At 70.2% G+C, this 54,378-nt stretch carries 45 protein-coding genes, 2 tRNA genes and 1 other RNA gene (1 of these 48 running past the window's edge); 23 read left to right on the top strand and 25 right to left on the bottom strand.

All coding sequences use genetic code 11. The features are described 5' to 3' along the window. Positions 1-285: 285 nt before the first annotated feature. The 3 genes from Q0P88_RS03470 to Q0P88_RS03460 form a co-directional block, all read right to left on the bottom strand. Positions 286-990: a coenzyme F420-0:L-glutamate ligase gene (locus Q0P88_RS03470; protein ID WP_295011088.1), complete on the bottom strand. Its 705-nt coding sequence runs from the start codon at positions 988-990 to the stop codon at positions 286-288. Then, a complete protein-coding gene (locus tag Q0P88_RS03465; RefSeq protein ID WP_295011086.1) occupies positions 987-2,243 on the bottom strand; it encodes an RNA polymerase sigma factor in 1,257 nt (418 codons plus the stop codon). Before Q0P88_RS03465 ends, Q0P88_RS03470 begins: the two co-directional genes overlap by 4 nt. A 204-nt stretch (positions 2,244-2,447) precedes the next feature. Further along, the gene (locus Q0P88_RS03460; RefSeq protein WP_295011084.1) at positions 2,448-3,383 is read right to left on the bottom strand and encodes a proteasome assembly chaperone family protein; all 936 of its coding nucleotides are present in this window, start codon (positions 3,381-3,383) and stop codon (positions 2,448-2,450) included. Positions 3,384-3,493: 110 nt separating this feature from the next. On the opposite strand from Q0P88_RS03460, the gene Q0P88_RS03455 reads away from it, so the two are divergent. From Q0P88_RS03455 to sucB, 3 genes are all read left to right on the top strand, one after another. Beyond that, positions 3,494-4,972, top strand: coding sequence for a leucyl aminopeptidase (locus Q0P88_RS03455; protein ID WP_295011082.1), 1,479 nt, complete (start codon positions 3,494-3,496; stop codon positions 4,970-4,972). After that, entirely contained in the window at positions 4,969-6,342 is a 1,374-nt protein-coding gene (gene lpdA / locus Q0P88_RS03450) for a dihydrolipoyl dehydrogenase (RefSeq protein WP_295011080.1), read from the top strand. The genes Q0P88_RS03455 and lpdA overlap by 4 nt, the downstream gene beginning before the upstream one ends. 97 nt (positions 6,343-6,439) lie before the next feature. Continuing rightward, the gene (gene sucB / locus Q0P88_RS03445) at positions 6,440-8,191 is read left to right on the top strand and encodes a 2-oxoglutarate dehydrogenase, E2 component, dihydrolipoamide succinyltransferase (RefSeq protein ID WP_295011078.1); all 1,752 of its coding nucleotides are present in this window, start codon (positions 6,440-6,442) and stop codon (positions 8,189-8,191) included. Positions 8,192-8,206: 15 nt separating this feature from the next. On the opposite strand, the gene Q0P88_RS03440 is transcribed toward sucB, so the two are convergent. Beyond that, positions 8,207-9,679 (bottom strand): hypothetical protein, encoded by a 1,473-nt coding sequence (locus tag Q0P88_RS03440; RefSeq protein ID WP_295011076.1) that lies wholly within the window; start codon positions 9,677-9,679, stop codon positions 8,207-8,209. Positions 9,680-9,835: 156 nt separating this feature from the next. Between Q0P88_RS03440 and Q0P88_RS03435 the strand changes: the two genes are divergently transcribed. Continuing rightward, complete coding sequence (locus Q0P88_RS03435; RefSeq protein ID WP_295011074.1) at positions 9,836-10,546, top strand: DUF4191 domain-containing protein; 711 nt, start codon at positions 9,836-9,838, stop codon at positions 10,544-10,546. Between the two features lie 77 nt (positions 10,547-10,623). Here Q0P88_RS03435 and Q0P88_RS03430 read toward each other — a convergent pair whose 3' ends face one another. Next, positions 10,624-11,820, bottom strand: a complete 1,197-nt coding sequence (locus Q0P88_RS03430) for a RimK family alpha-L-glutamate ligase (protein WP_295011072.1) — start codon at positions 11,818-11,820, stop codon at positions 10,624-10,626. Between the two features lie 25 nt (positions 11,821-11,845). Here Q0P88_RS03430 and Q0P88_RS03425 point away from each other — a divergent pair, with 25 nt between their 5' ends. Beyond that, the gene (locus Q0P88_RS03425; protein WP_295011070.1) at positions 11,846-12,328 is read left to right on the top strand and encodes a RimK/LysX family protein; all 483 of its coding nucleotides are present in this window, start codon (positions 11,846-11,848) and stop codon (positions 12,326-12,328) included. A gap of 29 nt (positions 12,329-12,357) precedes the next feature. On the opposite strand, the gene Q0P88_RS03420 is transcribed toward Q0P88_RS03425, so the two are convergent. Beyond that, positions 12,358-12,786: an RDD family protein gene (locus tag Q0P88_RS03420; protein WP_295011068.1), complete on the bottom strand. Its 429-nt coding sequence runs from the start codon at positions 12,784-12,786 to the stop codon at positions 12,358-12,360. A gap of 161 nt (positions 12,787-12,947) precedes the next feature. Here Q0P88_RS03420 and glnA (Q0P88_RS03415) point away from each other — a divergent pair, with 161 nt between their 5' ends. Together glnA (Q0P88_RS03415) and Q0P88_RS03410 are read left to right on the top strand one after the other, a co-directional pair. Beyond that, on the top strand, positions 12,948-14,372 hold the full coding sequence (gene glnA, locus Q0P88_RS03415) for a type I glutamate--ammonia ligase (RefSeq protein ID WP_295011066.1): 1,425 nt from the start codon (positions 12,948-12,950) through the stop codon (positions 14,370-14,372). 154 nt (positions 14,373-14,526) lie between these two features. Then, the gene (locus tag Q0P88_RS03410) at positions 14,527-15,258 is read left to right on the top strand and encodes an aspartate/glutamate racemase family protein (protein ID WP_295011064.1); all 732 of its coding nucleotides are present in this window, start codon (positions 14,527-14,529) and stop codon (positions 15,256-15,258) included. Here the strand turns inward: Q0P88_RS03410 and Q0P88_RS03405 are convergent. Genes Q0P88_RS03405 through Q0P88_RS03395 form a run of 3 tightly spaced genes read right to left on the bottom strand, consistent with a single transcriptional unit; the run spans position 15,249 to position 19,825 of the window. Further along, positions 15,249-18,230 (bottom strand): bifunctional [glutamine synthetase] adenylyltransferase/[glutamine synthetase]-adenylyl-L-tyrosine phosphorylase, encoded by a 2,982-nt coding sequence (locus Q0P88_RS03405; RefSeq protein WP_295011062.1) that lies wholly within the window; start codon positions 18,228-18,230, stop codon positions 15,249-15,251. The two genes, Q0P88_RS03410 and Q0P88_RS03405, sit on opposite strands and share 10 nt — an antisense overlap. A gap of 6 nt (positions 18,231-18,236) precedes the next feature. Continuing rightward, entirely contained in the window at positions 18,237-19,574 is a 1,338-nt protein-coding gene (glnA, locus tag Q0P88_RS03400; protein ID WP_295011060.1) for a type I glutamate--ammonia ligase, read from the bottom strand. Between the two features lie 5 nt (positions 19,575-19,579). Further along, on the bottom strand, positions 19,580-19,825 hold the full coding sequence (locus Q0P88_RS03395) for an SPOR domain-containing protein (protein WP_295011058.1): 246 nt from the start codon (positions 19,823-19,825) through the stop codon (positions 19,580-19,582). 66 nt (positions 19,826-19,891) lie between these two features. On the opposite strand from Q0P88_RS03395, the gene ppgK reads away from it, so the two are divergent. Next, a complete protein-coding gene (gene ppgK / locus Q0P88_RS03390; RefSeq protein WP_295011056.1) occupies positions 19,892-20,635 on the top strand; it encodes a polyphosphate--glucose phosphotransferase in 744 nt (247 codons plus the stop codon). 78 nt (positions 20,636-20,713) lie between these two features. On the opposite strand, the gene rnpB is transcribed toward ppgK, so the two are convergent. Together rnpB and Q0P88_RS03380 are read right to left on the bottom strand one after the other, a co-directional pair. Continuing rightward, an RNA gene (rnpB, locus tag Q0P88_RS03385) (RNase P RNA component class A) lies at positions 20,714-21,086 on the bottom strand. A gap of 12 nt (positions 21,087-21,098) precedes the next feature. Further along, complete coding sequence (locus Q0P88_RS03380; protein WP_295011055.1) at positions 21,099-22,820, bottom strand: bifunctional 3'-5' exonuclease/DNA polymerase; 1,722 nt, start codon at positions 22,818-22,820, stop codon at positions 21,099-21,101. 129 nt (positions 22,821-22,949) lie between these two features. Here Q0P88_RS03380 and Q0P88_RS03375 point away from each other — a divergent pair, with 129 nt between their 5' ends. After that, positions 22,950-23,786: an aldo/keto reductase gene (locus Q0P88_RS03375; RefSeq protein ID WP_295011052.1), complete on the top strand. Its 837-nt coding sequence runs from the start codon at positions 22,950-22,952 to the stop codon at positions 23,784-23,786. 18 nt (positions 23,787-23,804) lie between these two features. Here Q0P88_RS03375 and Q0P88_RS03370 read toward each other — a convergent pair whose 3' ends face one another. From Q0P88_RS03370 to Q0P88_RS03355, 4 genes are all read right to left on the bottom strand, one after another. After that, positions 23,805-24,557 (bottom strand): zinc ribbon domain-containing protein, encoded by a 753-nt coding sequence (locus tag Q0P88_RS03370; RefSeq protein WP_295011050.1) that lies wholly within the window; start codon positions 24,555-24,557, stop codon positions 23,805-23,807. Between the two features lie 36 nt (positions 24,558-24,593). Beyond that, positions 24,594-24,983 carry a YchJ family protein gene (locus Q0P88_RS03365; RefSeq protein ID WP_295011048.1) on the bottom strand — a complete coding sequence of 130 codons (390 nt, stop codon included), beginning with the start codon at positions 24,981-24,983 and terminating at the stop codon, positions 24,594-24,596. Continuing rightward, a complete protein-coding gene (locus Q0P88_RS03360) occupies positions 24,980-26,110 on the bottom strand; it encodes an aminotransferase class V-fold PLP-dependent enzyme (RefSeq protein ID WP_295011046.1) in 1,131 nt (376 codons plus the stop codon). Before Q0P88_RS03360 ends, Q0P88_RS03365 begins: the two co-directional genes overlap by 4 nt. Positions 26,111-26,140: 30 nt before the next feature. Continuing rightward, positions 26,141-26,213: transfer RNA gene (locus Q0P88_RS03355), tRNA-Val, on the bottom strand. 179 nt (positions 26,214-26,392) lie between these two features. On the opposite strand from Q0P88_RS03355, the gene aceE reads away from it, so the two are divergent. The 6 genes from aceE (at position 26,393) to Q0P88_RS03325 (ending at position 34,137) form a co-directional block, all read left to right on the top strand. After that, positions 26,393-29,119 (top strand): pyruvate dehydrogenase (acetyl-transferring), homodimeric type, encoded by a 2,727-nt coding sequence (gene aceE / locus Q0P88_RS03350; RefSeq protein WP_295011044.1) that lies wholly within the window; start codon positions 26,393-26,395, stop codon positions 29,117-29,119. A gap of 13 nt (positions 29,120-29,132) precedes the next feature. Then, positions 29,133-30,368, top strand: coding sequence for a CdaR family transcriptional regulator (locus Q0P88_RS03345; protein WP_295011041.1), 1,236 nt, complete (start codon positions 29,133-29,135; stop codon positions 30,366-30,368). 139 nt (positions 30,369-30,507) lie between these two features. Beyond that, the gene (locus tag Q0P88_RS03340) at positions 30,508-31,431 is read left to right on the top strand and encodes an ACP S-malonyltransferase (RefSeq protein ID WP_295011038.1); all 924 of its coding nucleotides are present in this window, start codon (positions 30,508-30,510) and stop codon (positions 31,429-31,431) included. Beyond that, entirely contained in the window at positions 31,428-32,426 is a 999-nt protein-coding gene (locus Q0P88_RS03335; protein ID WP_295011036.1) for a beta-ketoacyl-ACP synthase III, read from the top strand. The genes Q0P88_RS03340 and Q0P88_RS03335 overlap by 4 nt, the downstream gene beginning before the upstream one ends. An 84-nt stretch (positions 32,427-32,510) precedes the next feature. Continuing rightward, on the top strand, positions 32,511-32,759 hold the full coding sequence (locus Q0P88_RS03330; protein WP_045250084.1) for an acyl carrier protein: 249 nt from the start codon (positions 32,511-32,513) through the stop codon (positions 32,757-32,759). A gap of 136 nt (positions 32,760-32,895) precedes the next feature. Further along, positions 32,896-34,137 carry a beta-ketoacyl synthase gene (locus Q0P88_RS03325; protein ID WP_295011033.1) on the top strand — a complete coding sequence of 414 codons (1,242 nt, stop codon included), beginning with the start codon at positions 32,896-32,898 and terminating at the stop codon, positions 34,135-34,137. A gap of 224 nt (positions 34,138-34,361) precedes the next feature. Here the strand turns inward: Q0P88_RS03325 and Q0P88_RS03320 are convergent, their stop codons facing one another. Then, positions 34,362-34,865, bottom strand: coding sequence for a DUF3145 domain-containing protein (locus Q0P88_RS03320; RefSeq protein WP_295011031.1), 504 nt, complete (start codon positions 34,863-34,865; stop codon positions 34,362-34,364). A gap of 296 nt (positions 34,866-35,161) precedes the next feature. Then, complete coding sequence (locus Q0P88_RS03315; RefSeq protein WP_295011029.1) at positions 35,162-35,935, bottom strand: hypothetical protein; 774 nt, start codon at positions 35,933-35,935, stop codon at positions 35,162-35,164. 175 nt (positions 35,936-36,110) lie between these two features. Here Q0P88_RS03315 and Q0P88_RS03310 point away from each other — a divergent pair, with 175 nt between their 5' ends. Continuing rightward, entirely contained in the window at positions 36,111-38,111 is a 2,001-nt protein-coding gene (locus Q0P88_RS03310; protein WP_295011027.1) for a DUF262 domain-containing protein, read from the top strand. Further along, complete coding sequence (locus tag Q0P88_RS03305) at positions 38,111-39,373, top strand: alpha/beta fold hydrolase (protein ID WP_295011025.1); 1,263 nt, start codon at positions 38,111-38,113, stop codon at positions 39,371-39,373. The genes Q0P88_RS03310 and Q0P88_RS03305 overlap by 1 nt, the downstream gene beginning before the upstream one ends. A gap of 117 nt (positions 39,374-39,490) precedes the next feature. On the opposite strand, the gene Q0P88_RS03300 is transcribed toward Q0P88_RS03305, so the two are convergent. After that, positions 39,491-39,655 (bottom strand): hypothetical protein, encoded by a 165-nt coding sequence (locus tag Q0P88_RS03300; RefSeq protein WP_295011023.1) that lies wholly within the window; start codon positions 39,653-39,655, stop codon positions 39,491-39,493. A gap of 208 nt (positions 39,656-39,863) precedes the next feature. On the opposite strand from Q0P88_RS03300, the gene Q0P88_RS03295 reads away from it, so the two are divergent. Beyond that, positions 39,864-39,937, top strand: a tRNA-Ile gene (locus tag Q0P88_RS03295). 15 nt (positions 39,938-39,952) lie between these two features. Here the strand turns inward: Q0P88_RS03295 and Q0P88_RS03290 are convergent. Further along, positions 39,953-40,483 carry a gamma carbonic anhydrase family protein gene (locus Q0P88_RS03290; protein WP_295011021.1) on the bottom strand — a complete coding sequence of 177 codons (531 nt, stop codon included), beginning with the start codon at positions 40,481-40,483 and terminating at the stop codon, positions 39,953-39,955. A gap of 28 nt (positions 40,484-40,511) precedes the next feature. Next, positions 40,512-42,620 carry an acyltransferase family protein gene (locus Q0P88_RS03285; RefSeq protein ID WP_295011019.1) on the bottom strand — a complete coding sequence of 703 codons (2,109 nt, stop codon included), beginning with the start codon at positions 42,618-42,620 and terminating at the stop codon, positions 40,512-40,514. Positions 42,621-42,811: 191 nt separating this feature from the next. Between Q0P88_RS03285 and Q0P88_RS03280 the strand changes: the two genes are divergently transcribed. Then, complete coding sequence (locus Q0P88_RS03280) at positions 42,812-43,297, top strand: Dps family protein (protein ID WP_295011017.1); 486 nt, start codon at positions 42,812-42,814, stop codon at positions 43,295-43,297. A gap of 57 nt (positions 43,298-43,354) precedes the next feature. Here the strand turns inward: Q0P88_RS03280 and Q0P88_RS03275 are convergent, their stop codons facing one another. The 5 genes from Q0P88_RS03275 to Q0P88_RS03255 all read right to left on the bottom strand — a co-directional run bounded on the left by Q0P88_RS03275 (position 43,355) and on the right by Q0P88_RS03255 (position 48,488). Further along, on the bottom strand, positions 43,355-44,860 hold the full coding sequence (locus Q0P88_RS03275) for an amidohydrolase (RefSeq protein WP_295011015.1): 1,506 nt from the start codon (positions 44,858-44,860) through the stop codon (positions 43,355-43,357). Then, on the bottom strand, positions 44,857-45,507 hold the full coding sequence (locus Q0P88_RS03270) for an FMN-binding negative transcriptional regulator (RefSeq protein ID WP_295011013.1): 651 nt from the start codon (positions 45,505-45,507) through the stop codon (positions 44,857-44,859). Before Q0P88_RS03270 ends, Q0P88_RS03275 begins: the two co-directional genes overlap by 4 nt. Before the next feature lie 251 nt (positions 45,508-45,758). Then, the gene (locus tag Q0P88_RS03265) at positions 45,759-46,763 is read right to left on the bottom strand and encodes an Fpg/Nei family DNA glycosylase (RefSeq protein ID WP_295011011.1); all 1,005 of its coding nucleotides are present in this window, start codon (positions 46,761-46,763) and stop codon (positions 45,759-45,761) included. Further along, entirely contained in the window at positions 46,763-47,248 is a 486-nt protein-coding gene (locus tag Q0P88_RS03260; RefSeq protein ID WP_295011010.1) for a ribose-5-phosphate isomerase, read from the bottom strand. The genes Q0P88_RS03265 and Q0P88_RS03260 overlap by 1 nt, the downstream gene beginning before the upstream one ends. 46 nt (positions 47,249-47,294) lie before the next feature. Continuing rightward, complete coding sequence (locus Q0P88_RS03255) at positions 47,295-48,488, bottom strand: ferrochelatase (RefSeq protein ID WP_295011008.1); 1,194 nt, start codon at positions 48,486-48,488, stop codon at positions 47,295-47,297. 161 nt (positions 48,489-48,649) lie between these two features. Here Q0P88_RS03255 and pepN point away from each other — a divergent pair, with 161 nt between their 5' ends. The 4 genes from pepN to Q0P88_RS03235 all read left to right on the top strand — a co-directional run. Continuing rightward, a complete protein-coding gene (gene pepN / locus Q0P88_RS03250) occupies positions 48,650-51,250 on the top strand; it encodes an aminopeptidase N (protein ID WP_295011006.1) in 2,601 nt (866 codons plus the stop codon). 135 nt (positions 51,251-51,385) lie between these two features. Then, positions 51,386-52,684 carry a mechanosensitive ion channel family protein gene (locus Q0P88_RS03245; protein WP_295011004.1) on the top strand — a complete coding sequence of 433 codons (1,299 nt, stop codon included), beginning with the start codon at positions 51,386-51,388 and terminating at the stop codon, positions 52,682-52,684. After that, the gene (locus Q0P88_RS03240; RefSeq protein WP_295011003.1) at positions 52,681-53,106 is read left to right on the top strand and encodes a globin; all 426 of its coding nucleotides are present in this window, start codon (positions 52,681-52,683) and stop codon (positions 53,104-53,106) included. Before Q0P88_RS03245 ends, Q0P88_RS03240 begins: the two co-directional genes overlap by 4 nt. A 31-nt stretch (positions 53,107-53,137) precedes the next feature. Continuing rightward, a protein-coding gene (locus Q0P88_RS03235) for an FAD-binding dehydrogenase (RefSeq protein ID WP_295011001.1) crosses the window boundary here: on the top strand, positions 53,138-54,378 show its 5' portion. The gene runs 424 nt beyond the window's last position; only the first 1,241 of its 1,665 coding nucleotides appear in the window; its start codon is at positions 53,138-53,140; its stop codon lies off the right edge, out of view.

The following is a 54,378-nucleotide window of genomic DNA, read 5'->3' as shown; positions in this document are numbered from 1 at the left end:
TTTCGTCTCGCTCCGGCTCCGCCGGCGCTCGCTCAACGACCTCAAAGGAACGCGCTGTCCCTCCCCCGGGGTCGTTGGGCGAGGACGCCGCAGGCGCCCGAGACGAAACGCGACCTTCACACACCCCGTTTCGTCTCGCTCCGGCTCCGCCGGCGCTCGCTCAACGACCTCAAAGGAACGCGCCCCCTTCCCCGAGATCGTTGAGCGAGGACGCCGCAGGCGACCGAGACGAAACGCGGCCTCCCCGGAGAGGGGAAGCCGCGTTGTCGTATCGTGCGAACGTGATCAGGCACGCCGGATGATGCCCATCGGCGTCGACTCCGTGCCCTGGCCGAGCGGGTTGTCCTTCAGAATGGCCACGAGGCGCTTCTCGTCGGACTTGTCCAGCGTGGAGCCCAGGATGTTGCCGCCGAGATCGTTGATGTCGACCACCGCGACATCGCAGACACCCTGCAGCAGATCCCGCATCTCGTGCGCGACCTCGCGGGGCCGCGCCGGTCCGAGCACGACGGAGCGGTCATAGGGCGGCATGGTGCCCTCGGTCGGCCCATCGATCGCGCGGGCCTTCTCGCCCGCGATCCGATAGAAGTCGCCCCGCCGCCCGAAGGCCTTCGTCACGGCCGACACAGCGGCGGCGAGCAGGATCCGCGGAGTGCCGCACTCGCGCAGCGCCATCTCCATGGTCTCGGGCATTCCGAGGCCGATGCCGTACGGCGTGCGGGTCACGTACTTCGACAGGAAGAAGGCGAGCCGACGAGGCGCGATCTCCTCCAGCAGAAAGGAACGTCCCTGCGTGATGCCGACGATCTTCTCGGTGATGAAGAGCAGGTCGCCCTGCTGCACCTCGCCCCCGGCGTACTCGGAGACGACGTCCGCGAGCACGTCGCCGGGCATGACGACCTTGGTGCGGATCGGGATCCGGAGCCAGCGCGCGCCCTCGACCGAGATCTCGAGCTGCTTGCCGTCGTTCGGCTTCGCGTCCGTGCTCACTCGAGGTAGTCCCGCAGCGACTGCGAGCGGCTGGGGTGACGCAGCTTCGCCATCGTCTTGGACTCGATCTGCCGGATCCGCTCACGGGTGACCCCGAACGTGTCGCCGATCTGATCGAGGGTCTTGGGCTGACCGTCGCCGAGACCGAAGCGCATCCGGATCACGCCGGCCTCGCGCTCCGAGAGCGAGTCGAGCAGCTGCTCGAGCTGGCGCTGCAGCATCGTGAACCCGACCGCATCCGCGGGGACCACGGCCTCGGTGTCCTCGATGAGGTCGCCGAACTCGCTGTCGCCGTCCTCGCCGAGGGGCGTGTGCAGGGAGATGGGCTCCCGACCGTACTTCTGCACCTCGATGACCTTCTCCGGGGTCATGTCGAGCTCGCGGCTCAGCTCCTCCGGCGTGGGCTCGCGGCCCAGGTCCTGGAGCATCTGCCGCTGCACGCGGGCGAGCTTGTTGATGACCTCGACCATGTGCACCGGGATGCGGATCGTGCGGGCCTGATCAGCCATCGCGCGGGTGATGGCCTGACGGATCCACCACGTCGCGTAGGTGGAGAACTTGAACCCCTTGGTGTAGTCGAACTTCTCGACCGCGCGGATGAGACCCAGGTTGCCCTCCTGGATGAGGTCCAGGAACTGCATGCCGCGTCCGGTGTAGCGCTTCGCGAGCGAGACCACCAGGCGGAGGTTGGCGCCGAGCAGATGGCTCTTGGCGCGCTGGCCGTCGCGTGCGACCCACTGCAGGTCGAGTCCGAGCTGGCCGGTCTTCTCGACGGCCGACATCGCGGACAGCTTCTCCTCCGCGAAGAGACCGGCCTCGATCCGCATCGCGAGCTCGACCTCTTCGGCCGCGTTCAGCAGCGCGACCTTTCCGATCTGCTTCAGGTAGTCCTTGACCGGATCCGCCGTGGCGCCCGTGATCTGGGTCGAGTAGACGGGAGCATCGTCCTCGTCGGAGGCGCTGATGCGGATGGCGCCGGTGGGAAGCGGTTCGGTGAAGGCGGGCTTGGCGCCCTCCTCCTCGTCGGCATCGTCGGCCGGGGCTGCCGCGTCCTCGACGGACTCGGCCTCGGGCTCTTCGGCCTTCTTGGCACGCGTGGTCTTCTTCGCGGTGCTCTTGGTGGCTGCAGGCTTCTTCGCCGGGGCCTTCTTCGCCGCGGGGGCCGTCTCGACCTCTGCGGCCTCGGCCGCGAGCTCCTCGGGCTCGGTCTCGGTGCTCTTCGTCCGGGTGTTCTTCTTCGTGGCAGTCGTCACGTCTCGCCTTTCAACGGGGGCTGCGCGGACCCCCGGGCCTTTTCGGACACTAGTAAGACCCTTGTCAAGTCCCGAGGCGGATGCTCCGCCGACGGGATGGTTGACAATGGGTCGCCGAATAAGTATGTCACACTCTGCGCGGAGCGGCTCTCCCTGAGGAGAACGTTCCGCAAGAGACGCGCATTCCGGCGGGAGCCGGTCGGATCAGAGACGGCCGTTCTTGTCCTCGTCGCCGCTGGGGCGAGAGGCGAGGAAGCGCTCGAGCTCCGCGGCGAGTTCATCCGCGCTCGGCAGGGCACCCTCCACGAAGTCGCCCCGCGCCTCCCCCTCGACGTCCAGCCCCGCCATATAGGCGTCGTAGCGGTGCTCGAGCGTGCGGACCATCTGACCGAGCTCCTCGTTGTCGGCGATCTGCTCGTCGACGCGCTCGTGGTAGCCCGCGCTCTGTTCCCGCAGCGCGTCCGTGAGCAGAACCAGTCCCGTCGACGCCATCACCTTCTCGGCGGCGGCGATCACCGCGTCGGGATACTCGGTGTCGGCGAGGTAGTGCGGCACGAGCAGAACGAAGCTCGCGACCGGCTGCTCGTCTTGGACGAAGCGGTACTCCAGCAGATGGCCGACCGTGCCCGGCACCTGGGTGCGGGGGCGCCACACCGAGTGCGCCGCGACGAGGTCGGCACGGTTGCCGCTCACGGTCACGCCGATCGGCCGGGTGTGCGGGACGGGCATCGCGATCGAGTGCACCCACGTCACGGTGGACACCTCGTGCACGGCGGCGAAGTCGAGCACCACGTCGGCGAACGCGTTCCAGGCGAAATCGGGCTCGTAGCCGGACAGGAGCAGGAACGGCCTGCCCAGCGCGTCGTGCGCGAGAGAGAGCTCGAGACGAGCGGGACGCAGTCCCGAGATGTGGTCCTCGTCGAAGGTGAGCACCGGGCGACGGGCCCGGTAGTCGAGGAGCACGTCGTTGTCGAACACGAGCAGCGGCTGCGGATCGGTGGTCTCGGCGAGGTGGTCCATGAGCCCCGACACGGCGGATCCCGCGTCGGTGAATCCGGTCAGCAGGACGACGAGGGGCAGGCCGGACGGGATGGCGTCCGCGCGGGCGACGCGCTCGTGGATCTCTCCGGAGAAGGGCATGTCACCATGCTACGAGTCCCCCGGACGCCCGGATCGGCTGACCGCTGAGAGCGAACACGCGACGCATCGCTCCCGACGTCGCACCGCCCGCCGATCCTAGGATGGAGATCATGACGTCTCCTGTGCTCGAGCTCTCACAAGGCGCTCCGGCGGACGCGAACGCGGATGCGGTCGTGCTCGTCGTCGCCGGCCTCACCGACACCCCGGCCGACCTCTCGCCCTTCGACACGACGCACGCGGCCCTCACCGCCGTCGGCTTCTCGGGAAAGCCCGGCGCCTTCGTCCGGATCCCCGCCGACGACGTCGCCGACGTGCCCGTCGCCGTGGTGAGTGCGGGCGCGACGCCGGATCCGGACGCGGTCCGCGAGGCGGTCGGCGCGGCATTGCGCAACCTCACCGGCTTCGAGCGCGTCTCGGTCCTCCTCTCCGACGCGATCCTCCCGTTCTCGGTCGCGGCGGCGGAGGGCGCCCTCCTCGGCGGCTACCGGTTCGACGACTACCGCTCGTCCGAGAAGCCCCAGCGCGCCGGCATCGTGACCCTGCACGCGGAGGTGTCCGATGAGGCCGCGGCCCGTGCCCGCGCCCTCGCAGAGGCGGTGGCGCTGACCCGCGACCTCGTCACCACCCCCGCCGAGTGGTTGGGACCGGCGGACCTCGCGCAGCGTGCGACCGACGCGGTCGCCGGACTCGACGTCTCGGTCGAGGTGCTCGACGAGACCGCACTCGCGAACGGCGGCTTCGGCGGCATCCTCGGCGTCGGTCAGGGCTCCGAACGCCCGCCGCGCCTCGTGCACCTGGACTACGCGCCCGCCGACGCCGTCGCGCACATCGCGCTCGTCGGCAAGGGGATCACCTTCGACACCGGTGGCCTCTCGCTGAAGCCGCCGGCGAGCATGGTCGGCATGAAGACCGACATGGCCGGGGCCGCGAGCATCCTCGCCGCGACGCGCGCGATCGCGACCCTCGGCCTCCCCGTCCGGGTGACCGCGTGGCTCTGCATCGCCGACAACATGCCCTCGGGCAGCGCGATCCGCCCGAGCGATGTGCTGCGCATGCTCGACGGGCAGAGCGTCGAGGTGCTCAACACCGATGCCGAGGGCCGACTGGTCCTGGCCGACGGCCTCGTCTCCGCCAGCCGGGAGAACCCGGACGTGATCCTCGACGTCGCGACGCTGACCGGTGCGATCATCACCGCGCTGGGGATGCGCCACACCGGCGTCTTCGGCGACGACGCGACCGTGCAGGAGGTGCTCGCCGCGGCCGCGGCCGAGGGCGAGCTCGCGTGGCCGATGCCGCTGCCGGACCACATGGAGGAACAGCTCGACTCCCCCATCGCCGACCTCGTGAACGCCAAGATCGGCGATCCCTCCGGTGGCGCGCTGTTCGCCGGCCTCTTCCTGCGCCGTTTCGTCGGCCGCACCGCGGATGCGGAAGATGCGAGCAGGATCCCCTGGGCGCACCTCGACATCGCCGGATCCTCGGAGCACAAGGGCGCCCCGTACGGATTCACGGACAAGGGCGCGACCGGCGCCATCGTGCGTACGCTCGTCGCGTTCGCCGAAGCACGTGCGAAGGGAGGGCAGGCATGACCGCGCACACGTTCGACATCGTCATCCTCGGCGGCGGCAGCGGCGGGTACGCCGCGGCGCTCCGAGCGGCGGAGCTCGGCAAGTCCGTCGCACTCATCGAGAAGGACAAGGTCGGCGGAACCTGCCTGCATCGTGGCTGCATCCCGACCAAGGCGCTGCTGCACTCCGCGGAGGTCGCCGAGAACGTCCGGGACGCCGCAAAGTACGGCGTCGGCGCGGCGTTCGAGGGAATCGACCCCCAGGGCGTCACCGCCTACCGCGAGGGCATCGTCGCCAAGAAGTACAAGGGCCTGGAAGGTCTCGTCAAGGCGCGCGGGATCACCGTGGTCGCTGGGGAGGGCGTCCTGCGCCCGGACCGCTCCGTGGCCGTCGGCGACGACGTCTATACGGGCGCGGACGTCATCCTCGCCACCGGGTCGTACAGCCGTTCGCTGCCCGGACTCGAGATCGGCGGAAGGATCCTCACGAGCGAACAGGCCCTTGCGCTCGACGAGGTGCCCGGCCGCGTGGTGATCCTGGGCGGCGGCGTCATCGGTGTCGAGTTCGCGAGCGTCTGGCGCTCCTTCGGCGCCGAGGTCACGATCATCGAGGCGCTCGACCACTTGGCGCCCAACGAGGACATCGCCCTCAGCAAGGCGCTGGAGCGGGCCTTCCGCCGCCGCGGCATCGGGTACTCCCTCGGCGTGCGCTTCGCTTCGGCGACCCAGACCGCGGATGCCGTGACGGTCGAGCTCGAGAACGGCACGACCTATGAGGCCGACTACCTGCTGGTCGCCGTCGGTCGCGGCCCCGCCACCTCCGGTCTCGGCTTCGAGGAGGCCGGCGTCGCGATGGAGCGCGGCTTCGTGCTCACCGACCCCGAGCTGCGCACCAACGTCGACCACGTGTGGGCGGTGGGGGACATCGTCCCAGGCCTGCAGCTCGCGCACCGCGGGTTCCTGCAGGGCATCGCCGCCGCGGAGCGCATCGCGGGGCTGGCCCCTGCGGTGATCCCGGACTCGCAGATCCCGCGCGTCACCTACAGCAGCCCGGAACTCGCCTCGGTCGGCGTGACCGAGGCCGTCGCGATCGCCGAGCACGGGGCCGACGCGGTGGTGTCGTACGAGTACAACCTCGCAGGGAACGGCAAGAGCGAGATCATCGGAACCGGCGGTCTCGTGAAGGTCGTGCGGCAGAAGGACGGCCCCGTTCTCGGCGTGCACCTCGTCGGCGACCGGGTGGGCGAGCTCATCACCGAGGGCCAGCTCGCGGTGAGCTGGGAAGCCCATCCCGAGGACATCGCGCCCCTGATCCACGCGCATCCCACCCAGAGCGAAGCGCTCGGCGAGGCCTTCCTGGCTCTCGCCGGCAAACCACTTCACGCATTGTGAAACTAAACTTGCACATCGTGGAATCATGGACTCGGCCTCCGGTGGCCTTGCCCGCTAAGCTGAAAGACATCACGAACTTCCTTAAGGAGACTCCGTCATGAGCACACCCGTGGTCCTCCCCGCCCTCGGAGAGAGCGTCACCGAGGGCACAGTGACCCGTTGGCTCAAGCAGGTCGGCGACACCATCCAGGCCGACGAAGGGCTTCTCGAGATCTCGACCGACAAGGTCGACACCGAGATCCCCTCGCCGATCAGCGGAGTGATCGAGGAGATCCTCGTCGCCGAGGACGAGACCGTCGAGATCGGCGCGGTCCTCGCCCGGATCGGCGACGGCTCCGGAGCCGCGGCTCCCGCCGAGGCCGCGCCCGCGGCGGAAGCGCCCGCCGAAGAGGCTCCCGCCGAAGCTGCTACGCCGCCCGCCGAGGCAGCCGCCCCCTCGTCCGAGGCACCCGGTCCTTCCGCCGACCCGGCTCCTGCCGCCGCATCCTCGAGCGACGCGACCGATGTCCGCCTCCCCGAACTGGGTGAGAGCGTCACCGAAGGAACCGTCACGCGCTGGCTCAAGCAGGTCGGCGACGACGTCGCCGTGGACGAGCCGCTGCTCGAGATCTCCACGGACAAGGTCGACACCGAGATCCCCTCGCCCGTCGCCGGCACGCTGCAGGAGATCCTGGCCGCGGAGGACGAGACCATCGCGGTCGGCGCCGTCCTCGCCCGCATCGGTAGCGGCGCCCCGGCCGCGACGACGGCACCGGCTGCTCCCGCGCCCGCCGCCGCGCCCGCACCCGCCGCCCCGGTTTCCGCAGAGCCCGAGCAAGCTCCGGCGGCTGCACCTGCGGCACCGGCACCGGCACCGGCTACGGCGGCTGCCGCATCCACGCCGGCGCCCGCCGCGGCCTCCGCGCCCAGCACCGCGCCGGCCGCGAGCACGGACAGCGGCACGGACTCGCTCTATGTGACTCCGCTCGTGCGTCGCCTGGCGGCCGAAAAGGGGGTCGACCTGTCGACCGTCTCCGGCTCCGGCGTCGGTGGCCGCATCCGCAAGGAGGACGTGCTGAACGCCGCCGCCCCCGCGGCCGCGGCCGCACCCGCCGGCGCTGCTCCCGCTGCCCGGAAGCAGCGCGAGGTGTCCCCGCTGCGCGGAACCACGCAGCCGATGTCGCGTCTGCGCAAGGTCCTGGCCGAGCGTGCCGTCGCGTCGATGCAGCAGACCGCGCAGCTGACCACGGTCGTCGAGGTCGATGTCACGCGCCTGTCGGACTACCGCGACAGCGTCAAGGCGTCGTTCCAGCAGAAGACCGGCGACAAGCTCTCCTTCCTGCCGTTCTTCGCTCTCGCCGCCGCGGAGGCGCTGCAGGAGTTCCCGATCGTCAACTCGACCGTCGACGGCACCGACATCGTGTACCCCGCGAGCGAGAACATCTCGATCGCGGTCGACACGGAGCGCGGGCTGCTCACGCCGGTCCTCCGTGACGCGGGTTCGAAGACGATCGCCGAGATCGCACACGAGATCGCCGATCTGGCGGCCCGCACGCGTGAGAACAAGCTGAAGCCCGACGAGCTCGCGGGCGGCACCTTCACGCTGACGAACACCGGTTCCCGCGGGGCGCTGTTCGACACTCCCGTCGTGTTCCTCCCCCAGTCCGCGATCCTCGGCACCGGCATCGTCGTGAAGCGTCCTGGCGTCGTGACGGTCGACGGCCAGCAGGCCATCGCCGTGCGCTCGTACGTCTACCTCGCACTGTCGTACGACCACCGCACGATCGACGGTGCGGACGCTGCGCGCTTCCTGTCCGCAGTGAAGTCGCGCCTGGAGGAGGCCGACTTCGCCGGCGAGCTGGGCGTCTGACCCTCCGAACCCCAATCACGGGGCACCTGCCCCCACCGATGGCGGATCCGCGATGTCATAGACATCCCGGATCCGCCATTCGGCGTTCCTACGGATGATGACGACCATCTGTGCACCGTCGGCGGCGGGGTTGCGCACCGCAGCCACGTCACCGTAGTCCTCGACGAGGAGGGGCGCTTCGTCCGTGCCGCGAACGGTCTTCTCCCGCGAGCCGTCGTCCCACACGTCCTCGCATCCCTCCCCCGCGTTCTGCCCGCATCGCCGTGCTGCAGCCAGCAGGCCGGCCGCAGCAGCCAACGGATCCTTCCCGGCCTGCGCGCCTGGCCGAACGAGCGCGACGTCTGAGGGCTGCGGCGAAGCCGCCGGGTTCCCGACGCCCTCCCTGTGCGTCGGCTCCGGGCTCGCCTCCGGAGCGGACGTCGCCGGCGCCGCAGATCGCGCACGGTCGGAGCCGTCGGCGCCCCCCGCGCCGGACGCCCCCGACTCGGGCCACGACGCTCCGAGCACGGCGACCGCGATCGCAATCCCGGCCCCGGCGATCGCCGGTCCCCGCCACCGACGCCGGGCGGAAGGCGCCCCATCGCCCCGCCCTCGTGCCGCTGCCGCCGGTTCCGACGACGCGCGCAGCCCCGGCGAGCCGCTCCCGCGGGGGCGCGCGACGCGACCCAGCCCCGAGATCACACGCGATCGCGCCGCGTCCCCCCACCGCGCCGCGTCCGCCGTCGCCCGGCGAAAGCCACGCGGCGCGACCACCCCCACGGCGCGGGACCCGTGTCCGGCCGCCCGCGACCGGAGATCGCGACGGCGCACGGGACCGGAACCGCCACCGCGCACCGGGAGCCGCAGCGGATCCACGTCCGGCCCCTGAGCCGACATGCGCAGCGGGCGCGGAGCAGCGACCTCCAGCAGCTCCTTCTCCCAGCGAGGCGCCTCCGCACGCAGTCGTCGACGATCCTCCAAGGCATTGCGCACCCGCCCCAGAACGCGCCCCAACGCCCGATCGTGGGTCCGGTCCTCCAGCGATGCGACGACCACCCGGGTCGCCTCCACGTCCGCGTCGCCGACGCCGAGCACGAACATGGGCCGTCCGTCGTCCCCGACCCACCACTGCCCCTCTTCCGCTCGGTCCGCGGGCAGCTCGCCCAGTCCGCGCAGCATGCTGACGACGAGCGTCACGGCCTCGCCGTTCGGCAGATCGCCGTCCTCCGCGGCGCGCCGAGCGGTCCACTCCTGCGCGGTGCAGACGCACCACGGCAGGAGCACGTCCTGCCCATCGAGGCGCAGCGCCAGATCCCGAGGCGCCGCGATGTGCTCGGCGCCGGCGTAGCGCCATCCCGGCCACGCGAGCAACGCACCCGCGTCCATCCGAACAGCGACCTCCGCTCCCCGTGTGACCAGCTCCCCCGCGAACGGGCCCTCCCCGTCCGCCAACGTGCGCACCACCCGGTGCACCCCCGCGACGGCGGCCGCTCCCCTGTGCTCTTCCATGAAGCCATCTCAGCCGTCCGGGCGCCTCGGCGGCGGCGGCGAGGCGCAATCGGTGCAGTCCTCGGCGGCGCGACCCCCTGTGCAGGACGATCGGGGTCTTGACGAACAGTCGGATCGGAGCGGTAGGCGCGCCGTGGAATCGGTAGGCTGGAAGGCATGGCAAAAAGTCCCTCCGCGACGGAGAAGCAGCCCGGCTTCTTCTCCCAGCTGCGCTCGCTCTTCCGCTTCACGCGCGAGGTCTACTCGTGGCTGCCCTGGGCTCAGATCGCGCTTCTCATCATCGGCGTGCTCGTCGGCCTCATCGTCGGATACCTGATCCCGCCGTTCCAGATCTGGAGCCTCGTCCTCTGGGGCGTCACAGGCCTGCTCGCGGGCGTGCTCGCCTCGATGTTCCTCATGACACGGCTGTCGACCACGGCGATGTACCGCAAGATCGACGGTATGCCCGGCGCTGCGGGTCACGTCGTCAGCACCGCGCTGGGCCGCAGCTGGCAGGGCTCCGAGGTGCCCGTGGGAGTGAACCCCAAGTCGCAGGATGCGGTCTATCGCGCGATCGGCCGCGGCGGCATCGTCGTCGTCGCCGAGGGGGCGCGGGGACGCCTCACGCGCCTCGTGAAGGACGAGCGCACGAAGGCCCTCCGGGTGGCGCAGGGAGTGCCGGTGAACGTGTTCTACGTCGGTCACGGCGAAGACGAGGTCCCCATCGACAAGCTCGCGTCCACCATCAAGAAGCTTCCCAAGGCGATCGACAACGCCACCATGGCGGCCGTGATCAAGCGGATGGAATCCGTCTCGCAGTCCGTCGCCTCGCTGCCGATCCCGAAGGGCATCGATCCGCTCAAGGCGCGCGCGCCGCGCCCGCGCTGAGAATCCGTCCCGGACGACCGAGAAGCGCCCGATCCCTCCAGAGGGATCGGGCGCTTCTCGTCGGGTGCGCGTCGCGCTCAGGCCGACGCGTCCGGCAGGTGCTCTTTGCGGAGCTTTCGCACCTTGGCCCTGCGGCGGCGGCGCTCCGGAATCATCGAGCGCATCTCGTCCAGCTTGCCGAAGCAGAGCAGTCTGTCCTCGTCCTCCAGAACCACGTGCTTGCGCGGATTCGGGATCACCGTCACCCCGCGATGCAGGGTCAGCACCGTGATGTCCCGGTCCCAGAGCCCGAGGTCGCCGAGCTGCTTGCCGACCTGCTCGGCGCCGGCGTGGATGACGAGCTCGGCAACGCCGTATCCGGTCGACACGCTGAGCCGCTGGCGCACGTCGATCTCCGGGAAGTTCACCTGGTTGGCGATGTAGTCGATGATGGCGCCCGCGACGTCGAGGCCTGTCGCCGCCTCGATCCCCTGCAGTCCCGGCGACGAGTTGACCTCCATCACCAGCGGGCCGTCCTCGCCCTCCAGCATGTCCACGCCCGCCACGCGCAGACCCATGATCTGCGCGGCGCGGACGGCGGTCTGCTCGTAGAGCGGGTCCAGGGTGACGGCCTCGACCGTGCCGCCCCGATGCACGTTGGAGCGGAACTCATCGCCGTTGGCCACCCGACGCATCGCGGCGACCACGCGGTCCCCGACGACGAGCGCGCGGATGTCGCGCCCGCGGCTCTCCGCGATGAACTTCTGGATCAGGACGTTCTGCTTCGTCGAGTGCAGGGTCTCGATGATGGCCTCTGCGACCTTGACCTGCGGGGCCAGGATCACGCCGATGCCCTGGGTGCCCTCGAGCAGCTTGATGACGACCGGCGCCCCGCCGACCCGCTCGATGGCCGGACGGACATCGGCCCGGTTGCGCACGAACGCGGTCGGCGGCATGGCGATGTTGTGCCGGGACAGGATCTGGTTCGCCCGCAGCTTGTCGCGCGCGCTGGAGATGCCGTTGGCGGTGTTCGGCGTGTAGACGTCCATCTGCTCGAACTGGCGGACGACGGCCGTGCCGAAGTAGGTGATCGAGTTGCCGATGCGCGGCAGGATCGCGTCGTAATCGCTGAGCCGGCGGCCGCGATAGTGCAGATCGGGTTCGTCCGCCGTCAGGTCGATCGCGAAACGGAGGGTGTTCAGCACCTTGATCTGGTGCCCGCGCTGGAGAGCGGCCGCGCGGAAGCGCTGAGTGGAGTAGGACTGCGGGGCGCGCGAGAGCACGGCGAGCTTCACGGTGGATTCCTGCCAGGATAAGAGTGTGGACCGGTCCCCCAATTCAAGCACCCTTATCGGGTGGCGGGAGTGGGTGACCCTCCCGGACGTCGGAATCCCCTGGATCAAGGCCAAGGTCGACACCGGCGCCCGCAGCTCCTCCCTGCACGCGCAGCACATCCGCGAGTTCGAGCGCGACGGCGCGCCCTGGGTCCGCTTCGACGTGCGTCCCTGGCAGGGCGCGCATGAGCTCGTGCCGGTCGAGCTGCCTGTGTTCGACCGGCGCGACGTGCGCTCCTCCTCCGGGCACGCCCAGAGCCGGCTCGTCGTGCTGCTCGATCTCGTTCTCGTCGGACGGCGGGTCACCGCGGAGGTGACGCTGAGCAACCGGAGCGAGATGGGCTTCCGGATGCTCATCGGCCGGGAGGCGCTCCGTCAGGGCTTCGTGATCGACCCCGCGCGCTCGTTCCTGGGCGGCAAGGCACCGAAGACGTTCCGCCGCCTGAACCGCGGCCACGAGGTCGTCTGAGGCCGCGCAGGGACGTTCCGACGGATCGGTCAGGCGCGGATGAGGGTCGTGCCCGCGGCCTTGTCGTGCAGGCCGCGCTGATCGGCGTCGAAGATCACCGCGGGGATCACGAGGACGAGCAGGATCGTGCGCACGATCGGGCGCCAGAGCCCGACCCAGGCGCCGCTCATCGTGACGACACGCATGCCGACGAGCCGATGGCCCGGGCTGCCGCCGATGGTCGGGATGAAGAGGATCTGCAGGATCGCGAACACGATCATCGGAGCGAACTGCGTGATCCCCCCTTCCTCGGGAAGGGCGAACTGCCGGAAGCCGAGGAAGGCGGACGCGATGATCGAGGCGGCCGCGTAGTCGATGAAGAGCGCGGCGACACGCCGGCCGAGCCGTCCGACGCTGCCCGATCCCGTGGCCGGGAGCCCGAGTCGCTCACCGGGATAAGACTGTGCGGGATCGGACATCTCTCCAGCCTAGGCGTTCGGGACGGCGCGTCCCGACGGTCAGCCGAGCGACCTCGGAGCCCGTAACATGGCCGAAACATTTCAGACACGATCACGTCATCCCCCGTCCGTAACCTGCTTGCAGGTCGCTCGACCGTACCCGTTCCCTCAGGAGTTCATGCATGTTCACTGATCCCGCCGAACTGATCGCGTACATCCGCGACAACGACGTCAAGTTCCTCGACATCCGCTTCACCGACCTCCCGGGTGTGCAGCAGCACTTCAACATCCCCGCCTCGACCGTGGACGAGGACTTCTTCCGCGACGGCCAGCTCTTCGACGGCTCCTCGATCCGCGGCTTCGCGTCGATCCACGAGTCCGACATGCAGCTCATCCCGGACGTGACCACCGCGTACCTCGACCCGTTCCGCGAGGCGAAGACGCTCATCATGGTCTTCGACATCTACAACCCGCGCACCGGCGAGATCTACAGCAAGGACCCGCGCCAGGTGGCCAAGAACGCGGAGAAGTACCTCGCGTCCACCGGCATCGCAGACACCGCCTTCTTCGCCCCCGAGGCCGAGTTCTACATCTTCGACGACGTCCGCTACGCGGTCACGCCGAACGGGAGCTTCTACTCCGTCGACTCGGAGGAGGGTGCCTGGAACACCGGTCGCGAGGAGGACGGCGGGAACCTCGGCAACAAGACGGGGTACAAGGGCGGCTACTTCCCCGTCGCTCCGGTCGACAAGACGGCGGATCTGCGCGACGACATCAGCCTGAAGCTCATCGAGTCCGGTCTGGTGCTCGAGCGCGCCCACCACGAGGTGGGCACCGGCGGTCAGCAGGAGATCAACTACCGTTTCGACACGATGGTGCATGCGGCCGACGACATCCTGAAGTTCAAGTACATCGTCAAGAACACGGCCGAGCTGTGGGGCAAGACGGCGACGTTCATGCCCAAGCCGCTCTTCGGCGACAACGGGTCGGGCATGCACACCCATCAGTCGCTCTGGAACGACGGCAAGCCGCTGTTCTACGACGAGCAGGGCTACGGCGGGCTCAGCGACATCGCGCGCTGGTACATCGGCGGCCTGCTCAAGCACGCTCCGGCCGTGCTCGCCTTCACCAACCCGACCCTGAACAGCTACCACCGTCTGGTGAAGGGCTTCGAGGCGCCGGTGAACCTGGTGTACTCGGCCGGCAACCGGTCCGCGGCGATCCGCATCCCGATCACGGGCACCAACCCGAAGGCCAAGCGCATCGAGTTCCGCGCGCCCGACGCCTCCGGCAACCCGTACCTCGCCTTCGCGGCGCAGCTCATGGCGGGCCTGGACGGCATCAAGAACCGCATCGAGCCGCACGAGCCGGTCGACAAGGACCTCTACGAGCTCCCCCCGGAGGAGGCGAAGAACATCCCGCAGGTCCCGAACTCCCTGCTGGACTCGCTCGAGGCGCTCCGCAACGACCACGCGTTCCTCCTCGAAGGCGGCGTGTTCACGGAGGAGCTCATCCAGACCTGGATCGACTACAAGTACGAGAACGAGATCCTGCCGATGGCCCAGCGCCCGCACCCGTTCGAGTACGAGCTGTACTACGGCGTCTGATTCTCGCGAACGGATCCTGGAAGGGCCGATTCCGGTGACGAGAGTCATCGGAGCCGGCCCTTCCGGCTCTCCTGGCCCCTCCACGACCGTTCCTCCGTCACCGTCACCGTCGCCGTCGACGAGGACGCGGAGCCCGGATCGGTAGCGTGGAGACGTGAAGACGATCGGTGTGCTCGGCGGCATGAGCTGGGAATCCTCCCTCGACTGGTATCGGATGGCCAATGAGAGGGTGCGCGACGAGGCCGGTGGATACCACTCGGCGCCGATCCTCCTGGACTCCCTCGATTTCGCCGTGATCGAGGCGATGCAGGCTTCCGGGGACTGGGACGGCGCAGGAGACCTCCTCGCCGCGCACGCACGACGCCTCGAGGCCGCGGGCGCGGAACTGATCGTCCTCTGCACGAACACGATGCACCGGGTCGCCGACCGCATCGTCGCGGCGATCGACGTCCCCTTCCTGCACATCGCGGACTCGACCGCGGCGGCGATCGGCGCGGCCGGCCTGCATACGGTCGGGCTGCTGGGGACCGCGTTCACGATGGAGCAGGACTTCTACCGCGACCGGCTCGCGGCGCACGGGATCGCGACGATCGTCCCCGAGACCGACGATCGCGCGACGGTGCACCGGATCATCTACGACGAACTCGTGCACGGCATCGTGACCGAGGAGTCCCGCCGGCGCTACCGCGACGTCATCTCCCGCCTGGTGGATCGCGGCATCCAGGGCGTCGTCCTCGGCTGCACCGAGATCGAGCTCCTCGTCACATCGCAGGACTCCGCCGTGCCCGTGTTCCCGACCACCGCGCTGCACGTGGCCGCGGCCCTCGACGCGGCGCGCGACGGATCCCCGGCTCCGCTCCCCGTGAGGGGCGCCGATCAGCCGTAGAACAGCTTCTCGAAGTCGCGGCGGGCGCGGCGCGTGACAGCGAGGTACTCCTCCTCGACGGCGAGCCCGGAACGATCCGGATAGCCGAGGATGCGACCGACCCCGTCGAGCTCGCGGTCGTCGCTCGGAAGGAGGTCCTTCGTCTGCCCCCCGAGCAGGGTGATCGCCGAGCGCAGCCGGCTCGACAGCAGCCACGCGGCCCGGAGGCGCTCGCCGGCCGCGTGGGGCACGAATCCCTCTGCGACGGCGACCGCGAGCGCGTCCAGCGTCGACGTGGTGCGCAGACCCGGCACGTCGTGGGCGTGCTGCAGCTGCACGATCTGCACGAGCCACTCGACGTCGCTCAGGGATCCGGGACCGAGCTTCAGATGGCGCCGCGGGTCCACGCCCTGCGGGAGCCGCTCCCCCTCGACGCGCGCCTTGATCCGCTTGATCTCCCGGAGCGAGGCCGTCTCGATCGCCGCGGGGTAGCGGACGCTGTCGGCGAGCGCGGTGAAACGTTCTATGAGCTTGTGGCTGCCGGCCACCCCGCGTGCGCGCAGGAGCGCCTGCGCCTCCCAGGAGACGGACCACCGCCGGTAGTACGCCGCATAGGAGTCGAGGGAGCGCACGAGAGGGCCGTTGCGCCCCTCCGGTCGCAGGTCGGCATCGAGTTCGAGCGGCAGCCGATGGTCGGTGAGCAGTTCGCGCAGCCGGGTGACGATCCGCGTCGCGAGCTGCTGCGCACGCTGCGGATCGACGCCGTGCGGCTCGAAGACGAAGAGGACGTCGGCATCGGAGCCGAAGCCGAGCTCCGCCCCGCCGAAGCGTCCCATGGCGATGACGGAGAAGTCCAGCGCATCGTCCTCCGGCGGGACGACCTCCCGACGCACCGCGCGCAGGGCGGCCTGGATCGTCGCCTGCGTGATGTCGGTGATCCCCGCGGCGACCTCGTCGATCGTGAGCACGTCCAGCACGGCGCCCATGGCGGTGCGCAGCAGCTCGCGGCGACGCAGCGCCCGCACCGAGCGCATGGCGTCCGTGATGGTCTCGTGCCGGGTCTGGATGGCCCTGGCCTCCTCGTCGAGCGCGAGGGACGGCCTCGGACGCAGCAGGTCCGTGCTCTCCAGCCACGCGACGGACTCCGGGATCCACTCCATGAGCTCGCCGATGTAGCGCGACGTCGACAGCACCCGGGTGAGCCTCTCGGCCGCCCCGGAGGAGTCCCGCAGCATGCGCAGGAACCAGGGCGTGTCCCCGAGGCGTTCGCTGATCCGCCGGAAGGCGAGCAGCCCGTAGTCCGGATCCGTGCCGTCCGCGAACCAGCGGACCATGATCGGCATGAGATGCCGCTGGATCGTCGCCTTACGGCTGAGGCCGGCCGTCAGCGCGCCGATGTGGCGCAGGGCGCCGGCCGGATCCCGGAAGCCGATCGCGGCGAGACGGTCGTGCGCCTGATCCGTGGACAGGGAGCGCTCCTCCTCCGGCAGCGCGGCGACGGCGCTCAGCAGCGGACGGTAGAAGAGTCGGGTGTGCAGATCGCGCACCTCACGGCGCACGTCCTCCCAGACCCGACGGATCGCGTCGGCGCTGTCGGCGAGTCCCGTGGCCCGCGCGAGCACGCGCAACGCGCCCTGCTCGCGCGGGATGAGATGCGTCCGCTGCATCTCGCGCAGCTGCAGGCGGTGCTCGATGAGCCGCAGCACCCGGTAGTCGTGCGCGAAGAGCGCCGCCTCCGCCCGGCCGATGTAGCCGCCCGCGACGAGGGCGTCCAGCGACTCGAGGGTGCCCCTGGTGCGCAGCTGCGGATCGGTGAGGCCGTGCACGAGCTGGAGGAGCTGGACCGTGAACTCGATGTCTCGCAGCCCTCCCGGACCGAGCTTGAGCTGATACGGCACGTCGTCGTGCGCGATGTTCTCGGTCACGCGCTCGCGCATGCGCTGCACGCCGCCCACGAAGTCCTCGCGGGCGGCGCTCGAGAAGACCTTCGGTTGCATGGCCTGCACGTACTCGCGACCGAGCGTCGGATCGCCCGCGATGGCCCGCGCCTTGAGCAGCGCCTGGAACTCCCAGCTCTTGGCCCAGCGGTCGTAGTACGCGATGTGCGAGGAGAGCGAGCGGACGAGCGCACCCTGCTTGCCCTCGGGACGCAGGGCGGTGTCGACCTCCCAGAGCGCGGGTTCGGCTTCGATCCCGGAGAGGGCGCGCATGGTCTCTCTGGCCAGCCGGGTCGCGACGTCGATCGCGCGCGCCTCGGACAGGCGCTCCTCGTCGGCGGTGCCCGCGACGAAGATCACGTCGACGTCGCTGACGTAGTTCAGCTCCCGCGCGCCGGTCTTGCCCATGCCGATGATCGCGAGCCGCGTGAGCTCGACCTCGTCGCGGTCCTCGTCCGGCGCCTCCGCCACCGCGGTGCGCGCGATCGCGAGCGCGGCCTCGAGCGCGGCCGAGGCCGCGTCGGCGAGGGCGGCCGAGACTCCGTCCGTGGCGGCGACCGGGTCCTCCGCGGCGAGGTCGAACGCGGCGATCCCCGCGATCGCGCGACGGTACGCGACTCGCAGCCGGATCCGCGCCGCCGCTCCGCCGTCCTGTGCGAAGCCGTCCACGGCACCGACCGCGGCGAGCAGCGCCTCCCGCAATGCGGACTCGGTCGGCAGCGCCGCGGGGTGCTCCCGCACCGCGTCGATCTGCTCCGGACGCCGCTCGAAGAACCTCGCGAGTCCCGGGGACGCCCCGAAGACGCGCCAGACCCGCCGCCGCACATCGTCCTCCCGCAGCACCGACGCCAGGTCCTCGGGCGCGCGTCGCCCGAGATGGAGGAGTCCTGCGAGCGCCTCGTCAGGATCCGCGCTGCGGATTCCGTCGATGAGCTCCGGTGCCGGGATCCCGGTCAGCTCCGCGAGCTCGGTCAACCCCGCCGCCGCCTCGGACAGCTCGACGAAGCCGAGCCGTGCGAGTGCGGTCAGCGAGAGCGAGTCGGCGAAGCGCGGCATGACCCGTCAGAGCAGCTCGAGGTTGCTCTTGAGCTCGAACGGCGTCACCTGGCCGCGATAGGCCTCCCACTCCTTGCGCTTGTTCAGCAGCACGTAGTTGAAGACCTGCTCCCCGAGCGTCTCGGCGACGAGTTCCGACTCCTCCATGTACTCCAGCGCGTGATCGAGGCTCGCCGGGAGCGAGGCATAGCCCAGCGCACGGCGCTCGGTGTCGCTCAACGACCAGACGTTGTCCTCGGCCTCGGGCGGCAGCTCGTAGCCCTCCTCGATGCCCTTGAGCCCTGCGGCGAGCATGAGCGCGTAGGCGAGATACGGGTTGGCCGCGGAGTCGAGGGCGCGGTACTCGATCCGCGTCGACTGCCCCTTGTTCGGCTTGTACATCGGCACGCGGATGAGCGCGGACCGGTTCGCGTGCCCCCAGGTGACGAAGCTCGGAGCCTCGTCCCCGCCCCAGAGTCGCTTGTACGAGTTGACGAACTGGTTCGTGACCGCGGCGATCTCGTTCGCGTGGCGCAGCAGGCCGGCGATGAACTGGCGGCCCGTGCGCGACAGCTGGTACTTCGCGCCCTCCTCGTAGAACGCGTTCATGTCGCCCTCGAAGAGGGACATGTGCGTGTGCATGCCGCTACCGGGGTGGTTGCTGAGCGGCTTCGGCATGAACGTGGCGTACACGCCCTGCTCGATCGCCACCTCCTTGACGACCGTGCGGAACGTCATGATGTTGTCCGCGGTCGTGAGCGCATCGGCGTACCGCAGGTCGATCTCGTTCTGACCGGGGCCGCCCTCGTGGTGGCTGTACTCGACCGAGATGCCGAGATCCTCGAGCATGCGCACGGACCGGCGGCGGAAGTCGTGCGCCGTGCCGCCTGGAACGTTGTCGAAGTAGCCCGCCGAATCGACCGGCACCGGTCCCTCGGGGCCGAACTGCGAGGACTTCAGCAGGTAGAACTCGATCTCCGGGTGCGTGTAGAAGGTGAATCCGGCGTCCGCCGCCTTCGCCAGCGTGCGCTTGAGCACGTGCCTCGGGTCGGCCACGGCCGGACGCCCGTCGGGCGTCGTGAGGTCGCAGAACATCCGGGCCGTCGGATCGATCTCGCCACGCCAGGGCAGGGTCTGGAACGTCGTGGGGTCGGGCTGCGCGAGCAGATCCGACTCGAACGTGCGCGTGAGTCCCTCGATCGCCGAGCCGTCGAATCCGATGCCCTCCGCGAAGGCGCCCTCGACCTCGGCCGGGGCGATCGCGACGGACTTCAGCGTCCCGATGACGTCGGTGAACCAGAGCCGGACGAACTTGACGCCCCGCTCCTCGATGGTGCGCAGCACGAAGTCGCGCTGCTTGTCCATCCCGCTCACTGCGCGCCGCCCGCACCGCCCCAGTTGTCCTCGGCGGCGTCCTCCTCGGCCCACAGCCGGGAGCGCTCGCGGAGCACGTGCGGAGCTCGGGCGGCCTCCTCGGCCGTGTCGAACGGCCCGATGCGATCGAGCGACGAGGAGAGCATTCCGTGCTCCACCTGTCCGGTCTTGCTGTTGAACCAGTACTTGTCGTCGCCGAAGTCCTCGCCGTCGTACCGGTCGTCGTGCTGCGTGTCGCTCATCGCGTCTCCTCCAGGGTGGCCTGTCACGATCCTACTGGCCGCGCGATGGCTCGATAGGCTGTCACCATGGCAAAAGCGATCGGCGTGGACATCGGCGGAACGGGCATCAAGGCGGGTCTGGTCGACCTCGCGCACGGGACCCTCGAATCGGATCGGATCCGCGTCCCCACGCCCCAGGGCGCCGCACCGTCCGATGTGCTCGACGCGGTCAAGCAGGTGCTCTCCACGCTCGGGCTGGAGGACTCCGACCTCCCGCTGGGGGTCGCCTTCCCGGCGATCGTCAAGCGCGGTCGCACCCTCTCCGCCGCCAACGTCTCGAAGGACTGGATCGGCTTCGAGGCCGAGAAGTTCTTCGAGGACGGCCTCGGTCGCCAGATCGCCTTCGTGAACGACGCGGACGCGGCCGGCATCGCCGAGAGCCGCCACGGCGCCGCGAGGGACGCGCAGGGCCTGACGATCCTCACCACGCTCGGAACCGGCATCGGCTCCGCGTTCCTCTACGACGGGGTGCTCCTGCCGAACACCGAGCTCGGCCACCTGTGGCGCGATCACGAGTCCATCGAGAAGTGGTGCGCCTATTCGGCGATGGAGCGGGAGAACCTCTCGTGGGAGGACTGGTCGGCGCGCCTGCAGGAGTTCTACTCGCACGTCGAGTTCCTCTTCAGCCCCGACCTGTTCGTCGTCGGCGGCGGGGTGTCCAAGCACCCCGAGAAGTTCCTGCCCCTGCTGGAGCTGAACACGCCCATCGTCGCGGCCATCCACCGCAACTCCTCCGGCATCATCGGGGCGGCCTCGCTCGCCGCCGACTGAGCCGCCTCGATCCTCGCCCGCAGCGGCGACATCCACGAAGAGGCCCGGATCCGTGGGGATCCGGGCCTCTTCGTGTGAGGAACGGGCCGGCCTGTACGCCGGGTTCTGTTCCGGGGCCTCTCTCGAGGGCTCCCTTCGACGGTCATCTCTCTCGGCGACGCGTTGCCGCGCCGCTCCAGCGGCCTACCCGGGGACTCGGCGAGCCGCGTCGGCATCCCCTGTCTGGCCTTGCTCCGGGCGAGGTTTACCTGGCGAGCCGTGTCACCACGGCTCCCGGTGGTCTCTTACACCACCCTTTCACCCTTACCGCGCCCTCGCAGGACGCGGCGGTCTTCTCTCTGTGGCACTGTCTCGCGGATTGCTCCGGGTGGGCGTTACCCACCGCCCCGCTCTGTGGAGCCCGGACGTTCCTCGGTGCGGTCTCCCGCCACGCGACCGTCCAGCCGACCCGTTCGGATCCATTCTACGAGTCCTTGCCTGCGTCCTGAGCGATGCGCAGGTCCAACGGGACGTCGATCTCGAATCCGGGGAACAGCCGCCGCGTGGCCGCCTCCGCCGCCTCCTGCACGCACCGCGCCGCCTCCGCCGCCTGCTCGGCCGGGGCGTGCACGATGACCTCGTCGTGCAGGAAGAACGCGAGATGGGCATGGCGCGAGAACACGGGACCGGAGCGTCCCGCCGGGACGAGCGCTTCCGGCAGCGCGGACAGGCGGTGACGGATCTCGGCCAGCCACAGCAGCGACCACTCCGCAGCGGTGCCCTGCACCACGAAGTTGCGCGTGAAGCGTCCGCGATCCCGCGCCCGGCCGCGCGCCGCGCGCTCGTCGGTGCCGTCGGCCTCCGGATCGCTCGCCCGCGACTGCGCGGCGCTCCACGCCGCATCGGGCCGCGGCGATCCCCGTCCGAGCAGCGTCGAGACCACACCCCCGTCCTCGCCCGTCCGCGCGGCCGCATCCACGAGCGCCATCGCCCGGGGGAACACCCCGCGCAGGCGCGGCGCCAGCATGCCGCTGGGAACCGTCGTGGCCCCGTACATCGCGCCCAGCACGGCGTACTTCGCCTCCTGCCGCGTCTTCACGGCTCCCGAACGCACGATCCCCTCGTACAGATCGGTGCCCCGTGCTGCGGCGGCCATCGCCGCGTCCTTCGACATCGCCGCGAGCACGCGCGGCTCCAGCTGGGCGACGTCGGCGCACACGAGCACCCACCCCTCGTCGGCGCGCACCGCCGGACGCAGGCTGCGCGGGATCTGCAGCGCACCTCCCCCGCTCGACGCCCACCGGCCTGTGACCACGCCGCCGGTGAGATAGACCGGGCGGAACCGGTCCTCGCGCACCCAGTCCGCCAACCACGCCCAGCCGTTGGCCGTGAACAGGCGCGACAGCTTCTTGTACGCCAGCAGCGGCGCGATCGCGGGGTGATCGACCTCGCCGAGCTCCCAGCGCGAGGTCGACTCCACGAGGATCCCGGCGCGCCGCAGGGACCGCAGCAGCCGCGGCGGGCTGTCGGGATTCGCCGTGGGATCCTCGAGCGCTTCTGCGATCTGCGCCGCGAGGGCCGCCATCCGCGCCGGACGCGCCCCGGGCAGCGGACGCGCGCCGAGGGCGTCCACGAGAAGGGCCTCGTGCACGGAGGTGCTCCACGGCACGCCGGCCGCGGTCATCTCCTCGGCGACGAGCGCGCCGGTCGACTCCGCGACGCACAGGAGGGCGAGGCGTCCGTCGGGCGCCGTCGCGAGGGCGGCCCGCTGCCGGCCGAGCTCGGCGAGCAGCTCGTCGATCCCGGATCCTTCGGCCGCCGAGGTCTCGTCCTGCAGCGAGAAGAGCGCAGGCGCCGCGGCGACGACCGCGAGCGGATCGGTGCGGATCCATCGCGACGAGGCCGCGACGGGCGTCGCGAGGGCCGTCGTGTCGCGGAGGATCGCGTGGCAGAGGAGCAGGTCGTGGGCTCGCCGCAGGCGCACGCCGGCGGCGAGCAGCTCCGGGTAGACGTCCCGCAACGTCCGCACGATCCAGCGCGGATGCCGCCGCGCCTCCTGGCCCGCTACGAAGGCCGGCAGCCGGTCGGCGTCGATCGCCTCCCGCCCGATCTCCTCGCCGGACACGTCCAGGAGCACCGCGTGCCACCGTCCGCGCGCCGCGTCGCGCCCGAGCAGGATCTCGTGCGGCGACGGAGTTTCGATCATGTCTTCGAATGTACGCCGCGGCGATGACCTCGCGTGACGGCATGCGTCCGCGCGTGTCGCGCCGCGCTCCGCCAACCCGCCGCGATGTCACCGCCGCGGGTTAGCGTGGAGGAACCGGAGAGGAGCATCATGACCGCATCGCCCTTCATCGCCCACAACGGATTCGCGCTGCCCGCCCAGGGCCTCGGCACCTACGGCTTCCGCGGAGAGGCCGGCGCGCTCGCCGTGCGCAGCGGCATCGAGACCGGCTATCGATTGATCGACTCCGCGTTCAACTACGAGAACGAGGGCGCCGTCGGATGGGGAGTCTCGGGTGCGGCGGTCGACCGCGCAGAGCTCATCGTCACGACCAAGCTCGCGGGCCGTCATCATGAGCGGGCCAAGGCGCTCGACGCGATCGAGGAGAGCCGCTTCCGGCTCGGCGTCGACGCGATCGACCTTCTCCTGATCCACTGGCCGAACCCCGGCCGCGATCACTACGTCGAGGCGTGGGGGGCGCTGATCGACGCGCGCGAGCGCGGCCTGGTGCGGCAGATCGGCGTGTCGAACTTCCTCCCCGAGCACCTGGAGCGCATCGAGGACGCCACGGGCGTCCGCCCCGTGGTCAACCAGATCGAGCTGCACCCGCGCTTCCCGCAGACGGAGGCGGTCGAGTATCACCGTAAGCACGGCATCGTCACGGAGGCCTGGAGTCCGCTCGGGCGCGCCGGGGACATCCTGGACGACCCGGTGATCGTCGACGTCGCCCAGGCGCACGGCATCAGCGCGGCACAGGCGGTGCTCGCCTGGCACGCCTCGCGCGGAGTGGTGGCGATCCCGAAGGCGGCGACCCCGGAGCATCAGGCGCTCAACCTCATCGCGTCGGGCGTGCCTCTGACGCCCGACGAGGTCGCGGCCATCACCGCACTGGGCGTGCCGGACGGCCGGCTCTTCGGGGCGGATCCGCGCACCCACGAAGAGCTCTGAGTCCGCGGCGCCGGTCGGTCAGTCTTCGACCGGCGCGCTGCGCAGACCGGACTCCTCCGTGCGCACGAGGATGCACCCGCACTCCGGGCAGGAGACCACGTCGTCGTCGGCGGCCTGGCGGATCGTATTGAGATCGGTGCCGGAGAGCACCATGCGGCACCCTTCGCAGGTCCCTCGACGCAGCAGCGCCGCGCCCGCGGTGCGCCCCGAGCGCCGCTCGTACTCCGCGAGGAGGGACGGCGACACCGAGTCGATCAGGGCGGCACGATCGCGGGCGAGCTGCTCGCCCTGCGCGACCGCGGCGGCGATCTGCGCCTTGGACTCCGTCGTCAGCCGCGAGCCCTCCGCCATCGTCTCGTCGATGAGCGCCTGCTGCGCGGAGACCGCCGACTCGGCCTCCTCCAGGCGCCCCATGATGTCGAGCTCGGCATCCTCGAGGTCGCTGATGCGGCGCCCCAGGCTGGCGATCTCCTGCTCGAGCGCGACGGCGTCCTTCGGATTCTGCGTCGCGGCGAGTCGTTCCGCGTCGCGGTCCCGGCGCTGGGCGGCCAGCGCGGCGTCCGACTCGAGCCGCGCGAGCTCCGCGGCCACGTCATCGCGCGTCCCCGCGAGCGCGGTGAGCTCGCGCAGCTGTCCCTGACGCTGTGCCGCGAGCTCGTTGATCCGGTCGCCGTGCACGGGATGCGTGCGCGTGTACTCGGACTGCACGATGCGGCGGTCGACGTCGGCGATGTCGAGAAGCACCAGCTGGTGCGCGGGGTTGGCCTTCACGGGATCCAACCTACGCCAGCGCGCCCGCGGCGGGGATCAGGCGGTCACGCCGTCCAGGTAGAACCAGCGCCCTGCTTCGCGGACGAACCTGCTGCGTTCGTGCAGCACACCTCGACCGCTCGCGTCGCGGTGGACGGCTTCGAACTCGACGACCCCGTCCGTGTCGAAAGGGCCCCCACGCTCGACGTCGAGGACATCGAGCCTCAGCCAGCGGACGTCGTCGTCGAGGTCCAGTGCGGCGGGCCTCGTGGAGGGGTGCCAGGACCTCAGGAGGTACGCGGCGTCGCCGAGGGAGAACGCGGAGTAGCGGGAACGCATCAGCCGCTCCGCGGTCGGCGCGGGCCGTCCGTCGAGGATCGGACCGCAGCAGGATCCGAGCACGTCGCCGCTCCCGCACGGGCAGCGGCCGGATGCCGTCGCGGTCACACGCCCATCCGATCGAGCGCGCTCTCCAGCCGCTCGACCGTGCCATCGATGTCGGTGAGCTTGTCGAGACCGAAGAGGCCGATGCGGAACGTGGAGAAACCCTCCGGCTCTCCGCAGTGCAACGGCACGCCCGCGGCGACCTGCACCCCGGCCTCGCGCCAGCGCGCTCCGCTGCGCAAGCCAGGATCCGTGGTGTGCACCACGGCGACGCTCGGCGACTGGAATCCGTGGGCGGCGACCGATCGGAATCCCCGCTCGTCGAGCAGCAGCCGCACCCTGCGGCCGAGATCCCACTGCGCCGCCCGCAGTTCCTCGAACCCCCGAGCGCGCGTCTCGGCGGAGAGAAGCGCATTGTGCCGCAGCGTATCGGTGGGCATCGTCGCGTGATACGGCGCCCTGCCCGCGCGGTACTCCTCCGCGATGAAGAGCCAGCGCTCCAGATCCAGCGCGAAGCTCGACGACGTCCGCGCGTGCACCGCGTGGATGCCGGCCTCGGCGAGCATCACGTATCCCGCGCCGGGCGATCCGCTCCACCCCTTCTGCGGCGCGCTCAGCAGCACGTCGACCCCGAGCGCGGCCATGTCGACCCAGAGCGCGCCGGACGCGATCCCGTCGAGGACGAGCAGTCCCCCCGTCTCGTGCACGGCGTCGGCGAGCGCCCTCACGTACTCGTCGGGGAGCAGGATCCCCGACGCGGTCTCGACGTGGGGCGCGAAGACCACCTCGGCACGGTGCGCGAGGATCGCGGCGACCACGTCGTCGATCGGAGCGGGGGCCCACGCCGACGCGGGACCGTCGCCGTCCGGTCGCGCCGCGCACACGACGACGTCGTGCGTGATGTCGCCCGCGTCGAGGATCTGCGACCACCGGTACGAGAACAGGCCGTTGCGCACGATCAGACAGCGTCGTCCCGTGGCGAACTGCCGGGCGACGGACTCCATCGCGTACGTGCCGCCCCCGGGCACGATGGCCGTCGCGGTCGCGGCGTATGCCGCGCGCAGATCGCCCTGCAGGCTCTGCATCGCGTCGACGAAGCGTGCGGACATGTGGTTCAGCGAGCGATCCGTGAACACCACCGAATACTCGAGCAGACCATCGGGATCGACGTCATCGTGGGGAAGGTCCATGTCTCCACCCTGGCACGGAGAGGGAATCGGTGGGCCCTGCCGGGATCGAACCGACGACATCCACGGTGTAAACGTGGCGCTCTACCAGCTGAGCTAAAGGCCCTCGCCGGGAAGTCTAGCGGCGGGCCGCGCACGGACCGGGACCGCGCCGACGCCGTGCGCCGGCGTCACGGGATCGGGACTAGGCTGTGTGCGGCGCGCCTTGTGCGGAGTCGACAAGATTTCCCCCTGCGCCATCCCGATTTCGTTGGCTCGACCAGCCAGACAGACGAAAGGCCTCCTGTGACTGTTCACGACCAGGATCCGTACTCCCAGGGACCGCTCGACAGCGATCCCGAAGAGACCAGCGAGTGGCAGCAGTCGCTCGACGAGCTGGTCGACGCGAAGGGCCACGGACGCGGCCGCGAGATCATGCTCAGCCTGCTGAAGCGCTCCAAGGAGCTGCACCTCGGCGTGCCGATGGTCCCGACCACCGACTACATCAACACGATCGCGCCGGAGAACGAGCCCGCGTTCCCCGGCGACGAGGAGCTCGAGCGCCGGTATCGTCACTGGATCCGCTGGAACGCGGCGGTCACGGTGCACCGTGCGCAGCGCCCCGGCATCGGCGTCGGCGGGCACATCTCCACCTACGCCTCCGCCGCGTCGCTCTACGAGGTCGGCTTCAACCACTTCTTCCGCGGCCAGGACCATCCCTCCGGCGGCGACCAGATCTTCTACCAGGGCCACGCCTCCCCCGGCGCGTATGCCCGCGGCTTCCTCGAGGGCCGGATCACCGAGCAGCAGCTCGACGCGTTCCGCCAGGAGAAGTCGGGGGCGCCGAACGGCCTGCCGTCCTACCCGCACCCGCGGATGATGCCGGAGTTCTGGCAGTTCCCGACGGTGTCGATGGGTCTCGGACCGATCAACGCGATCTACCAGGCGATGACGAACAAGTACCTCGCCAACCGCGGCATCAAGGACGTCGCCGACTCGCACGTGTGGGCGTTCCTCGGCGACGGCGAGATGGACGAGGTCGAGTCGCGCGGCCAGCTCCAGGTGGCCGCGAACGAGGGCCTGGACAACCTCACCTTCGTGATCAACTGCAACCTGCAGCGCCTCGACGGCCCGGTGCGCGGCAACGGCAAGATCGTGCAGGAGCTCGAGAGCTTCTTCCGCGGCGCCGGCTGGAACGTCATCAAGGTGGTGTGGGGCCGGGAGTGGGACGACCTGCTCGCCCGCGACACCGAGGGCGCGCTGCTCAACCTCATGAACGTCACCCCGGACGGCGACTTCCAGACCTTCAAGGCAGAGTCCGGCGCTTACGTGCGGGAGAACTTCTTCGGCCGGGACGAGCGCGCGCTCGCCCTGGTGAAGGACTACTCCGACGACGACATCTGGCACCTCCGCCGGGGCGGGCACGACTACCGCAAGGTGTACGCGGCCTACAAGGCGGCGATGGAGCACAAGGGTCAGCCGACCGTCATCCTCGCGAAGACCGTCAAGGGCTACGGCCTCGGCCCGCACTTCGAGGGCCGCAACGCGACCCACCAGATGAAGAAGATGACGCTGGACGACCTCAAGCTGTTCCGCGACACCATGCACATCCCGATCTCGGACGCGCAGCTCGAGGCCGACCCCTATCGCCCGCCCTACTACCACCCGGGCGAGAACGACGAGACGATCCAGTACATGCTGGAGCGCCGTCGCGACCTCGGCGGATTCCTGCCCGAGCGGCGGATCACGCACGTCGACCTGGAGCTGCCGCAGGACAAGGATTACGCGCTGCCGAAGAAGGGCTCCGGCAACCAGGAGGTCGCCACGACCATGGCCTTCGTGCGCATGGTCAAGGACCTCATGCGGGTCAAGGGCTTCGGCGAGCGGATCGTCCCGATCATCCCCGACGAGGCGCGCACCTTCGGCATGGACGCGTACTTCCCGACGGCGAAGATCTACAACCCGAACGGCCAGAACTACACCTCGGTCGACCGGGAACTGCTTCTCGCCTATAAGGAGAGCCCGCAGGGACAGCTCATGCACGTGGGCATCAACGAGGCGGGCGCTGTCGCGGCCTTCACCGCGACCTCGACGGCGTACTCGACGCACGGCCAGCCGCTCATCCCGATCTACATCTTCTACTCGATGTTCGGGTACCAGCGCACCGGCGACGCCTTCTGGGCCGCCGGGGACCAGATGGGCCGCGGGTTCATCATCGGCGCCACCGCCGGGCGCACCACCCTGACCGGTGAGGGCACCCAGCACGCGGACGGCCACTCCCCCCTGCTCGCCTCGACCAACCCCGCCACGCTCGTCTACGACGCGGCGTACGGCTACGAGGTCGCGCACATCGTGCAGGCCGGCATCGAGCGCATGTACGGCGGCGACCACCCGGACCCCAACGTCATGTACTACCTCACGGTCTACAACGAGCCGATGCGTCAGCCCGCGGAGCCGGAGAACGTTGACGTCGAGGGCATCCTCAAGGGTCTGCACCGGATCTCGGTCGGCGAGGGCGACGGTGAGCGCGTGCAGCTGCTCGCCTCGGGCGTCGGCGTGCCGTGGGCCGTCGAGGCCCAGGGGCTGCTCCTGCAGGACTGGGGCGTCTCGGCCGACGTGTGGTCGGTGACGAGCTGGAACGAGCTGCGCCGCGACGGTCTCGCCGCCGACGAGCACAACTTCCTCCACCCCGAGCAGGAGCCGCGCACGGCCTACCTCACGGACAGGCTCAAGGACGCGCAGGGGCCGGTCATCGCGACCAGCGACTACATGCACGCCGTTCAGGACCAGATCCGCCAGTGGGTCCCCGGTGCCTACTACACGCTCGGCGCCGACGGTTTCGGCTTCGCGGACACGCGCGCCGCGGCGCGGCGGTTCTTCAAGATCGACGGTCCGTCCATGGTCGTCCGCGCCCTGCAGGCGCTCGCCGATCAGGGCAAGATCGATCGCGCCGTCGTCGGCCAGGCGATCGCCAAGTACGACCTGTACAACGTGAACGCGGGCACCAGCGGCAACGCGGGCGGCGAGAGCTGAGCCGCGCCCGCCGATGAGCAGATCCTCCGAGATGGACGGCACGACCGAGGCGACCAAGCAGGAGACCCTGGCGTGGCTGCGTCGGATCTCCGGCGATCTCGCCACGGCGACGCTGCAGCGTCTCGAGGACTCCCTGCCGTGGTACGCCGAGATGCCACCGGCCCGACGCTCCGCCGTCGGGCTGGTGGCGCAGGCCGGTATCACGTCGTTCATCCAGTGGTACGACGACCCGACCTCGACGCCGTGGATCGCGGCGGACATCTTCGCCGCCGCGCCGAGAGAGCTGTTGCGCAGCGTGAGCCTGCAGCAGACGCTGCAGCTCATCCGCGTCACGGTCGAAGTGACCGAGGAGCGCGTGGCCGGCAAGGGCGGCCATCTCCGCGACGCGATCCTGCTCTACTCGCGCGACGTGGCGTTCGCCGCCGCGGACGTGTACGCCCGTGCCGCGGAGGCGAGAGGACTCTGGGACGCGCGCCTCGAAGCCCTGGTCGTCGACTCGATCCTCACCGGTGAGGCCGACGAGGAGCTCCCGAGCCGGATCGCCGCGCTGGGATGGCACGGGCACGGCGAGGTCTGCGTGATCGTCGGGACCACGCCGCCCCAGTTCGACGTCGATCAGATCCGCCGCACCGCACGCAAGCTCGCGGTGGACGTGCTCATCGGTGTGCAGGGCTCCCGCCTCGTCCTCGTCGTCGGCCGCGCCAAGCTCGAAGGGCGCGAGGACGGGGGTGCTCCGGAGGAGATCACCTTCACCGACATCGCCCGGACGCTGGAGCCCTCGTTCGGGCCCGGCTACGTCGTCGTCGGCCCGGCCGTCGCCGCACTCGTCGATGCGGGCCAGAGCGCGAGAGCGGCGCTGGCGGGTTTCGCCGTGGCCCGCGCGTGGCGGGGAGCTCCGCGCCCGGTGGATGCGGACGAGCTGCTGCCGGAGCGCGCGATCGCCGGGGATCCCCTCGCGAAGCAGACGCTCATCGAGCGCGTCTTCCGTCCGCTGCACGATCACTCCACCGACCTCGTCACAACGCTGTGGAGCTACCTCGACAACGGACGCTCCCTGGAAGCGACCGCGCGGGAGCTCTTCGTCCATCCCAACACCGTGCGCTACCGGCTCAAGCGCATCAGCGAGGTCATCGGCTGGGATGCCACTGGACCGCGCGAGGCGTTCATCCTGCAGACCGCGCTCGTCCTCGGCACGATCGGGATCACGGAGCCGGCCCGGCGGGGACTGCGACCGCGGCGTCCGCGCTGACCCGGCCCCCGGCCGCGCGGCGATTCGACCCCTCCTCGCCGCGCGTCGACAGACGCACTGTGGATCCCGCACAACCGAATCTCTGTTTCTTGTGAGGGTTGTGCCACCGGTTCCCGCGAATCATTGGCAGACTGAGGAGGTGATCGTCTTCGCCTGCCCCGGACAGGGTTCTCAGACCCCCGGCTTCCTGACTCCCTGGCTCGAACTCGACGGCGTCGCCGACGATCTCGCCGCATACTCCGACGCCGCCGAGGTGGATCTGATCCAGCACGGCACCGTCTCCGATGCCGACACGATCCGCGACACCCGCATCGCGCAGCCGCTCATCGTCGCCGCCTCGCTCATCGCCGGCAAGGCGCTGCGGGACCAGGTCGGCCGCGACCCCGACGGCATCGCCGGACATTCGGTGGGCGAGCTCGCCGCCCTCGTGGGGGCGGGCGTCGTGTCCGCCGTCGAGGCGATGCGCCTGGTCGGCATCCGCGGGCGGGCGATGGCCGATGCCGCCGCGGCGACGCCCACGGGCATGAGTGCCGTCGTGGGCGGCGACGAGGAGGCCGTCCTCGCGCTGCTCGCCGAGCTCGGGCTCACTCCCGCGAACTACAACGGTGGCGGTCAGATCGTGGCCGCCGGGGCTCTGCCCGCCCTCGCCGCACTCGCCGACGCCCCCGTCCGGGGGTCCCGGGTGATCCCGCTGCAGGTCGCGGGCGCGTTCCACACGGCGTACATGGCCCCGGCCGTCGAAGCGCTTCGCGCCGCGGTCGCCGACGTCGCCCCCGCGGATCCGCGGATCCCGCTCTGGACCAACAAGGACGGCTCGGTCCTCACCGACGGCGCCACCGCCCTCGCGAACCTCGTGAGCCAGGTCTCCTCCCCCGTGCGATGGGACCTGTGCATGGCGTCCTTCGCCGAGCACGGGATCACCGGTCTCGTCGAGCTGACGCCGGCCGGAGCGCTCACCGGGCTGGCCAAGCGCGGCCTGCGCGGGGTCCCCGCCGTCGCGGTGAAGGGCCCGGAAGACCTTGCTGCAGCCGTCGCGCTGCTGCAGAACGGAGAAGTCGCATGACCACGCTCAAGCAGGCCACGGGGCCGGCGCACACCCGGATCTACTCCGTCGGCGCGGCGCGCGGCGAGAACGCCGTGCCCAACGAGGACCTGATCGGCCCGATCGACTCGAGCGACGAATGGATCCGCCAGCGCACGGGCATCATCACCCGCACGAGGGCCGTGCCCGAGACCGACGCGATCGACCTGTCCACCGCCGCGGCGACGGAGGCCATCGAGAAGTCGGGGATCGCCCCCTCCGACATCGATCTCGTCATCGTCGCGACGATCAGCAACCCCAAGCAGACCCCGTCGGTCTCCGCGATCGTCGCCGACCGCGTGGGCGCGAACCCGGCGGCAGCGTACGACCTCAACGCCGCGTGCGCGGGCTACGCCTACGCGGTCGCCCAGGCGGACGCGCTCATCCGGGCGGGCGCCGCGCGATACGCCCTCGTGATCGGCGCGGAGAAGCTCTCCGACGTCGTCGATCCGACCGATCGGAGCATCTCCTTCCTGCTCGGCGATGGCGCGGGGGCGGTCGTGATCGGTCCGAGCGACACGCCCGGCATCTCCGCGACCGTGTGGGGGTCGGACGGATCCAAGTCCGACGCCGTCGGGATGAACCACACCCTCACCGAGTTCCGTGACGGCCTGGCTCCCTGGCCGACGCTGCGTCAGGACGGCCCGACGGTCTTCCGCTGGGCGGTCTGGGAGATGGCGAAGGTCGCGAAGAAGGTGCTCGAGGAAGCCGGGATCGAGGCCTCGGACCTCGCCGCGTTCATCCCGCACCAGGCGAACATGCGCATCGTCGACGAGTTCGCGAAGCAGTTGAAGCTGCCCGAGACGACCGTCATCGCGCGCGACATCGCCACGACGGGGAACACCTCGGCCGCCTCGATCCCGCTGGCCACCCACCGCCTGCTCCAGGAGCACCCGGAGCTGAGCGGTGGCCTCGCCCTGCAGATCGGCTTCGGCGCCGGACTCGTGTTCGGCGCGCAGGTCGTCGTCCTGCCGTGACCGCGCGGGGCGCGCCTGGTTCGGGCGGCGGCGCCTCCTAGACTGTTCTCCGGTTCCGAAACCATCCCATAGAAAGAGGAAATCATGGCTTTCAGCAACGACGAGGTCCTCGCCGGCCTTGCAGAGCTCATCACCGACGAGACCGGCATCGACGCGTCCGAGGTCGCTCTGGAGAAGTCTTTCACCGACGACCTGGACATCGACTCCATCTCCATGATGACGATCGTCGTCAACGCGGAGGAGAAGTTCGGCGTGACCATCCCCGACGACGAGGTCAAGAACCTCAAGACCGTCGGTGACGCCGTGAACTTCATCGTCGCCGGCCAGGAGTGACACCTGTGGATGCCACCCCCGCACCCGCGGGGCGTGGCATCCTCCGCCTCCCCCTTTCACGGACTCCTGATCTCCGACGCCGCCGCGGCACCGTCGCAGGATCCGCGCACACCCCCTCCCTGAGAAGGAACCACGCATGACCAAGCGCATCGTCGTCACCGGCATCGGCGCCACGTCCGCCCTGGGCGGCACCGCCCCGGAGAACTGGGCGAACCTGCTCGCCGGTGTCTCCGGCACGCACACCCTCACGCACGACTGGGTCGCCGAGCACCAGCTCCCCGTGACCTTCGCCGCAGAGGCGTCGGTGCGCCCGGAAGAGGTCCTGCCGCGGCACGAGGCCAAGCGCCTCGACCCGTCCGTGCAGTTCGCCCTCATCGCCGCGCGCGAGGCATGGGAGGACGCGGGATCCCCCGAGGTCGCCCCGGAGCGCCTCGGCATCGACTGGGCGACGGGGATCGGCGGCCTGTGGACCCTGCTCGACGCCTGGGACACGCTGCGGGAGAAGGGTCCCCGCCGCGTCATGCCGCTGACGGTTCCGATGCTCATGCCGAACGCCGGCGCGGGCAACCTCTCGCTGCACTTCGGCGCCAAGGCCTACGCCCGCACGGTCGTAAGCGCCTGCGCCTCGAGCACGGAGTCGATCGCGAACGCCTACGAGCACCTGCAGGACGGTCTCGCCGACGTGGTGATCGCCGGAGGCGCGGAGTCCGCGATCCACCCGATCACGATGGCCGCGTTCGCCTCCGCGCAGGCGTTGTCGCGCCGCAACGACGATCCGGAGCACGCCTCCCGCCCCGGTGCGATCGACCGTGACGGCTTCGTCATGGGCGAGGGCGGGGCGGCCCTCGTGCTGGAGACGTTGGAGCACGCCCTGGCCCGCGGGGCGAAGATCTACGCCGAGATCGTGGGCGGCGGCGTCTCCGCCGATGCGTACCACATCACGGCCAATGACCCCAGCGGAGCGGGAGCCACCCGCGCCGTGGAGCAGGCCCTCGCCCAGGCGGGGGTCCGGCCCGACGAGGTCACGCACATCAACGCGCACGCCACCTCGACGCCGGTCGGCGACCCCAACGAGTACGAGGCGCTCAAAAGCGTCTTCGGCCCGCGGATCGACGAGATCCCGGTCTCGGCGACCAAGGCGTCGACCGGGCACCTGCTCGGCGGAACCGGCGCGCTCGAGGCGGTCTTCACGATCCTCGCGCTGCGCGACCGTGTGGCACCGCCCACGATCAACATGACCGAGCCGGATCCGGCGGTGCCGTTCAAGCTGTCCGTCGAACCGCAGCCGCTCGGCGAGGGCCCTCAGATCGCGATCAGCAACTCGTTCGGCTTCGGTGGTCACAACGCTGTCGTGGCGTTCCGCTCCTACGACGACTGAACCCTGCGCGAGATCGCCCCGACGGCTCCGTTCTCGGAGCCGTCGGGGCGATCCCCTCTCTTCGGTTGTGATCTTCTGTTGTTCTCTCCGGTGACGGACCGGGGATTCGCTTTCTCGGGTTCCGGGACCCTGCCCTCCGACCCCCGATAGTCGCGCCTCCTCCGATCCTCGTCCCTTCGTGTCGCGCCCCGCCTGAGGGACGGAACGCGACACGAGTCCTCGACCTACCCGACCTTGTGCAGCCAGACGACGCGCGCGTCGTCGCCGGCGTGCCGGAACGGCTCCAGCTCCTCGTCCCATGCCGCGCCGAGAGCCACGTCCAGCTCGCGCTGCAGCTCCGCGATGCTCCCGGCCGAGATCTCCATCGCGTAGCGGATCCGGTCCTCACCGACGACGACGTTTCCCGCCGCATCGGTCTGCGCGTAATGCACGCCCAGATCGGGCGTGTGCAACCAGCGCCCGCCGTCGCTGCGCGGTGTGGGGTCCTCGGTGACCTCGAAACGCAGGTGCTCCCAGCCGCGGATCGCGGTCGCGAGCGCGGCACCGGTACCCACCGGGCCGTCCCAGTAGAACTCCGCCCGCCGCGCGCCGTCGAGCACGGGCTGCTCCGTCCATTCGAAGTTGACGGCGCGCCCGATGGCGCGGCCGACCGCCCACTCCAGGTGCGGGCAGAGCGCGCGCGGTGCGGAGTGGATGTACACCACTCCACGTGCTTGTGCTGTCGCCATGGTCTTCTCCGTTTCATCAGGTGCGTCTTCCCCTACGACCTGATCCGCGAAGCACGGCGTCTATGCGTTTATGCGCCCCATTCTCACCGATGAGCGCCCGAATCACAAGTGTGTAACTTGATTCCCCTCCGCCCCGCTGCTCCACGCCCAGGCGCGGGATGGTGCCCAGCGCAGCGATGGGGCCCCTCCGTCACGCTGGTTCGGGCCTGGCGGGCCGCCCGAAGAGCGGCGAGACTGCGTGACGGAAGGGCCCATCGAGGAGGGGACGGACCCCGTGCGGAGCGAACTCGGGAGGCTTACGCCTCGCTCATAGCGATCTTCTCCTGCTGACCCTTGGCGGCGTAGTAGGCGGCACGGGCGGCGTCCCGGCGCGCCTGCTCCTCGTAGCCGGCGTCGAGGATCTCCTGGGCGACCTCGTAGTTCTCGACGTCCTGGGTCCCGTGGTACTTCTCGATGTACGCGTCCAGCTCCGGGCCGGACGTCCACGACGTGATGAGGCAGTACCGCGGCTCGGTGCCGTTGTGGGTGGCGGCGTGCCAGAGGCGCTGGGTGTCGACGATCAACTGGGCGCCGGCGGGGAGCGCGATGCGGTACTCGACGCTCGGGTCGGTGCGGTTCTCGCGCAGGACGAAGTAGCTGTCCTTGTCGTCGGTGAGGTTGAAGAAGCCGCGCACGACCCAGCCGGTGCCGTCGGGGTTCAGGCGGTTGTTGTCGTCCTGGTGCAGGTTGTAGAGGCACTCGCCGTAGGGCGTCGGCTGCAGCTCGATGACGCGGCAGCGGCCCACGTTCGCGCCCGGCTCCTGCGCGCGGCGCGTGAGGTTGGGGGCCTTGGCGGTCTGCGACTCGATCCAGACGCCGTCCTTGTCCGTGCGCGGGGGCACGTGGTTCCAGAAGCCGTTGCACTCGATCTCGCCCTTGGCCGAGGCGAGCGGCGCGAAGCGGGTGTCGCCCGAGGACTTCCAGTCGTTGTACTCGATGTCGAGCCACTCCTTGGGGTCGAGCTCCTGGTTGTAGCTGTCGAGGACGACGAAGCCCTTGTCCTCGAGGGCGGCGGACTTGATGTATGCCATGAGCGAGTCATGTCCTTTCATAAGGGGCCAGCACGTTTTAACAGGCCCTTCTTAGGACAGCCTAACATCGAGGGGTCGGAGCGCTCCGGAGGGGCGCCGTGAATAACCATGCGGCCTCCGACCCCGCAAATAGACTGGTCTCGCACGCCACCGATCCGAGGAGCAGCACAGCAGCATGAGCACGGCCACGAACGTCGAGGCAACCGCGGTCAGCACGATCGAGTGGCTCTCCGAGGACTCCACCACGATCGTGGTCCCGGTCTATCAGCGGCAGTACCGCTGGGACATCGGCGGATGCGAGAAGCTGCTCTCGGACATCCGCGCCGTCGCCGCCGAGGACGACACGCACCGGCACTTCATCGGTTCGATCCTCTCCGCGGAGGACCACGCGCACCCCGACGCCGACCTCATCCTCATCGACGGCCAGCAGCGGATCACGACCCTCATGCTGCTGATCGCGGCGCTGCACCACTCGGTGCGCGACGCGGATCCGGATCTCGCCGAAGAGCTCGGTCGAGTCCTCGTCCGCGCCGACGATCCCGGGCGCACGCGCCTGCGTCCGCACGAGGCGTGGGCGCACCTGTTCGAGTCCGTCGTGCTGGACCGGCGTGAGGACCTCGACCGGGAATCGCGCTTCGACGACAACTACGCCTTCTTCCGCTCGCAGGTGCACCCGGAGGAGGCGGCGGACATCTGGCGCGGGCTGAAGCGCCTCGAACACGTCTCGATCACGCTCGGGGCCGCGGCCAGCGCCCAGCAGATCTTCGAGAGCCTGAACTCCACGGGCGAACCGCTGCGCGATCACGAGCTGATCCACAACTACGTGCTCATGGGCCTCTCCCATGCCGAGCAGGAGCGGGTGGAGAACGACTACTGGCTGCCCATCGAACGCAACACCGGCGAGGCGATCGGAGCCTTCTGGCGGCATCTGCTCATCATGGCCACGGGGCGGGAGGTCACGGTCGACGGCGAGCACGGCGTCTATGGCGCGTTCCGGCGGGAGTTCCCCTTCACCGGCCTCGACGATCTGCACCGTCACGCGCGCGGGTGGCGCGAGTTCTCGGAGCTCTATCGCGTGCTGCTGGATCCGTCCCGCGAAGAGGACCCCGAGATCCGGCGCCAGCTCGCATACGTCAACACGTTCGGACGCTCGACCTATCCGCTCGTGCTCCGCGCGTACCGCGACTATCAGCAAGGGGCGATCGACAAGGACGAGCTGATCCTGACGCTCGAACGCATCCAGTCGCTGCTCCTGCGCCGCGCGATCGTGGGCGTGCCGAACGAGCGTCTGATCGCCCGGCTGTGCCGCGCGCGCGTGGAGGGCTCGGACGCGCTGCGCCGGGCCTTCACCCGGATCACCCCGTCGGACGAGCGGGTGCGCGTCGCGCTCAAGTTCACCGATCTCCCGCACGCGGCGTACGTGCTCGGCCGGATCCAGCAGGTCGCGGATCCGTCCGGCTTCGACGTGGAGCACCTCGTACCGCCGATGCCCCACGACGGCTGGACCGGCGATGGCGTGCGCGCCTGGAACGACTACACCGAGGACGAGCAGAACAGCCACCGCGCTCTCGCCGGCACGCTCGGGAATCTGACCCTGCTCGAACAACCGCTCGCCGAGCGGGTGTACGGGGCGTCGTTCCCCGACAAGCGCGAGGTCTATCGCCGCAGCGCCGTCGCCGAGAACGCGACGCTCGCCGGCCTCGACGCGTGGGGCACCGCCGCGATCGCCGAGCGCACCGCCGCGCTCACCGACGCGTTCGTGCAGATCTGGCGACGCCCCGACCTGGGGGAGATCGACGACGACGGGCTGACGCCGATCCTCGACGCGGTCCGGCGCCGCGGCTTCCCGACCGGCTGGGAGCGCGAGTTCGACTACGTCGAGTACCGCGGAGAGCACTGGGAGGTCTACGACGTCAAGTACCTCTTCAACCGGGTGTTCCGGCGCGGCTGGACCGACACGCGCGAGGCACTCCTCGCGTACAGCGCCGAGCACGGCGGCCCGATCTATGAGGCGAAGGCGTGGAAGGGCCAGTGGGACGATCTCGACGAGGACCACTTCCTCTACATGGGCTGGGACTCGAAGTACATGATGGGCGCGATCCAGGGACTGCTGGAACGGTCCGGACTCGCCGCAGAAGTGTTCGTGAAGTACTCCTACATCGGGAATGTGATGTGATGGCCGTGATCGCGAAGCCGGTGCTGCGCCGCCGGATGATGGACCTGGTGCTCGAAGAGCACACGCTGACCGTGCCGCTGGTCTGGTCGGATCCCACGGATCCGCGGACGATCGACGTGTTCGCCTCCGTCGTGACCCGCCCCGGAGGCGAGGACCTGCCCTATCTCGTGTTCCTGCAGGGCGGTCCGGGATCGGAGGCGCCCCGGGCGTTCCACAGCCCCGGCTCGCCGTCCTGGCTGGACCAGGCCCTCGCCGAGTACCGGGTCGTGATGCTCGATCAGCGGGGCACCGGTCGTTCGACCCCCGTGGGAGACGGGATTCTCGAGAACGGCACGGAGGCGGTCGCAGAGCATCTCACCCACCTCCGTGCCGACGCGATCGTGCGCGACTGCGAGGCGATGCGGGAACACCTCGGCGCAGCGACCTGGAACGTGCTCGGCCAGTCGTTCGGAGGGTTCACGACGCTCGCCTATCTCTCGACCGATGCCTCCTCCCTGGATCGCGTCTACATCACGGGCGGGCTGAGCACGCTCACCCGATCCCCCGACGAGGTCTACGCGCTCTGCTACGACAAGATGCGCGCCGCCTCGGAGCGCTATTACCGGCGCTTCCCCGAGCACCGGCATCGGATGCGCCGCCTGGTCGACCTCGCCGACGCGGGAGGGATCGTGCTGCCCAGCGGCGAGGTCGTCTCCCGCTCACGCCTGCGCTCCGCCGGATCCGCGTTGGGGACCGACGACGGCTGGCAGACGCTGTGGCAGCTGCTGGAGCAGGATCCGACGTCGCAGGCCTTCCGCTACGACCTCGCCGCGGCGATGCCGTTCGGCGGGCGCAACCCGCTGTACTTCGTCTTCCACGAGTCGAGCTATGCGAACGGACATGCCACGCGGTGGGCGGCGGAACGCGTGGAGCCCGCCGACTTCGCCGAGGACGCGACGCTCTTCACCGGGGAGCACGTGCGCGAGGAGTGGACGCGCACCGTCCCCGCATTCCAGCCCTGGCGCGATGTGACCCTGGCCCTCGCGGATCACGCGTGGCCGACGATCTACGACCCCGCCGCGGTGGCCTCCTCCGGCGCCCGCGGCGCAGCGAGCGTCTACGTGAACGACGTGTACGTCCCGCTGGAGTATTCGCTGGAGACCGCGGAGCTGCTGCCGGACGTACGGCTCTGGATCACCAACGAGCACGAGCACAACGGCCTGCGCACCGGACGCGTGCTCGAGCGTCTCATCGCGCTCGCCACTGATCGCCGGATCCGCTGAACCTCGGCGGGGACGAGCCGGAATCCGACGCGAGGACGAGAAGAGGGCGACGGCCTGCCCGACCGTCGCCCTCCGGCGCGTCCGCTGGGGACGACGCGCCTCTCCCTCCGCCTGCTGTCAGGGGGTGCGGCGCCCGGTCATGGACCGGATCAGCCAGGCGATCACGGCCAGGACCAGGAGGATCAGACCCACCCAGAGCAGGAAGTTGAGCGACTGCACAAAGCCACCGGTGATGGCCAGGATGATGGCGATCACGACGATGACGATGAAGAGGATGTTCATGACGGACTCCTTCCGTGCCGTTCACGGATGTGAGGGCACGGTTCACGGTATCGAGCGGTACGACCGACGAAGAGGGGCTTGACGCCACGCGGCGTTCTGTGCAGGGTCCAGGAGCACGGCGATATCGGCCCACGAAGCGCCGAGACGGCGCCGAGACCGCGCGCTCGCGGTCGGAGGGGCGCCCGCGCACCGGTATCCTCGGAAGTCCGGGGCGGTGGCCAAGCTGGTGAAGGCAGTGGGCTCATAACCCAACGATCGCGGGTTCAAGTCCCGCCCGCCCCACGTGACGACTGCGGCTCAGTCCGGCTCCGCGCCGCGGTGGGTGCGCGTGTGCTCGCGGTAGATCCGCGCGTTCTCCCTCAGTTTCTGCCGCTCCTCCGCGGTCAGTGCGCGCCGCACCTTCCCGGGGACGCCGGCGACGAGCGAACCGTCGGGCACCTCCGTGCCGCCGAGAACGAGCGCGCCCCCGGCGATGAGGCACTCGGATCCGATCACCGCACCCGACAGCACGACCGCGCCCATGCCGATGAGCGAGCCGTCGCCGATACGGCAGCCGTGCACGACCGCGTTGTGCCCGACGGAGACGTCACGACCGATCCACACGGGGTGTCCCTGATCCACGTGCACCGAGACGTTGTCCTGCACGTTGCTGCCCTCGCCGATCGTGATGGCGTCGGAATCGGCCCGCAGCACCGCGTTGTACCAGACGCTCGATCCCTCCCCGATCGTCACCCCGCCGACGACGCGCGCGCCGGTCGCGAGGAAGGCGGTCTCGTGGATCCGCGGGGTGCGTCCGGGCAGGGACAGGATCGTGGCGTCGTCGCTCATCCTCCGACTCTAACGAGCGCAGGCCCGGTCAGCCGGTCAGACCCATCGCGGCCTTGAGCGCCGCCGTGTACTGCGGGGCGAGGGAATTGGCGAAGGTCACGGTGAGATGGTCCTGATCGCGGTAGATGTTGGCACCGCCCACGACCGTGCGACAGGTCTCGTCGTCGCAGAACACCCGGGTGAAGTCGAGCAGGGTGACGCCCTTCTCCCCCGCCGCGGCCTCCCGCAGCGGGTCCTTCGCGGTGAGCACGTCGGCGCGCGCTCCGACGCAGGCGCTCTGCGCGCGGGTGCGCAGGCACTTGTTCGGATCGGTCTCCCAGACGGGGTTGTCGACGACCGTGACGATCGGCGTCCCCTTCGCGGTCTGCATCCGCCACGCCTCGCGATAGCCCGCGACCGCCGCATCCCTTACGGAGTCGTGTCCCGCCGCCGAATAGGGCGTCGTGGACAGCGCAGCCGTGAAGATCACGTCGAAGTGCTTCTTGTCGAGTTCCTGGGCGACCGCCTGACGGTACTGCGTGCACGCATCGCCGAACGCCCCGCCGGTGCTCAGCGGCGTCGTGTTCCACGGACACGCGCCCTTGAAGTACGTCGTGAGATGCCACCCCTCGCGCTCGGCGATGCCCTGGAAGGTCGTAAGCAGCTGGAAGGCGTGGCTGTCGCCGATGAGCGCGACCTGCTTCGCCGACGGATCCTTCGACCCGAACTCGCACGAGGTCGCCCGGGCGTCGTTGAGCTGGACGAAGCACTCGGACTCGCTCGGACGGTCCACCCCGGCGAAGCCAGGAGCGGGCAGGATCTCGGCCGTCTTCGTCCCCGCGCAGGACGCGTCGAGCACGACCGCGGCGCCGAAGCAGGGAGGCGGATCCGCGCGGAGCTGCGCGATCGCCTGCACGCCCTCGTCGTACGTCGACGCGTTCGCGACCCATCCGCCGCCGGCCACACCGGCGACGACGACCATCGCGGCCAGTGCCGCCCACAGCGAGACCCTGGGACGACGCGCCGTGAGGGGCTTCCAGGTGCGCACCGGATCCTCAACGAAGCGCTTGGTGAGCCAGGCGAGCACGAAGCAGATCGCGACGAGCGCGACACGATGGTAGATCGTGAGCCCCCAGAACGGCACGGAGGGCGCGATGATGATGAGCGGCCAGTGCCACAGATAGAGGCTGTACGAGATGTCTCCCGTGAACCGCATCGGCCGGATGGCGAGAATCCGTGTCGGGTACCACCAGCGATCGGTGTTGGAGGCGGCGATCACGGCGCCCGCCGCGAGCGTGGGAAGGGCGGCCATGTAGCCGGGGAACGGCGTCTGCCCGTCGAAGCGGTAGATCACGACCAGCAGCACGATGATGCCGAGCCAGCCGAGCACGAAGCTCCCGACCGCGTTGCGGATCCGCAGTCGCGGGACGAGCGCGAGCAGCGCACCGACCCCGAACTGCCACATCCGACCGAACGTCACGAAGTAGGCCGGCGCGGGATTGGTCAGGGTGAAGACGACGCAGAAGACGAAGGACGCGATGGAGACCACGCCGATCGCCACGGCGGCGGCGCGCAGGCGCGACCCGCGGAAGAACTTGACCGCGATCCATGCCGCCAGCAGCATGATGAGCGGCCAGAGCATGTAGAACTGCTCCTCGAGCGAGAGCGACCAGTAGTGCTGCACCATGGTCGGGTCGCCCGAGTGGGCGAGGTAGTCGGCGGAGTCGAGGGCGAGATACCAGTTCTCCACGTAGAACGTCGAGGCGACGATCTCCTTGAGCTCGGCCGGGAGCTGCGAGAGCGGGGAGAGCACGGGGATCGCCGCGACGATCGCGCAGAACAGCAGCACGAGCAGCGAGGCGGGCAGCAGGCGACGGGCACGTCGGGCCCAGAACTGCCCGAGCTTCACCGAGCCCGTGGATGTCAGCTCACGGGCCAGATGCGCGGTGATGAGGAAGCCCGAGATGACGAAGAAGATGTCGACGCCGACATACCCGCCGGTGAGCCTGCCCGGCCAGAAGTGGTAGAGCACGACCGCGAGCACGGCGATCGCGCGCAGACCCTGCACGTGCGGGATGAAGCCGGAGCCGACCTTGGCCGCCGCGGACGTACGGGAGCCGCGCAGCGCCGCTCGGGAGATGTTGCCTGCAGATGCCACCAGACGAACCTATCCCGGATCCCTGTTCCGGCCCGATCGCCCACGCGGACCCGCGCGGCCGAGGTCTGAGGCGAGGCTCACCGAAACAGCCCGTGACCTGCGAGTTAGCGTTGCCTCAGCTTGCTTGCGGAACAAAACCTGCCGAGTAACGTTGAGGTAAGCCACACGTTCCGACGACTCGAGGAGACTCCATGAGCAATGCTGAGACCACCACCGCCACCTCCGTCGACCCGACCGTCGCCGCGGGGGCGGCCCAGTTCCTGACTCCTGTCGTGCTCGGCCTCGAAGCCCTCACGGTCAACGGCAAGCAGGCGCACTGGCACGTGCGCGGGGCCAACTTCGTGGGCGTGCACGAGCTGCTCGACACGATCGTGGAGCACGCCGGCGACTTCGCCGACACCGCCGCGGAGCGCATCGTCGCCCTCGGCCTGCCGATCGATGCCCGCCTGTCGACGGTCGCCGAGAAGGTCGGCGCCACCCACGTCCCCGCCGGCTTCACGAAGTCGGACGAGCTCGTCCGGGCCGTGATCGCGGACATCGACGAGGTCATCGCCCACGTCAAGGCCGCTGTCGAGGGCCTCGACGAGATCGACCTCACCAGCCAGGACGTCGCGATCGAGATCCAGCGCGGCCTCGAGAAGGACCGCTGGTTCCTCGTGTCGCACATCGCGGCCTGACCCGTTCGAAGGCGCCCGACCGCAGCGGTCGGGCGCCTTCGTCGTCTCCGGCGAGGTTCAGCCCAGGTGCGTCAGCCGTCCGCCGACCAGCGTCGCCCGGACGGGCATGCGACGCAGGGTGGCGGCATCGGCGGCGGACGGATCCGCGTCGACGAGCACGAGGTCGGCCGCGCCGCCGGGCAGGACGTCCGCCTCTCCGGTCGTCCCGCCGTGCGTGCTGGCCGCGATCGCCGTCGCCGCATCCAGACGCTCCTCCGGACGCCACGGCGCACGACCGTCGTCCGTGCGGTGCACGGCGGCGGAGATCGCGTGCCAGGGATCGAGCGCGGCGACCGGGGCGTCGGATCCGAAACGGAGCGTGGCCCCGGCGCGATGCAGGGATGCCAGCGGATACACGAGCGCCGTCTGATCCGCCCAGAGCTCGTCGGCCGCATCGCGATCGTCGAGGGCGTGCTGCGGCTGGACGCTCGCCGCGACCCCCAGTCGGGCGAACCGCGCGAGGTCGCCGTGCCGCACGAGCTGAGCGTGCTCGATCGTGCCCCGCGCCCCCGTGAGCGTGAACGCGTCGAGCGCCGCGGTCACGGCGGTGTCGCCGATCGCGTGCAGCGCGATCCCGAGTCCCGCACCCGTCGCGCGCAGCAGGAGCTCCTGCAACCGCGCCGGCGACACGGTCATCACGCCGTGGTTGTGCGGGTCGTCGGCGTAGCCGTGGCTCACGGCGGCGGTGCGCGTGCCCAGGGAACCGTCCGAGATGATCTTCAGCGGCCCCATCCGGACGAGACCGTGCGGATCCTCGGGGATCGGGTCCCCCGTCACGAGGCCTTCGGAGATCGCGCGATCCAGATCGTGCGGGTAGACCGCGAACTCGACCCGGTGGCTGTCGAAGCCCGCCCCGAGCCGGCGCGCCCACGCCTCGGCGTTCCAGGCCATGTCGAAGTCGACGAGTCCGACCACTCCCCGCGCGGCGGCACGGCGCGCCGCTGCGGCCACGGCGGCGTCGGCGACGCCGTGATCGGCCGCGTTGAGTCGACGGGAGATCTCGAACGCATCCTCCTCGCGGAGCACTCCGTCGGTCGGCGCCGCGAACCCCTCCCGACGGAAGGCCGCGCCGTTCATCCACACGCTGTGCACGTCGGCGTTGATGAGGTAGGTCGGGGTCTCACCGGTGCGCTCGTCGAGCATCGCGAGGTCAGGGCGGTCCCCCCAGCGCACGTCCCGGAATCCCGCTCCGACGCGGCGTCCGTCCCCGAGAACCGGCGCCCCGGCCATGAGCGCGGCCGCCTCCGCGGCGCTGCCGGCGCCTGAGAGGTCGACGCGCTGCGCCGCGAGCGCCCATTGCACGGTGTGCACGTGATGATCCCAGAGCCCGGGGAGCAGCCAGGCGCCGTCTCCGTCGAGCGTCTCCCCCTCGACACGCAGCGCGCCGGCAGGCGCGACGTCGGCGATCCGCCCCGCCTGCACCGTCACGTCGACGGGACCGTCGATCGCCAGCAGACGCCGGGCGCCGGTGGCGATGCGCGCACCCCGGATGACCGTGACATCCGACCCGATCCCCGCGGTCACGCCCCGATCCCCCGCGCAGCGAGGCGGGCGTCGTGCGCGCGCTGCATCTCGTCGGCCAACCTGCCGTCAGCGTAGACGCCGTCGCCCCGCAGATTCAGGATGACGTTCTCGATCACGTCGTCGGCCTTGTTCTGGCTGAGCTTGCGCTTGGCGACGACCCGGGTGGGCGTCAATCGGAAGCCGATCGTCCCCGCCTCCATCCGTCGGACGAACGCCTCGTCGTTCGGGGGCGTCCACATGCCACGCGGGTCGTCCCGGGGCGCCTCGAAGTGCGCGACGAGGTGGTCGAGCACGCGCAGGTTCTCCGCGGAGTCCAGCAGCTGCGGGACGCCGGAGAGGTGCACGGCGACGTAGTTCCACGTGGGTACCGCGGCGACGTCGCCGTACCAGCCCGGGGAGATGTAGCCGTGAGGCCCCTGGAAGACGACCAGCAGCTCCTGCTCCCCCAGCCCGAGCACGAGATCATCGGGACGTCCGACGTGCGCCACGATCGACAGGTCGTCACGATCGGGGTCGAGCAGCACCGCGTAGTGCGAGGCCGTCATGCCGTCCGCGTCCCGCCCGACGAGCGTCGCCCAGGGGTTCTCCGCGATCACGCGGCGGATCTCGGCGAGATCGGTGAGGGCGAAGCTCGGGTTCTGACGCATGGAACCAGCTTAGGATCCCTCCGCCGCCGAGCTCGTTGAGCCAGGAGGCCGGGGGCGAACGAGACGAGACGTCGCGCTCTCGGAACCGCACCGCGTTTCGTCTCGCTGCGCTCGCTCAACGACCCCGAGGGAAGACTCGCTCAACGACCCCCGGGAAGACCGCGTTTCGTCTCGCTGCGCTCGCTCAACGGCCACAAGGGGGGAAGAGAGACGGGACGCATCGGAGCGGGGCCGAGCGCGCATCGACGCCGTCACGCCTGGCAGCGGGGGCACCAGTACAGCTTGCGGGCGCCGATCTCCTCGAGCACGATGTCCGTGCCGCAGATCCGGCACGGCAGTCCTGCACGGTGGTAGACCCAGTGCCGATCGTCGCGATGCGCCATCGCGGCCCGGTACTGCTCGGGCGTCAGGTCGTCCATGGTCATCATCTGCCCGGTCTCCACGCCGATCGCGAGGAGGCGGACCCAGTCGCGCCAGAGGGCGCGCACGGTCGCCTCCGGCACATCCCGGCCCGGCGTGTGCGGGTTCAGTCGCGCCCGGAACAGCAGTTCCGCGCGGTAGACGTTGCCGATCCCGCTCACCACCGCCTGGTCCATGAGCAGCAGCGCGATCGGAACGCCACGCCGACGCACCGCCGCGACGAAGCGCTCCTCGCCCTCGCCCGCGTCGCCGACGAGGGGATCGGGACCGAGCTTCGCCACCGTCGCCAGCATCTCGTCGGTGGTCTGCAGCACGCAGGCAGTCGGCCCGCGCAGATCGGCGCAGGTCGTGTCGGTCAGCAGCCGCAGCCGCACCTGCCCCACGACCGGAGGCGGCCACTCCGCGCCATCGTCCGCGAGCCCCTTGGTCGCCTCCGACATGCGCACATGCACGCGGGTCCTGCGGGGGGCGCCGATCGAGGACAGCGAGTTCTCGCCCGCGTCGTCCAGGATCGCCGTCTGCTCGCTCAGGTCGGTCCCGCGCTGGTTGGTCTGCCCCATGCGTCCGTTCGCGGAGGCGATCGTCGGATCGACCAGGATCTCTCCGGAGAAGTCCCATGCCCCGTAGAGGCCCAGATGCACACGGAGCCAGAGAGCGCCCTCCGCCTCCAGGAACATCTGCTTGCCGACGGCGTGCACGCTCTCCACCGTGCGGCCGTCGAGGAGCGCGGCGCCCTCGGCGAAGCGTCCCTGAGGACTGGACGCCGCCACGGGCTTCCCGACGAAATTGCTAGCGAACTGCCGCGCGATCCGGTGGACGGAATGGCCCTCGGGCATCAGGCGCGCGGATCCGGGAGCAGCGATCCGTCGCGCTCGAAGTCGGCGATCTGCGCGATCCGACGGACGTGCCGCTCCTCGCCGGAGAACGGGGTAGCGATGAACCGGTCGATGAACGCCGTGACCTCCTCGAAGGTGTGCTGGCGCGCGCCGATCGCGATCACGTTCGCGTCGTTGTGCTCCCGGGCGAGCTCGGCGGTCGCGATGCTCCAGACGAGAGCGGCGCGGATCCCCTCGACCTTGTTCGCCGCGATCTGCTCCCCGTTGCCGGAACCGCCGAACACGACGCCCAGCGCCTCGATACCGGCACGCTGATCGGCGATCGTCGCCTGCGCGGCCCGGATGCAGAACGCGGGGTAGTCGTCCAGTGCGTCGTACTCGATCGGACCGTGGTCGACGACCTCGTGTCCCGCCTCCGCCAGGTGGCGCTGCAGCTTCGTGGAGAACTCGAGACCGGCGTGATCGGTGGCGATGTGGATGCGCATGGGTCAATCCTACGGAGCGCCGACGCGCGCGCAGGTCGCGCGAGGGTCAGGGAGCGATGCCCGCGGCCGCCGGCTTGAACCCGGCCCGCACGTTCTCGCAGCAGCCAGGACGGCACACGTCGAACCAGGGCCCGAGTCCGGTCACGTGCGCCCTCTCGGCGGCCGGCCGCCCCTCCAAGCGTTCCTCGACGAGATCGACGATGCCAGCGACGAACGAGGCGGACACGCCCGGCGTCGGAGTGCGGGCGAACGCGAGCCCGGCCTCGGCCGCGGCGTCTTTGGCCTCGGTGTCCAGATCCCAGAGCACCTCCATGTGGTCGCTGACGAACCCGAGCGGCACGACCGCGACCGCGGTGCGGCCACGGGCGGGGAGCTCCTCGATGACGTCGCAGATGTCCGGCTCGAGCCAGGGCTGCGAGGCGGGACCGGAGCGGGACTGGTAGACGAGCTCCCAGGGCACGTCGGCCGCCGCGGGAAGAAGTTCCGCCACCCGGTGCATGACCCAGGCGGCGACCGCCTCGTGCTGGGCCGCGTACGCGCCGCCGGGACCCCAGTCCGTGTCGCGGGGGCCCGAACGCAGGGCGTCGTCGGTGGGCACGCTGTGGGTGGTGAAGAGCACCTGGATCGCCGCCGGCGAGGCGCCGTCGTCGGTGAACGCCGCGATCGCGTCGCGCACGCCCTCGACGAAGGACTCGACGAAACCGGGGTGATCGAAGAACGGGCGGATCTTGTCGATCGTCACCGTCTCGCCGAGGCCCGTCTCCTCGAGCACGCGTGCGAAGTCCTCGCGGTACTGGCGGCAGCTGGAGAACGAGCTGTAGGCGCTCGTCGCGAACGCGAGGAGGGTCGTGTCGCCCTCCGCGGCGGCTTCGGACACGGCCTCGGTGAGGTACGGCGTCCAGTTGCGGTTGCCCCAGTACACGGGCAGGTCGATGCCGCGCCGGTCCAGCTCGGCTTCCAGGGCCGCCTTGAGCGCCCTGTTCTGCGCGTTGATCGGACTCACGCCGCCGAAGTGCCGGTAGTGGTGCGCGACCTCCTCCAGCCGCTCGTCGGGGATGCCGCGGCCCCGCGTGACGTTCCGCAGGAACGGGATGACGTCCTCCTGACCTTCCGGTCCCCCGAATCCGGCCAGCAGGATGCCGTCGTAGGCGACGGCCGTCTCCACCCAGCGCGGTCCGCAGGCCGCGGCGGGAGAGGCGAAGGGGACGACGGGATCGGCGGAGTCATCACGAGAGGTCACCCGTCCATCCTCTCCCAGATCCACCTTTGCCCGCGCCGAACGCCGCGCTCGCGCGCACGGATCCTGCCTGCACGCGCCCTGGCGTAGGCTGAACGGGTTGCCGCCGGCGCCAGCAGCGCAGATCTTGCGGCCGAACCCCTCACCCCTGGGAGACTGAAGCAGTGCCTGGAGAGAACCTCACCCGCATCGAGGCGCAGGAGCGCCGTGCGATCGTCGACACCGAGTCCTATGAGATCGCGCTCGATCTGACCAAGGGCCCGGAGGTGTTCGGATCGCGCAGCGTCGTGCGCTTCGGCGCCACCCCCGGCTCCTCGACGTTCATCGATCTCATCGCGCGGGAGGTCCGCGAGATCACGCTGAACGGCGAGCCGATCGATCCGACCACCGCGTTCGCGGACGCGCGGATCCAGCTGGACGGGCTGGCCGAGCAGAACGTGCTCGTCGTCGACGCCGACTGCGAGTACACGAACACCGGCGAGGGCCTGCACCGCTTCGTCGACCCGGTCGACGGGGAGGTCTACCTCTACTCCCAGTTCGAGGTGCCCGACTCCCGTCGCGTGTTCGCCGTCTTCGAGCAGCCCGATCTCAAGGCGACGTTCCAGTTCACCATCACCGCACCCGCGGCGTGGAAGATCGTCTCGAATTCCCCCACGCCCGAGCCGATCCACCACGACACCTCGAACGGATCCGCATCGCAGGAGTCGGGCGCGGTGGCGACCTGGGGCTTCGAGCCGACGCCGCGCATCTCCTCGTACATCACGGCGATCATCGCCGGCCCGTACGAGCAGACGTTCTCCGAGCTCACCAGCGCCTCAGGTCGCGTGATCCCGCTCGGCGTCTACGGCCGCAGGAGCCTGTGGGAGTACCTCGACGCCGACTACATCTTCGACAAGACCCGCGAGGGCTTCGCCTACTACGAGGAGAAGTTCGGCGTCCCCTACCCGTTCGCGAAGTACGACCAGCTCTTCGTCCCGGAGTTCAACGCGGGCGCGATGGAGAACGCGGGCGCGGTGACGTTCACCGAGACGTACGTGTTCCGCAGCAAGGTGACCGACGCGGTCAAGGAGCGTCGCGTCGTGACGATCCTGCACGAGCTCGCGCACATGTGGTTCGGCGACCTCGTCACCATGAAGTGGTGGAACGACCTCTGGCTGAACGAGTCGTTCGCGGAATGGGCGTCGACCATCGCGACGGCCGAGGCCACCGAGTGGACCGAGGCCTGGACGACCTTCAACGCGATGGAGAAGACCTGGGCCTACCGTCAGGACCAGCTTCCCTCCACGCATCCCGTCGTCGCGGAGATCAACGATCTCGACGACGTGCAGGTCAACTTCGACGGCATCACCTACGCGAAGGGCGGCTCGGTCCTCAAGCAGCTCGCCGCATGGGTGGGCATCGAGGCCTTCTTCGCCGGTGTCTCCGAGTACTTCAAGAAACACTCGTGGCAGAACACCGAGCTCAGCGACCTGCTCGTCGAGCTGGAGCGCACGAGCGGACGCGAGCTCACCAGCTGGTCCAAGAAGTGGCTCGAGACCGCCGGCGTCAACACGCTCGCGCCCGTCATCGCGGAAGCGGCGAACGGCACGATCTCGCGTTTCGCGGTCACGCAGACCGCTCCCGCCGACTACCCGACGATCCGTCCGCACCGCCTGGGGATCGGCTTCTACGACCTCGACGCGTCGGGCGCGCTCGTGCGCACGCACAGCGTCGAGGTGGATGTGGACGGCGATCGCACCGAAGTGCCGGAGCTGCAGGGGCTGCGCCGTCCCGACCTGGTGCTGCTGAACGATCAGGACCTGGCCTACGCCAAGATCCGCCTCGACGACCGCTCGCTCGCGACCGCGGTCGCACACCTGGCCGACATCAGCGACCCGCTCGCGCGTTCGCTCGTCTGGGGCGCGGCCTGGGACCAGACGCGCGACGCGGAGAGCTCCGCGAGCGACTACATCGACCTCGTGCTGGGCAACATCGGGCGCGAGACCGAGTCGACGACCGTGCGCACGACGCTCGCCCAGCTGCAGACCGCGGCCGCCCTGTATGTCACGCCGGAGCACCGCGCCGCCGCCCGCGCGCGCGTCGCCGACGGGCTGTGGGCGCTCGCCCAGCAGGCCGAACCCGGCTCGGACAACCAGCTGCAGTTCGTCACGGCCTTCGCGAACGCGCTGACCTCGGCCGAGCAGGCCGGCGTCGTGCGCCGTCTCCGCGACGGCGATCTCGTGCTCGACGGTCTGACGGTCGACACGGATCTGTCCTGGCAGCTGCTCGTCGGCCTCGCCACCGTCGGCGCCGTGGACGGCGCGGCGATCGACGCGGCCCTCGCCCAGGACAACACCTCCAAGGGCGCGGAGTTCGCGGCACAGGCCCGCGCAGCGCTGCCCACCCCCGAGGACAAGCGGGCGGCCTGGGCCGCGCTGGTCGACAACGACGACCTGTCGAACACGATCGTGCGCTCTGCGGCGCTCGGCTTCACGCACCCCGCCGGGGCCGCGCTGCTCGAGCCGTTCGTGCCCCTGTACTTCGACCGCCTGCTCTCGATCTGGGAGGGTCGCACCTTCCAGGTCGCGAACTACCTCATCGTCGGGCTCTATCCGAAGGCGCTCGCCGACACGGCTCTGCGCGACGCGACGCGGGCCTGGCTCTCCGCGAACCAGGAGGCGGCGCCCGCGCTGCGCCGCCTCGTGTTCGAGAACCTCGCCGACGTCGAACGGGCGCTCGCGGCGCAGGCGCGCGACGCGGACGACGCCGAGGATCAGAACGCCTGACCGAGAGCGGTCCGAAGGGCGCCGTGGCGGATCGATCCGCCCGGCGCCCTTCGTCGTCCGCGGGCCATCGCGGCGACACCGCCCTGGCCCGCGGATCAGGAACCGCCAAGGCCCGCGGAACTAGGATCGGATGCGATGAACATCGTGCCTCTCGCCGACAAGCCCGCCACGGACTGGTGGTCGAAACTCGTCATCGTCCTCGGAGAAGCGGGGATGAACGTCTTCTGGTCGGTCGTGATCGTGGTGGTCTGCGGGCTCATCGCATACGCGCTGCGCTTCGTCATCCGCAGGGTCGTGCGCCGCATCGTGGAGGGCGCCAAGTCCAAGGCCAATGTCGACGACACCCAGGCGCTCGAACGCTCCCCGCTGGCTGACATGCGCCTCGTGCAGCGCACGCGCACGCTCGGCTCGATCCTGCAGAACATCGTCAACGTCGCGCTGGTCGTGATCGCGCTCATCCTCGTCGTCAACACGTTCGACTCGTCCCTGCTCGGCTCCCTGACCCTGCTCACGGCCGCGGTCGGCGCCGGCCTCGGCTTCGGTGCCCAGAACATCGTGAAAGACGTGCTCAACGGGATCTTCCTCGTCGCCGAGGATCAGATCGGCATCGGCGACGTCGTCGAGCTGCGCCTGTCCTCCGGCGGCGCCACGGGCGTCGTCGAGTACGTCAGCGTCCGGGTCACGCAGGTGCGCGACGTCAACGGGACCCTCTGGTACGTGCGCAACGGCGAGGTCACCCATCTCGGCAACATGTCCCAGGGATGGGCGCGCGCGATCGTCGACCTCGGCGTTCCCGCGGACGCCGATCTGCCGGCCGTCGAGGAGGCCGTCCTCGCGACCGCACAGGCCCTCGCCAAGGATCCGAAGTGGCGGACGCGGATCATCGAGAAGCCCGAGCTCTGGGGCCTGGAGTCGGTATCGGGAGAGGCACTGGTCGTGCGGATCGTCATCAAGACGCGCGCCAACACGATGGACGACGTCGCGCAGGAGCTGCGCGCTCGCCTGCGTTCCACGGTGCTCGGTCTCGGCCTGGACGTTCCGCACATGGAGTCCGTGACGCTCTCCGGCCCCGAGGGCGCTCGGCGGGTGCGCGGCGCGAATCCGCCGAAGACCCGCCCGAACCCCGTCGCCGGGGTGCCGGAACGCGGGTTCTGGCGTCGCAAGAAGAACGGCGGCGAGAAGACCCCGGCGGTCACGACGCCGCAGCCCGCCGCTCCCCCGAAGCCGCCCAAGCCCGCTCGTCCGGCCAAGAGCCCCGGCACGATTCCGGTGATCGGCGCCGCCACGACGAACGGCGCACAGCGCGCAGCGGATCCTTCCGGCGCCTCGGAGGCGCCCCCGTCGAAGGACGCGTCGGACAAGAACTCGTCGAAGAAGGACCCGTCGAAGAAAGACCCGTCGGGCGAGGACGCGTCGGGGAAGGATCCGTCATGAGCGACGCCTCGTCGTTCTACGACCAGGTCGGTGGTCACGACACCTTCCAGCGCCTGGTCGTCGCGTTCTATCGCGAGGTCGCACAGGATCCGGTGCTCAAGCCGATGTATCCCGAGGAGGATCTGGGGCCGGCCGCCGAGCGGCTGCGCCTGTTCCTCGAGCAGTACTGGGGCGGGCCCACGACCTACGGCGAGCAGCGGGGGCACCCTCGGCTGCGGATGCGGCACATGCCGTTCCACGTCGATCCCGATGCCCGCGACCGGTGGCTGCGGTGCATGCGCGTCGCCGTGGACGAGGCCGGTCTGTCGCCGCTGCACGAGGCGACGCTGTGGGACTACCTGGAGCGAGCCGCGCATGCCATGGTGAACACGTTCGAGCCGCGCGGCATCGGTCCGGACGCCGCAGGGCGGCCCGCGCTCTGATCTCCGTCCCCTCGAGACCGAAGGAGTTCTCATGACGACGACCACGCACCGCACGGACGTGCTCGTGATCGGGTGGGGCCTGTCGGGCCTCGTCGCCGCCGCGGAGGCGGTCGCCGCGGGACGACGGGTCGTGATCGTCGACCAGGAGCCACGCACGAACCTCGGCGGTCAGGCCTGGTGGTCCTTCGGCGGCCTCTTCCTGGTCGACTCCCCGGAGCAGCGCAGGATGGGGATCGCCGACTCCTACGAGCTCGCCCGGCAGGACTGGCTGGGCACCGCGGGCTTCGACCGTCCGGAGGACGCATGGCCGCGCCGCTGGTCCGAGGCGTACCTGCAGTTCGCGGCCGGCGAGAAGCGCGCCTGGCTCCGCGAACGCGGCGTCGGGTTCTTCCCCGTCGTGGGGTGGGCCGAACGGGGCGGGTACGGCGCCCTCGGCCCCGGCAACTCGGTCCCGCGGTTCCACATCACGTGGGGCACGGGGCCGGGCATCGTGGCGCCCTTCCAAGCGGCCGTCGAGAGCGCGGAGAGATCCGGCCGGCTCACCGTCCTTCCCCGTCATCGGGTGAGCGTGCTGCGTATGCAGGACGGCGCGGTCGTCGGCGCGGCGGGCGAGATCCTGGCCTCCTCCCCCGCAGCCCGCGGGGAACGGACGGATCGCGACCCGGTCGGATCCTTCGAGGTCACGGCCGGCGCGACCATCGTGACCTCGGGCGGAATCGGCGGAAACCACGACCTCGTCCGCGCCGCCTGGCCGAAGAGGCTCGGAACCCCTCCGCACGACATGCTCACCGGGGTCCCCGCCTACGTCGACGGCTCGATGCAGTCGGTCTCGTCCGATGCCGGCGCACATCTCGTGAACGGTGACCGGATGTGGCACTACGTCGAGGGGATCCGCAACTGGGCGCCCGTCTGGCCGGGGCACGGGATCCGGATCCTGCCCGGCCCCTCCTCCCTCTGGCTCGACGCCACCGGGCAGCGCCTGCCCGTGCCGCTGTACCCGGGCTTCGACACGCTCGGCACCCTCGCGCACCTGCGCGGCACCGGCTACGACCACTCCTGGTTCGTGACGACGCGCCAGATCGTCGAGAAGGAGTTCGCGCTCTCCGGCAGCGAGCAGAACCCCGATCTCACCGGTAAGGACGTCCCGCTGCTGCTGCGCTCGCGCCTCGCCAAGGGGCCCACCGATCCGGTGCAGGCGTTCCTCGACCACGGGGAGGACTTCGTCGTCGACGACGATCTCGCCCGCCTGATCGCGCGCATGCAGAAGCTGCC

It is taken from the genome of uncultured Microbacterium sp. (genome assembly GCF_945952435.1).
Taxonomy (GTDB): Bacteria; Actinomycetota; Actinomycetes; order Actinomycetales; family Microbacteriaceae; genus Microbacterium.
This window is presented reverse-complemented; position numbering and strand designations above follow the sequence as displayed.

Bases quoted from the DNA above. Each gene is read 5' to 3' on its own strand.
- Q0P88_RS03460 (WP_295011084.1), bottom strand. From the start codon at position 3,383: ATGCCCTTCTCCGGAGAGATCCACGAGCGCGTCGCCCGCGCGGACGCC.
- Q0P88_RS03455 (WP_295011082.1), top strand. From the start codon at position 3,494: ATGACGTCTCCTGTGCTCGAGCTCTCACAAGGCGCTCCGGCGGACGCG.
- lpdA (WP_295011080.1), top strand. From the start codon at position 4,969: ATGACCGCGCACACGTTCGACATCGTCATCCTCGGCGGCGGCAGCGGC.
- sucB (WP_295011078.1), top strand. From the start codon at position 6,440: ATGAGCACACCCGTGGTCCTCCCCGCCCTCGGAGAGAGCGTCACCGAG.
- Q0P88_RS03440 (WP_295011076.1), bottom strand. From the start codon at position 9,679: ATGGAAGAGCACAGGGGAGCGGCCGCCGTCGCGGGGGTGCACCGGGTG.
- Q0P88_RS03435 (WP_295011074.1), top strand. From the start codon at position 9,836: ATGGCAAAAAGTCCCTCCGCGACGGAGAAGCAGCCCGGCTTCTTCTCC.
- Q0P88_RS03420 (WP_295011068.1), bottom strand. From the start codon at position 12,786: ATGTCCGATCCCGCACAGTCTTATCCCGGTGAGCGACTCGGGCTCCCG.
- glnA (WP_295011066.1), top strand. From the start codon at position 12,948: ATGTTCACTGATCCCGCCGAACTGATCGCGTACATCCGCGACAACGAC.
- Q0P88_RS03405 (WP_295011062.1), bottom strand. From the start codon at position 18,230: ATGCCGCGCTTCGCCGACTCGCTCTCGCTGACCGCACTCGCACGGCTC.
- glnA (WP_295011060.1), bottom strand. From the start codon at position 19,574: ATGGACAAGCAGCGCGACTTCGTGCTGCGCACCATCGAGGAGCGGGGC.
- Q0P88_RS03395 (WP_295011058.1), bottom strand. From the start codon at position 19,825: ATGAGCGACACGCAGCACGACGACCGGTACGACGGCGAGGACTTCGGC.
- ppgK (WP_295011056.1), top strand. From the start codon at position 19,892: ATGGCAAAAGCGATCGGCGTGGACATCGGCGGAACGGGCATCAAGGCG.
- Q0P88_RS03380 (WP_295011055.1), bottom strand. From the start codon at position 22,820: ATGATCGAAACTCCGTCGCCGCACGAGATCCTGCTCGGGCGCGACGCG.
- Q0P88_RS03375 (WP_295011052.1), top strand. From the start codon at position 22,950: ATGACCGCATCGCCCTTCATCGCCCACAACGGATTCGCGCTGCCCGCC.
- Q0P88_RS03360 (WP_295011046.1), bottom strand. From the start codon at position 26,110: ATGGACCTTCCCCACGATGACGTCGATCCCGATGGTCTGCTCGAGTAT.
- Q0P88_RS03345 (WP_295011041.1), top strand. From the start codon at position 29,133: ATGAGCAGATCCTCCGAGATGGACGGCACGACCGAGGCGACCAAGCAG.
- Q0P88_RS03335 (WP_295011036.1), top strand. From the start codon at position 31,428: ATGACCACGCTCAAGCAGGCCACGGGGCCGGCGCACACCCGGATCTAC.
- Q0P88_RS03330 (WP_045250084.1), top strand. From the start codon at position 32,511: ATGGCTTTCAGCAACGACGAGGTCCTCGCCGGCCTTGCAGAGCTCATC.
- Q0P88_RS03325 (WP_295011033.1), top strand. From the start codon at position 32,896: ATGACCAAGCGCATCGTCGTCACCGGCATCGGCGCCACGTCCGCCCTG.
- Q0P88_RS03320 (WP_295011031.1), bottom strand. From the start codon at position 34,865: ATGGCGACAGCACAAGCACGTGGAGTGGTGTACATCCACTCCGCACCG.
- Q0P88_RS03315 (WP_295011029.1), bottom strand. From the start codon at position 35,935: ATGGCATACATCAAGTCCGCCGCCCTCGAGGACAAGGGCTTCGTCGTC.
- Q0P88_RS03310 (WP_295011027.1), top strand. From the start codon at position 36,111: ATGAGCACGGCCACGAACGTCGAGGCAACCGCGGTCAGCACGATCGAG.
- Q0P88_RS03305 (WP_295011025.1), top strand. From the start codon at position 38,111: ATGGCCGTGATCGCGAAGCCGGTGCTGCGCCGCCGGATGATGGACCTG.
- Q0P88_RS03300 (WP_295011023.1), bottom strand. From the start codon at position 39,655: ATGAACATCCTCTTCATCGTCATCGTCGTGATCGCCATCATCCTGGCC.
- Q0P88_RS03290 (WP_295011021.1), bottom strand. From the start codon at position 40,483: ATGAGCGACGACGCCACGATCCTGTCCCTGCCCGGACGCACCCCGCGG.
- Q0P88_RS03280 (WP_295011017.1), top strand. From the start codon at position 42,812: ATGAGCAATGCTGAGACCACCACCGCCACCTCCGTCGACCCGACCGTC.
- Q0P88_RS03270 (WP_295011013.1), bottom strand. From the start codon at position 45,507: ATGCGTCAGAACCCGAGCTTCGCCCTCACCGATCTCGCCGAGATCCGC.
- Q0P88_RS03265 (WP_295011011.1), bottom strand. From the start codon at position 46,763: ATGCCCGAGGGCCATTCCGTCCACCGGATCGCGCGGCAGTTCGCTAGC.
- Q0P88_RS03260 (WP_295011010.1), bottom strand. From the start codon at position 47,248: ATGCGCATCCACATCGCCACCGATCACGCCGGTCTCGAGTTCTCCACG.
- Q0P88_RS03245 (WP_295011004.1), top strand. From the start codon at position 51,386: ATGAACATCGTGCCTCTCGCCGACAAGCCCGCCACGGACTGGTGGTCG.
- Q0P88_RS03240 (WP_295011003.1), top strand. From the start codon at position 52,681: ATGAGCGACGCCTCGTCGTTCTACGACCAGGTCGGTGGTCACGACACC.